The sequence below is a fragment of the Phytoactinopolyspora alkaliphila genome, from assembly GCF_010550695.1.
Lineage (GTDB): Bacteria > Actinomycetota > Actinomycetes > Jiangellales > Jiangellaceae > Phytoactinopolyspora > Phytoactinopolyspora alkaliphila.
Genome location: NZ_JAAGOB010000011.1, coordinates 1 through 57,671 on the forward strand (window position 1 = coordinate 1; position 57,671 = coordinate 57,671).

Below are 57,671 nucleotides of genomic sequence, written 5' to 3' on the forward strand. Positions count from 1 at the left end.
CCCTCATCGCCCTGGCCATGCTCTCCCTCGGCGGCTACCGCCCAGCCCTCCCGGGCCGCTAACCCACGGAAACGTCAGGAGAGCCCTAAATGATCATGTAAACCATGTTTTCTCGTGCTTCACCATGTCTGCAGGCCTGGTGAAGCACGAGAAAACATGGTTTACATGATCATTTAGGATGGGCGGCGGAGGTGGGCGAATCGCCGCTGAGGCCCTTGCGGGCGCTCGCCGACAGCTCGGCCTCGGCCAGGTCGTCGACCGTGACCAGCCGGGTCTCCGCCGCACGACGGCCGACGGCGAAGCGCACGTTCTGCACGCGTCCCGACCCGGTGCTGAACGGATCGTCGGCCGGGCCGAAGGCCATCCGCGCCACCACCCGGATGGCGTCATCCACACGCTGCGGGCGGTCCAGGTTCCACGCGTACCCGTGCCAGCCACGGACGCGCTCGTAGATCTCGCGGTTGGAAGGCGGCCTCGGATAGTCGTCGGCTCCGGACAGCCACGGCTCGGCGAGCGCCAGAGCGACGAACCATTCGCGGGTCCGCGGCTCCAGGCGGGGTGCCGGTGCGGTGGGCGCCGCGTCGACGTCGGCGTCGGGCTGGGCCGGCTGGGCGTCGGCGGCGGCCTCCGGAACACCCACGTCGAGGACCAGAACCAGGTCCCCGTACACGCCATTGGCGGTCTGCCGTCCGCGCAAGAGAAGCACGTGATTCTCGCCTTCGTCGAGCAGCGCCGCCATCCCGTCGGTGAGCGTGACCCGGCGCGCACCGCCCGGTGCGTCGAACAGGCTGGACAGCTGAGCTTCGGTGGATCCTCGCCAGCGCAGCCGGACTACTTCGTCACCGACGACGATCTCCCCGACCACCCGGGACACGTGCGGTGCCGCGCGCGGCAGCGCCAACGTCGTGTATCGCAGCTGGGCGTCCGGGTCACCATCCGGCAACGCAGTCGCGGGCGCCCGGCCCACCAGCAGTCTCTCCCCCGAACCCAGCACGACGGTCGGCACACCCGACCCTCGCAGCGTCACCCTCAGCACATCGACCCTTCCGCCGGTAAGGTAGACCTTACCCGCTTTCGACCTGGGCCGAGGGTATCAAGGGCGCTGTACATCTCCCGGAATCCCGGACGAACCCAAACAGCCCAACCGCGAGCACCTCGCTCACTGAGGTCGGGAGGACGGGTGCGGCGGCTCCGAGGCTGCGGGCCCGCACCCGTTGCCGGGGCTGGCGTCCTCAGGACCGGGACACGAGCGCGTCGATCATGCCGCGGAGCTCGCCGGGCGCCACGTCCCGGCGTGCGCCGTCGTCGTCGCCGGCCCACCACCGGCCGCCGCTCTCCGCTCCGACGGTCATGGCTCCACGCCCACGAGCGGTCACCACCTCCACGCGTACGACGCGTCCACCCGGGTGATCGAGGAATCGCGATACGGATCCGGGTACGACGTCGGCACTGGTCATCGCGGTCGGTAGCGGTACCGCGTCGAACAGCTCGGGAACTCGCGGTGTCAGGATCAGGGCGACCTTCTCGCTCTCCATGACGAGGACCACCCGGCTCACGTCCGGCTCACCGAACGTGAGCGACGTGCACCGCTGCGCTGCGGTCAGCGCATAGCCCACGACGGATGCCGCCCCGGCAGGCCCAGGCTCGTCACCGTCCGTCCGGAACATGTCCCGCACCATGAGCGTGGCGTTGCCCGCGACCGCCAGCTGGTCGACGCCGGTGGCCGGCAGCCGCAGCACGTCACGGCTCAGCTCCGCTTCCGGGCCCGGTCGCCACTCGAGCAACGCCAGCAGCTCGTGCGCGGTGAATGTCACCTCGCCCGCGCCTGCGGCGCCGGCGGCACCCGTGTCGGCGGTCGCCTGAACCGCGTCGTTCATCGTCCTCCCCCGCCCTGCGAGCCGTTGCCCCGCCACCAGTTCCCGATCGACGAGGTGTACCGATCCCACCGCTCACTCACTCTGCCGCGCGCGTCGTCGTCCCAGATGCCCGTGATCACGTCGCCGGTCGGGCCGATGATGTTGTTCCCTACCCAGATCATCGGCCTGGTGTGGCCGGTGTGGTCGTAGATCGCCGATCCCACCATCCAGCCGCCCTGAGCGGCGGCGCCGACCCCTCCGGTCGCCCGCAGCGCCGCGATACTCGACAGCGACGCGAACGTGAGACCGAAGCCGGCCGCCTCGCCCACCGCCCCGGTGGTGTCTCCTCTGGAGATCGCGTCGACGTACCGCGAGGCGTTCACGCCCGCGCCCACCAGGCTCAAGCCGGTCAAGGCGTTGCCGGTCCAGCCTCCGATGTTCGCCCGCTCCCACTGATCGGCGTGGCGTACCCAGTCGAGCCAGGTGTCCTTCGCCGCGTCCGTCCACGTCGTGGCAGCACCCACCCAGGGAGCGACGGCGATCAGGGCATCGACTGGACCCCATGTCTCCTCCCACCGCCGGTAGAGATCGCCGATCAAACTCCCAGGCGGGTCGGCGGGCCCGCCGGTGGCGCTGCCGCCCCTGTCCGCACCGGCGCCCGGGGCCTGCTGCCCCGACCCGCCCGGCGCATCACCGCTGGCTGCCTCCTGCTGGTCGGCCTGCCGGCTGACGAGATACGCCACGCCGTCCAGAAGCTCGGTGGCGAACATCAGCACGCGGGCATGCTCACCGAACCACTCCGCGCGGGCCGCATCCGCATCCCGGCCTCGCCACGCGAGCTGGTTCAATGCCGTCGACACACGCGCCCGTACCGCGTTGACCTCGAGGCCCGCGTGATCACACGCGGCGGCGAAGGCCCGAAGCTGGTCGACGTCGGCACCGAGAAAGCCATTGTGAGCTGGCACGGTCACTCTCCCAGGCCGACGTTCTGGGTACCGGCCAGGTACGCCATCCCAGCGCGGCGGTCTACCTTGAACGCCTCTCGCCTCACATATCCCCCTTGTGGTGTCCAGCGCTCGTGTGCGCAGGACAAAGCTAAGGGGCTCGGCGCATCGCGGCCATGCCGCACAGGGTGGAACATTCCGCTTAGTTCGCCGGCCGCTGTCGCAACCCTGCCAGGGCTCACCGCTCGTCGCGAGCGACCATGTGCTTCCGCGTGACTACAGCGCGGCGACGCCGCACGACGACGAATCCCGTCTAGCATCGTTGCGCGTGCCACGATTCATCCGATTCCAGAGTGCGGTGCCGAACCGGCGCGGGATGTTTCCCGGTGTCTTCGCCCTGGCGAACGGGCTGGCCCACGCCGGCGCCCTGAGCCCAGACGACTACGCCTGGTGGAGGGCGGCCAACGACCATGGCGACGCCGCCTACACGGACCCGAGCACCGTGGACCCGGCATGCTTCGATCGCGAGCTCAATCCAGGCGCTGTGTCATGGTTCAAGTCCACCGCCACATCGCTGATCTCCACATGCGACGGTTACCTCGCACTTCTGGATCGCTACGGAGTCCCATGGACAGAACTGCGCACCGATCACCCAGGAATGATCGTCTACGAGGACGACGTACAGGTGGTAGCCACACCGTACTCATACCCGGAACACTGGCGGATGAGTGACGGACGGAGTCGTGTCTCCCCGGGCTAGCGCATCGGTGTAGGTCGAGCACAGTCACGCCGACGACGAACCGCCACGCGCTTTCCACACGCACGGTCATCCAGCCGCCACAAGCGTCCACGTTCCCGGCGCCACGACCACACGCTTCCACATGGCACTCTGGCGACCACGGGCTTCCGGATGCAGGCCGGCAATGACCACAAGCTTCCATTGGAGCTTCCACACGGCACCCCAGCGACCACGAGCTTCCACACGGCACCCCAGGAACCACGATTTTCCACATGGCTAAAGGCGACGAGCTAACGCTCCGGCGGAGCCGGGGAGTCGACCGGGTCGTAGTCGAACGCCGGCAGGCCGTCCAGGCTGACCCTGTTCCTCGTCGCCCGATACGCGACCTGCCCGTCCACGCCCTTACGGTCCATATACGCGGGCAGGAGATCGCGCTCCCCCACGTACTCCATCAGCGGCACGCCGAACCCACACGAGTCCGACACCCGGCGCACGTCCACGACAATGACCGCGCGCGCCCCACGATGCTCCGAGAAGAGCTCGATGAGCTCGGAGAACTCCGGGTCGTACAGTGCGACGACGCGGCCGGTCCCGTGCAGGCGCACGACATTGGGCGGTCCCTCGAACGCACAGAACATCAGCGTGATCCGCCCGTTCTCGCGCAGGTGAGCGATCGTCTCGGCGCCGCTCGCCGTGTAGTCGAGGTAGGCGACGCTGTGCTCATCGAGGACCGCGAACGAACCGCCGATGCCCTTCGGCGACACGTTGACATGCCCCTCCGATCCGCTGGGCGCCGTCGCGACGAAAAACATCTTCTGCGCGGCAATGAACTCCCTCAACTTGCCGCCGATGCCGTCGTGCACCTTGCCCACCGTGTACCTCCACACTGCGTCCTGCAGATCGTGGGCCCGGACGCCCACCTCGTAGGACGCTACGTTGCGTCCTGCATCACATCAGTCGCAGACGGCGCCGTTGGCGGCCGAGCCGACCAGCTTGGCGTACTTCGCCAGCACACCGCGCTCACGCTTGGGTGCCGGCTTTTTCCACGCATCTCGGCGGCGGGCCAGTTCGTCGTCGTCAACGAGCAGTTCCAGGCTGCGCGCGGCCATGTCGAGCCGGATGGGGTCGCCGTCCTGCACCAAGGCGATGGGGCCGCCGTCGACCGCTTCGGGCGCCACGTGACCGATGCACGGACCCGTGGTCCCGCCGGAGAACCGGCCGTCGGTGACGAGCAGCACGTCCTTACCCAGGCCCGCGCCCTTGATGGCACCGGTGACGGCCAGCATCTCGCGCATGCCCGGCCCGCCTTTGGGGCCCTCGTAGCGAATGATGATGACGTCGTTCTTCTTGAGCGTGTTCCGTTCGACGGCCTCCATCGCGGCGGCCTCACCATCGAAGACCCGAGCGGTACCCTCGAAGACATCCGTGTCGAAGCCCGCGGACTTCACCACCGCTCCCTCTGGCGCGAGCGACCCGCGCAGGACGGTGATTCCGCCGGTGGCATGGATCGGGTTGGACATCGCGTGGATGATCTTGCCGTCGGGGTCGGGCGGGGCGATGTGCGCCAGGTTCTCAGCCATCGTCTTGCCGGTGACGGTGAGGCAGTCGCCGTGCAGCAGACCCGCGTCGAGCAGGGCGCGCATCACGACGGGCACACCGCCGATCCGGTCGACGTCGGTCATCACGTACTGGCCGAAGGGCTTCACATCGGCCAGGTGCGGGACCGTGTCGCCGATCCGGTTGAAGTCGTCGAGCTCGAGCTTGACCTGGGCCTCGTGCGCGATCGCCATCAGGTGCAGCACGGCGTTGGTGGAGCCGCCCAGCGCCATCACCACGGCGATGGCGTTCTCGAACGCCTCCTTGGTGAGGATGTCGCGGGTGGTGATACCGCGGCGCAGCAGTTCGACGACGGCCTCGCCAGAGCGTCGCGCGAACCCGTCGCGACGACGGTCCACCGCGGGCGGCGCGGCGCTTCCCGGTAGCGACATGCCCATCGCCTCGGCCGCGCTGGCCATGGTGTTCGCCGTGTACATGCCGCCGCAGGCGCCTTCTCCCGGGCAGATGGCGCGCTCGATCTCGTCGACCTCTTCGCGGGTGATCAGCCCGCGCGCACAAGCGCCGACGGCCTCGAACGCGTCGATGATGGTGACTTCGCGGTCTCCCACCCGGCCGGGCAGGATGGAACCGGCGTAGAGGAAGACGGCGGCGACGTCCAGGCGGGCCGCTGCCATCAGCATGGCGGGCTCGGACTTGTCGCATCCGGCCAGCAGGATGGCACCGTCGAGGCGTTCCGCACCGAAGACAGTCTCCACCGAGTCGGCGATGACCTCCCGGGACACCAGTGAGTAGTGCATGCCCTCGTGGCCCATCGAGATGCCGTCGGACACCGAGATGGTGCCGAACTCGAGCGGGAAGCCACCCGCCGCGTGCACACCCTCCTTGGACGCCTGCGCGAGCCTGGCCAGGGACAGGTTGCACGGGGTGATCTCGTTCCACGACGAGCCGACCCCGATCTGCGGCTTCTCCCAGTCGTCATCGGTCATCCCGACGGCACGCAGCATCCCGCGGGCGGCGGCACGCTCGAGCCCATCGGTGACAGTCCGCGAATGCGGCTTGATGTCCGGCTTGGCCGTAGGTGCGGGGTTTTCGGGCGACGACGACGTCGACGGTGTCATGGTCATGGCATCCAACGCTAGACCCGCCGTCCGCTCCAGAAGCAGGGAGGTCCGTGATCCGGACGATCGCCGGTCAGCAGGCGCGCATGCCGGCTCACCGGAACCCACGAGATCCGGCGTGCCAGCGGGAGCGCCCGCGCACCGCACCGCCGCCAGTGCTCTAGCCGAGGCCGACGGTCAGGATGACCAGTGAGTCGTCGTTGGCGACGAGGTCGTGGCGCTGCGGCGGGACGTCGACCAGGGATCCCGCCGGGATGGTGACGCTGCGCTCACCCGCGTGCAGCGTGACGCTGCCCCGCAGGCACAGAATGGTGGCGTCGCCGGGGCTCTGGTGCTCGTTGAGCCGAGTGCCGGCGGTGAGCGCGATCAGGGTCTGCCGTAGCCGGGCGCCGCTGTGCAGAGTTCGGGCTGCCCTGCCGTTGGGGGAATTCCTGGCCGCGTCCAGTTGGTGGTCACCCACGGACTCCAGCGTCATCTCAACCATGCCCCCATCCTCCACGCTGTGGCTTCACGGCGCCACCATTACCGGCGGGCAGGCGGGCCGTCGGCGTCGCCGTGGCCGTCGGCGTCGCCGGCGGCGCCCGTGCCGCTCCTGGCGCCGCTACGACAAGGTGGCGGCACGCACGCAGAGCACGTCGGGCAGGTGCGTCAGGACCTCCGACCAGGTCTGGCCTTCGTCGGCACTCGCGTAGACGGAGCCGTCGCGCGTCCCGAGGTACACCCCGGCGGGGTCAGCGACGTCGTCGGCGGTGAACGCGTCACGCAACACGGACGCGTAGAACATGCCGGGCATGCCGATGATCGACTTCGTCCAGGTCGCGCCGGCGTCGCCGGTCCGCCACACCTGCAATGTGCGCTCGGGCGGCATGCGCTCGATGTCGGCGGTCAGGGGCACCACCCACGCGGTCCCGGCGCGATGCGGGTGCGCGACGACGGGGAAACCGAAGTCCGACGGCAGCCCATCGGCGATGGGCGTCCAGCTCTTGCCGCCGTCGTCGGAGCGATACACACCACCGTGGTTCTGCGCGAAGAGACGGTCCGGGTCAGTCGCGTCCCGGGCGACCTTGTGCACGCATTGCCCGTACTCGGGCTCCTCGCCGGGGAGGAAGCCGGCACCGATGCCCGAGTTGGACGGGTTCCAGCTCTGAGCGGCGTCGTCGCTGACATACACGCCGCCAGTAGACATGGCCACCATCACCCGGTTCTCGTCGCTCGGGTGCGGCAGGACCGTGTGCAGCGCCTGCCCACCGCCGCCGGGCTGCCAGGTGGGGCGGTGCGGGTGATTCCACAGACCCTCACACAGCGCGAACGTCTCTCCACCGTCGCCGGAACGCCACAGCGCCGACGGCTCGGTGCCCGCCCAGACCACCCCGGGGCGGTCCGCCGTATCGGGGCGGATCTGCCAGACCTGCTCCACCGATGCCCCCAGGTTGGCCGGGAAGCGGATCCCGCTCCCGTCGGGTGCCTCGCTCCACGTGGCGCCGAGGTCATCGGACCAGGAGACGGCCGGCCCCCAGTGGTCATAGCTGGCACCGGCCAGGATTCGCGGCCGCTCGCCGCGCGTGTCGATGGCGCACGCCGCGACGGACTTCATGAGCAGGTGCGGACCGTCCACGGACCACGACCGGCGATCCGAGCTCCGCAGCAGCCACAGTCCCTTGCGCGTCCCGACCGCCACCAGTACGTCGTTCATGACCCTCACGCCCCCACACCTCTGGTGTTCCGAACTGGAATATGCGCCGGGAGTTTACTCCTGTGCAGCGCGCGGCAACAGACCCCTCAACCGCCGAGGCCGTCGCGGAGGGACATGGTGCGGATCAGCTGGTGTTCCGACTAGGAACATAAGGGAGAATCGGAGCCTGCGGTGGCGGTTCGCATCCGCAGGCTCCGGCGGTTTCGAGAAGAAGGAGACACATGACCGACACAGGCGGGGTGGCAGATCCGGCGGGACCGCCGGAGGACTCGCTCAGCGGATCGGATCTGCGCCAGGCGCCGGAGCACGATTTGCCGCCCACCAGTTACGCGCTGCTCGGCCTGCTGTCCTTCGGCCCGGAGCTCACTGGATACGAGCTGAAGCAGTGGGCCGACTCCACGCTGCGCTTCTACTGGGTGGCACCGGCGATGAGCCAGGTCTACTCCGAGCTCACCCGTCTCGACCGGCTCGGTCTCCTGGAGTCCCGCGACGACCGGACTGGTCAGCGACCGGCCCGGCGCTACAAGATCAGCGAACGCGGCATGGCCGAGCTGCGCCGCTGGCTCAGTGACACGCCGATCGACTTCCCGGTTCTCAAGCACCCGGCGGCTTTGCGCCTGCTGCTCGGGCACCTGGTCGATATCGACGTCACCCGCAAGATGCTCGGAGGGTACATAGCGCAGCTGGACGAACGCCGCGCCGAACTGCAGGAGGTCCGCGACGGCCTGGGCTCGGACGCCACCTTCCGCTTCCCGGCGGAGGTCGCCCAGTGGGGGCTGTCCTATTACGACGACGAGTCCCGCACGGTGCGCGAGATCGTGGACCGGCTGAGCAACCCGGAACCTCCAGACCCGGCCTGAATGATCATGTAAACCATGCGTACCCCAGCGATACCAGGTCTGCAAGCATGGTGAAGCACGTCAACGCATGGTGATGTGCCCGGTGGCAATCCGAGCACCGCTGATCAGCCGCCGAGCTACGGACCGACGACGACGTTGGCCAGCGGATCCCCGGCCGCATACCGCTCCACCTGCGCCTTCACGAGCCTGCGCGCACGCGGGAGGAACGCCGACGACGAGCCGCCCACATGCGGCGACAGCAGGAGGTTCGGCACCGTCCACAGCGGGTGACCCTCTGGGGGCGGCTCGGGGTCGGTGACGTCGAGCGCGGCGCGAAGCCGCCCGGCGGACAGTTCGGCCACCAGTGCGTCGGTGTCCACCACACCCCCGCGCGCGACGTTGACCAGCAGGGCGTCGTCCTTCATCGACGCCAGGAACGTGGCGTCCACCATTCCCCGGGTCTCGTCGGTGAGCGGGCAGATCATGATGGCGACGTCGGCGTGTCCGACCAGCTCGGGCAAGGACTCGAATCCGGCCACGCCGTCGCGCGCGGTCCTGGCCACCCGCAGCACGTCGCATTCGAACGGCACCAGCCGGTCCTCGATGGCCCGGCCGATGGCGCCGTAGCCCACGATGAGCACCGTCTTGTCCGCGAGCGCCTCGTACACTCCGAAGGCCCACTCGCCGCGCTGGCGAGCCTCGACGAACGTCGGGATGCCGCGCAACGACGCCAGCGTCAAGGTCACGGCCAGTTCGGCGGTGCTCGCGTCGTGCACGCCGCGGGCGTTGCACAGGGTGATGCCTGGTCGCAGGTAAGGGCGGACATGCTCGTAACCCGCGGTCAGTGTCTGGACCACGGAGAGCTGCGGCATCCGCGCAATGATGTCCCCGGTGTCGGCGGAGAAGGTGTACGGCATCACGTACATGCCCACCTGCCCGAGGACGTCGTCGTCGGGAAGCTCGTCGCCGCTGTCCCAGACATGAGTGTCGAGACTGTCGGCGATCGGCAAGTCGTCGGCCAGGGAGGGCAGGAGAAGAGCGGTCACCGGTCCAAACTATCGTCCGCGCGTGACGGTGACAGCCTGTGGCACGATGGGAGAGGTGAAAGCCTCGCGACTCATCGGGTTTCTGGCCGCTGCGGCCCTCGTCGTCGCTGGATGCGGGAACGACGACGAGCCGGACGCCGCGCCGCCCACCGCCACCGACTTCCCCGGCGCGGAGCCACCGGGCACCGGGCCGCCACACACGGAATCACCGGAACCGGATTCGACCACGCCGCACGTCACCGCCAGTCCGCCGAGCACGCCAGTGCCCGGCCCCGTGGAACCCACCGACGTCGAAGAGTTGGCCACAGGCCTGGACGCGCCGTGGAGTATCGCGTTCCTCCCGGACGGCGACGCCCTGGTGTCTCAGCGCGATGCCGGCACCGTGGTCCACGTCTCGCAGGACGGCGAGCAGACGGAGGTCGGCGAGGTACCCGGTGTCGACGGAGACGTGGAGGGTGGCCTGCTGGGTATCGCCTTCGACCCCGAATCGCCGGAGACGCTGTACGCGTACGCGACCATGGGCAGTGAGAACCAGGTTGTGCGCACTACATATACCGACGGCGAGTTCGGCGAGTTCGAGACTGTCCTCGACGGCATCCCCGCGTCCTCGCGGCACAACGGCGGGCGGATCGTCTTCGGCCCCGACGGCATGCTCTACGTCGCCACGGGCGACGCCGGCGACGGCTCCAACTCCCCGGACCTCGACACGCTGGCGGGCAAGATCCTCCGCGTCACCCCGGACGGCGACATCCCCGGTGACAACCCGCTCGGCGATTCGCCGATCTACTCGTACGGTCATCGAAACGTGCAGGGGCTGGCCTTCGACGACGACGCCCAGCTGTGGGCCAGCGAGTTCGGCGACAGCACCGCTGACGAGCTGAACCTCATCGAACCGGGCGGCGACTACGGCTGGCCGGACGTCGAAGGGATCGCCGAGAACGACGAGTACATCGACCCGGAGCTCGAATGGCCGGTCGCCGACGCGTCCCCAAGCGGGCTGGCCTACGTGGCACAGACGCTGTTCATGGCGTCCCTGCGAGGCTCGGTGCTCTGGCAGATCCCCCTGTCCGACGGCGAAGTCGGAGATCCCGAAGAGTTCATCGGCGACTACGGACGGCTACGAGACGCCGCAGTCGCGCCGGACGGTTCTCTGTGGGTGCTGACCAACAACACCGACGGCCGCAGGGACCCGAACCAGGGAGACGACCGGATCCTGCGCATCACCGTCGAATGACCGCCCCCAAATGATTATGAGCGCGCGAGTTAGGGTGGCTTGCATGGCCCAGAGGGATCGACCCGCACGCCGCGCGCGGCGCATCACCAGACTTCAGGTGATCCGCACCGAGTGGCTGACCCCTCACATGGTCCGCGTGGTCGCAGGAGGGTCCGGCTTCGTCGACTTCGTGAACAACCCCTACACCGACCGGTACGTCAAACTCCTGTTCCTCACGCCAGGCGTGGAGTATCCGAATCCGATGGACGTCGCCGAGGTCCGCTCGAGCATGCCACGGGAACACTGGCCGGTCACCCGCACCTACACGGTCCGCTACGTCGACACATCGGCCGGTGAGATCGCCATCGACTTCGTCGTCCACGGCGACGAGGGGCTGGCCGCGCCCTGGGCGGCGACCGCCCAGCCGGGCGATGACATCTGCTTCTTCGGTCCTAGCGGTGCCTACGCTCCCAGCCAGGACGCGGACTGGCATCTCCTTGCCGGCGACGAGGCCGCGCTGCCGGCCATCGCCTCCGCCCTTGAGGCGATGCCGAGCGGCCATCGTGTACGCGTGCTCATCGAGGTCGCCGACGCGACCGAGGAGCAGCCGCTGATCACCGCTGGTGACGCTGCCATCACCTGGCTGCACCGCGACGGCGCGCCGCCGGGAGACGTGAGCCGGCTCATCGACGCCGTCAAAGCGGAACCATGGCTGCCCGGCCGCGCCAACGTGTTCGTCCACGGTGAGTCTCGCCTGGTCAAGGGTCTGCGCAGCTACTTCCTCGATGAGCGCGGCGTCGACCCGGAATTCTTGTCTTTGTCCGGATACTGGCGTACCGGACTGATCGAGGACGAGTTCCAGGCCTGGAAGAAGACCGACTCCGCCCGCGAGACCGCGAGCGGCCGGCGCTGATGACGCCGTCTCTGGTCACGCCGGAAAGCACCGAGCCGGACGCCCTCTACGACGCCTTCACCACGTGGGCGTCCGAGCGCGGCTTCGAGCTGTACCCCGCCCAGCAGGAGGCGCTGATCGAGCTGGTCTCCGGCTCGCACGTCATCTTGAACACCCCCACCGGATCAGGCAAGAGCCTAGTGGCCGTCGGCGCCCATTTCGCGGCGCTCAGCACGGGCCGCCGCACGTTCTACTCGGCGCCGTTGAAGGCTCTGGTGTCGGAGAAGTTCTTCGACCTGATCGCCACATTCGGCGCCGCCAACGTCGGCATGATGACCGGTGACTCCAGCGTCAACCCTGGCGCGCCGATCATCTGCTGCACAGCCGAGATCCTGGCCAACATCGCCCTGCGCGACGGTGCCGACGCGGACGTCGGCCAGGTGGTGATGGACGAGTTCCACTTCTACGCCGACCCGCAGCGCGGCTGGGCGTGGCAGGTTCCCCTGCTCGAGCTGCCGCACACGCAGTTCCTCCTGATGTCGGCCACGCTTGGCGACGTCAGCTTCTTCTATAAGGACCTGTCCCAGCGCACCGGACGCGACGTCGCGGTCGTGGCTTCGGACACCCGCCCTGTGCCGCTGACCTTCTCCTACTCCACCGAGTCGATCCACGAGCTCCTCGACGAGCTGTTGTCCACGCACCGTGCCCCGGTCTACGTCGTGCACTTCACCCAGGCGTCGGCGATCGAACGAGCGCAGGCTTTGACCAGCGTCAACGTCGCCAGCAGAGCAGACCGGGACCGGATCGCGGCGGAAATTGGCGGGTTCCGCTTCCACGCGGGGTTCGGCAAAGTGCTCAACCGCCTGGTCCGGCACGGGATCGGGGTCCACCACGCCGGGATGCTGCCGAAGTACCGCCGGCTGGTGGAACGGCTCACCCAGGCCGGCCTGCTGAAGGTCATCTGCGGCACCGACACGCTCGGCGTCGGCATCAACGTGCCGATCCGCACGGTCCTGTTGTCCGGCCTCGCCAAGTACGACGGCACCAGGACCCGGCATCTGAGCGCCCGGGAGTTCCACCAGATCGCCGGGCGGGCCGGGCGCGCCGGCTACGACACCGTCGGCGAGGTGATCGTGCAGGCTCCGGAGCACGTCGTCGAGAATGAGAAAGCCCTGACCAAGGCCGGTGACGACCCGAAGAAGCGACGCAAGGTGGTTCGCAAGAAGCCGCCGGAGGGTTTCGTCTCCTGGGGCGAGAAGACGTTCGAACGGCTCGTCGAGTCTCCGCCCGAACCGCTGACCTCGAGCTTCGCGGTCAGCCACACGATGGTGCTGTCCGTCGCCGGCCGCCCGGGCGATGCCTTCGAGGCGATGCGCAAGCTGCTGACCGAGAACCACGAACCCCGCCCCGCTCAGCGCCGCCACATCCGCCGTGCCGTCGCAATCTATCGCGCACTGTTGCAGAGCGGCGTCATCGAGCGGCTCGACGTGCCTGACGAGCAGGGGCGCACCGTGCGGCTCACCGTCGATCCGCAGTCCGACTTCGCCCTCAACCAGCCGTTGTCGCCGTTCGCGCTGGCGGCGTTCGAGCTCCTCGACCGCGAGTCCCCCACCTACGCGCTTGACGTGCTCTCTGTGGTCGAGTCCACGCTGGACGATCCTCGCCAGGTGCTCTCCGCACAACAGAACAAGGCGCGCGGTGAAGCGGTGGCCGCGATGAAGGCCGAGGGCATCGAGTACGACGAGCGGATGGAACTGCTCGAGGACGTGACCTATCCGAAGCCGCTGGAAGAGCTCCTCGAAGCGGCGTTCGACATGTACCGGCGGACCAATCCTTGGGTGGCCGACCACGAGCTGTCCCCGAAGTCCGTCGCCCGTGACCTGTTCGAGCGGGCCATGAGTTTTGGCGACTTCGTCCGCTTCTACCAGCTGGCGCGCTCCGAGGGCGCACTGCTGCGATATCTCGCCGACGCCTACCGTGCCCTGCGGCAGACGGTGCAAGAGGACGTCCGCACCGAGGAGCTCAGCGACATCATCGAGTGGCTCGGCGAGCTGGTCCGCCAGGTCGACTCCAGCCTGCTCGACGAGTGGGAGAAGCTGCAGCACCCGGAAGCGCTCGAGGACGGGGACGGCTACGACGAGGGTCCCCCCGGCGAGACGACGCGCCCCCTCACCGCGAACCGGCGCGCGTTCACGGTGGCCGTGCGCAACGCCATGTTCCGCCGGGTGGAACTGATGGCCCGGGAGAAGTGGGAAGAGCTGGGCGAGCTCGACGCGGAGTCCGGCTGGAACGCCGACGCGTGGGCCGACGCCCTGGATGCCTACTTCGACGAGCACGACGAGGTCCTCCTCGGCCCGGACGCTCGCAGCGCCAAGATGCTGATCATCACCGAGCACCCCGACCAATGGGAGGTCCGGCAGATCATCGACGATCCTGCCGGCGATCACGACTGGGGATTCACGGCGGTGATCGACTTCGCCGCGTCGAACGAGGCAGGACACCCGGTGGTCACCATCACCGCCGCGGGCCAGTTGTAACCCGCGCGCCGGACAGAGAACGATCAGATGGCACATGCAGCACCGCAGGGCGCACAGCGTCATCTGATCCGAGTGAGCACCCCCGGATAGGCTGCCCTGGTGGTGGACATCGACTCCGTGCTTCGCCTGCACCTGCCGCACTATGACGTGGTCTCTCTCACCGAGCTCGGGCAGGGTCTCGACAACGTCGTCTACCTTGTGAACGACGAGCTGGTCGTCCGGATCAGCAAGGAATCCGACGCGGTCCAGCGCGCGGAGACCACCCGGCGCGAAGCCGGCCTCCTGGCGGCGCTGACCGGATGGTCCACGTTGCCGATCCCACAGCCGATCTTCGCGGACATCGAACAGGGCGCCCTCGCGTACACCGCGCTGCCGGGCCGTCCGCTCAACCAGCGGCCCGTCGCCGAACCGATCCGGTTGGCGCCGGTCCTGGGTGGATTCCTCAGCCGGCTGCACCAGGCACCGCTCGACGCCGTGAACACGCTGGTGTCGCCCGATCCGTACCCCATGACCGCATGGCGGGACGACGCCGAATTCGCGTACAGGGAGGTTTCACAGCACATAACGCCGCCAGTTCGTCGCCCGATTGAGCGTTTCCTGGCGAGCACTCCGCCGCCCGAGCCTCGAACCGTCACGCTCTGCCACAACGATCTGGGTACCGAGCACATCCTGGCCGGCACAGACACGGACGAGATCACCGGGATCATCGACTGGACGGATGCGGCACTCGCCGATCCGATGCGTGATCTCGCCCTGATCTTTCGCGATCTCGGACCGGACGTCTTCGACGCGACGATCGCCAACTACGCCGAGCCTCCGGATGCCGGCGACCGCGCACGAGCTGTCTTCTACGCCCGATGCTCAGTCCTCGAGGACATCGCCTACGGTGTGACGTCCGGTGCGCAGCACTACGCCGACGCCGGGATCGCGCACCTCGCATGGATCTTCTCGGCTCACTCGTGACCTATCAGCGTCGTGCAGGCACTGGCCCACTCCCCTGCCCATGATCATTGACGATCGGGGACCTCATTGGGTGCGGGAAAGCCGATGATCATGGGCAGAACCCTCCGGCTTGGTTCCGACGCCGACGTTGAGCTCGGTGTGGATCACGGCGCCGGGTTCACCACCGGAACGTTCGCGGAGCATCCCGTCCAGCACTCGCTGCGTTTCGACCTGATGCTCGCGGGTCAGGCTCGCGATCATCTGCGCCCCGATCGGGTGGCCGGACGCGATGAAGTTCCACAAGTGCATGGCCGATTCGACCGGCATGTCCCACGTGGTCGTCTCCACCGTCACGTCCGTCAGGCCCGCTTCGGCGAGCCTGGCGCGAAACACCGCCGGGTCCGACACCTGGAACGGCAGTGGCGGTTGGTCCACCGGCATCGGCGTGAAATCGGGGACGGCCGCTTTCGCGGCGCCCACGAAGAAGCCGAGGAACTCGGCCCTCTCAAGCGCGCCGAACGCGACGACGAGTACCGTACCGCCGGGCTTGGTGACGCGCACCATCTCCGCCAGCCCACGTTTCATGTCCGGGAACACCGATACGCCGTTCTGTGACACGGACACGTCGAACGTATCGTCGTCGAACTCCAGGGCGCTGCCGTCCATGACCCGGCCAGCGACGTTCGTCAAGCCATCCGTCCGAGCGCGGGCCTGAAGCCGTTCGATCATCGCGGGCGCGATGTCGACTGCGACCACCTCCGCGCCGAGCCGCGCAGCGGGTAGGCTCAGCGCACCGCTGCCGGCGGCCACGTCGAGGAGCCGGGTACCCGTATCCAGACCGAGCCGGCCGAGGATCCGCTCGCCGAACCCGATCGTCTCCGGGGTCGCGAACTCGTCGAATCTGGGAGCTATCGCCTCCCAGGCGTCTCTGATCTGCTCTGTACTCGGTGCTTGTGCGGTCATGGTTCCTCCCTCTCTCGTCATGCCTGTGAGAACAGGGTCGCCGCCCGCGGGTGGCCGCCGCATCGGGCAGACACCCCACGTCGGTCCGGACGCCGTCCATGGGCAGTTCTCCGCATGCTGACAACGCGTCGCCGGCTCCCGCCCACGAACGCGTCTACAGCAGCTGATGTTCGTAGGCGTAGGCGGTAGCCGCGGCCCGGGTTGAGACGCCGAGCTTGGTGAACATGTTGCTCAGATGCCGCGAGACGGTCTTCTCGCTGATCACCAGGGTGTCCGCGATCTCCCTGCTGGTCGCACCCGTCGCGACGAGACGGAGCACCTCCACCTCACGCGGGCTCAAGCCGCACGGGCCACGGGATGCCGCCCGCCGGGACAGGGCGGACGCCTTGGCGAGAGCCGGTTCCGCACCGAGTTCCGCGAAGACCCGGCGTGCGGCATCGAGTTCCATCTCAGCGGTGTCATGGTCGCCCAATCGAGCGCACGCTCGGGCCATCAGCATCCTGACCACCGCTCCCTCGTACGGCGCGTCGAGTTCATGCCAAGCCGTCCACGCTTCCCGCAGGGCTACGCACGCTCCCACCGAATCGCCCTCCGCCAGGAGCACGGAGCCGGTCGCTGACCCGGCGACCGCACGCATGTAGGGCGAGCGGAACCCAGCCGCGATCGTCGCGAGCTCGTCCGCCGCCCCACGCGCGGCGCCGACGTCGCTGGTAGCGAGGGAGATCTCGACGTGTGCCGCCAGGATCCGCGCCCGGTCCACGGGCCGTCCGGCCTCCGCCGCCACCCGGCGTATCGCGGCTGCCGCGGCGTCCTTCTTGCCCTGCTCGAACCAGAGAAGCGCCAGTCCGGGGTGCACCGGATGCCCCCAGACGCTGGCTTCCCGATAGTTCTTCTCCGCCCGCGCGAATTCGCCGCGTAACCGGTGTAGCTCGGCACGCTGGTACAGCGCCATGCCCACCACCGGGTCGCCTGGCGGGTCGGACAGATGCTCGCATGCCCGCTGCGCCTCCGCCATGGCGTCGGACCATTCTCCGCGCAGCTGCATGATCTCCGAGCGATGCACCAGGCACTGCCCGCGATAGGGCTTGAGGTCCTGCTGTGATGCGCACCAGCGGCTCAGCGTCGCCGTCCATTCCTGAGCTCGTCGAAGGTCGAAGATGTTGCGGCAGGCGATGATAACCGCGCAGTACACGATTCCGGCCGCGATCGGAGACACGTCGCCGGATGTGACGGCGACCATCGCCTCATCGAGCATCGCGGTTCCCGCGACGGCGTCGCCCATTGCCACCGACGCCTGTCCGCGTCCCAGCCGTCCGAGGGCGATGAGGTCGGCGTCGCCGAACCGGTCGGCGATCTCCGCGATCTGCTCCAACGTGGCGTGCGCCCGGTTGGGGTCACCGCTTCCGAGAGCGTGCAGCGCGACAGGAACCAATAGATAGCCCTGTTCCACGCAGTCCAGAGAGCTCTCCTCGAGCACTCGCTGTCCACGGGCAAGCCAGCCGCCACCCTGGGCATGCTGGCCGCGCTGCATGAGCACCATGCCGAGCCAGAATGCGCATCGCACGGCCCGGCCGAGCTCACTACACGCGAGGAAGGCGCGGTGGGCACGTTCCAGACCCGCCACGGCCGCGTCGTCCCGTCCGGTCAAGTAAGCGCTCATGGCGAGCCGTTCAAGATCGTTCGGTTCCAGGCCGGTTTGCTCCTCAGCGGCGCTGAGCAGCTTGTACGCGTCGCTCCACGCGTACCGCTCGTACGCCTCCCGGCCGCGCGCAATCTGGTCAGCCGTCATCACGGTCCCCCATTTCGGTGCCTTGCAAAGTACCCCCACCGCCATGTCCGGCGTAGCGAGATGTCAGAACCTCTCGGTCGCAGGGGGGAGCTCAGGTGGAGGACCTGCAGCCACCCTGAGCTGGCTGGCACGTAGCCTTGGAGTGCACTGACGGTGAGCCGCGGCGACGAGGGAAGCGCATTCCATGAGGAACGGCACGATCAGGTTCGGTGTGGTCGGCGTCGACCATGGGCACATCCTCGGCATGACCGAGGGGCTAGAAGCGGCCGGTGCGCAGTGCGCCGGTGTCTTTCCAGGCGCCGACCCCGCGCAGCGGGCGCAATTCGCCGAGAGGTTCCCCGGCATCCCCGAGGTCGACGATCCCCGCAGGCTCTACGAGAATCCGGCCGTCGGCGTGATCGCCACCGCCGGAATCGCCGCAGAGCGCGCCGGAATCGCCGTCGAGGCGATGCGCGCCGGCAAGGACGTGCTGGCCGACAAGCCCGCGGCCACCACGCCGGAGCAGATGGCCTCGATCCGCTCCACCTCCGCGGACACCGGCCGGATCTGGGCCGCGTTCTTCGGCGAGCGGTTCACCAGCCCCGCCACCATCAAGGCCGCCGGCCTCATCGCCTCGGGCGCCATCGGCGACGTCGTCCAGACCATCGGGCTCGGGCCGCACCGCCTGCGCCGCGACTCCCGGCCGTCCTGGTTCTTCCAGCGGGACCACTACGGCGGGATCCTCACCGACATCGCTTCCCACCAGGTGGACCAGTTCCTCTACCTCACCGGATCCACGACGGCCGAGGTCGTGTCGGCCACGGTGGGCAATTACGCGAACCCGGAAGACCCCGGGCTCCAGGACTTCGGCGAAGCGGTACTGCGCAGCCCGCGCGCGCACGGTTACGTCCGGGTCGACTGGTACACCCCGGACGGGCTGTCGAGCTGGGGCGACGGCAGGATCACCATCCTGGGCACCGCCGGCTACATCGAACTGCGCAAGAACGTCGACATCGCCGGACGGCCCGGCGGGAACCATCTATTTCTCGTGGATAAGAACGGCGAGCATCACATCGGCTGCGCGGACCAGCCCGTCACGTTCTTCTCCGACTTCCTCTACGACGTCCAGCACCGTACCGAGACGGCCAACCCGCAGGAAATGTACTTCACCGCGATGGAACTCGCCATCGCCGCCCAGCTCAAGGCCGAGGCGGTCACCGGCCGGTGATCGACCGTGCCTCCGAGTCGAGCAGATCCATCACGGCGGCACGTGCCGCCCCGGCGTCGGCGGCGGCTCGCGCAGCCGCCGCCATCTGTGCGCAGCGGTCGCGATCGTGCAGGGCGAGCATCGCGCGCACGGCGGGAATCCTGGAGGGCGCCATGGACAGGCTGCTCACCCCCAAGCCGGCCAGTACCGGAGCCAGCAGCGGATCGCCGCCGGCCTCGCCGCACACGCCCACGGGCTTGGAGCCGCCTGCTCCCGCACACGTCATAGCGATCAGGTCCAGCAGCGCGGGCTGCCACGGGTCGAGCAATGGCGCGAGTTCGCCCAGCATCCGGTCCGCGGCCATCGTGTATTGGGCGAGGTCGTTGGTTCCCAGACTGACGAAGTCGACGTCCGCGAGAACCTGCTGTGCCCGCAACGCGGCTGCGGGCACCTCCACCATCACCCCGACCGTGGACAACCCCGCGGCGCGCGCCCGGTCAGCGAACCAGGTCGCCTCCTCGGCCGTGGCTATCATCGGCGCCATCACCCAGACATCGGCTGCACACTGCCCGGCCGCTGCGGCCAGGGCATCGAGCTGGTCGGAGAGAAGCGAGCCGCCCCGCCGCCCGAGACGCAAGCCACGGACACCGAGCGCGGGGTTCTCCTCGTCCCCCGTCGGCGCGAAGGGCAGCGGCTTGTCCGCGCCGGCGTCCAGCGTTCGCACTACCACTCGTCGTTCGCCGAACGGGCGCAGGACCGCTAGGTAACTCTGCGTCTGTTCCTCGACGCTCGGCGCCGACGCGCGGTCCAGGTACAGGAACTCGGTGCGGAACAGGCCGACGCCCTCGAGATCCTGGCCCGCAGCCGCGGTCGCGTCCTCAGCGGTTCCGATGTTGGCCAGCAGCGACACCGGGACTCCGTCTCGGGTACGGCCCGGCCCGCTGAACCTGGACAGCTGCTCGTTCCGTGCACCCGCTCGGCGCATCCACTCCACCTGGACGGCCTCGTCCGGGCCGACGACGATCTCACCAGTCTCCCCGTCGACCGCGACGACTACCCCGTCGTCGAGCGTGAGCGGGCCGGTACCCACCACGGCCGGAATCCCGAGCTGTGCGGCGAGAATCGCCGTGTGGCTGGTGGGCCCGCCCGCCTCGGTGACGATCCCCAGGACAGTCGCCGGCGAAAGACCCGCGGTGTCGGCCGGGGCAAGGTCGTGGGCGATCAGCACCGACGGCTGGTCGTATTCGGGAAGCCCGGGCTGGGGCGCGCCGATGAGGTGAGCGACGACGCGGTCGCGGACGTCGCGCAGATCAGTGACCCGCTCGGCGAGGTAGCCGCCGGCCGCCGCGAGCGATGCACAGACCTCCTCCACGGCGCCGTCCACCGCCGTGGCCGGGCCCTCGCCGTCGTCGAGACGCCGCTGCGCACCGGCCAGAAGGGAAGGGTCCCGAGCCATCATCGCGGTGGCGGTCAGGATATCCGCGGCCGTCGCCTGCGCCAGTGCGGCCCGGCGTTCAAGCTCCGCCGCCACCAGCTCGAAGGCCGCGGCCACCTCACGGCTCGCTGCCTGGGCATCGAGCGCGGCGGGCTCGTTCTCCGGCGGGCGAACGGGCTCGGTCACGCGCACCACCGGCCCGACCGCCATCCCCGCGCTGACTCCGATGCCGCGCAACCGCGGCACGGCACTCCTCGCGGCGCGGTTTCCGGTCCCGCCGGTCACGGTGCTCCTCGCACATCACACACCCTACTCACGGTAGCGGGCACGCGTCCTTCTCCGCTGCCGGCCGCACTCCGGATGCGCGACTCCGCCCAGCGACCCGGATCAGCAGCCCTGAGACAGCGACCCGGAGCGCCTCCGGGTCACCCCCACGGACATATCCGGGTCGTTCTCCTCACCAAGATGGAACCGCTGCCCCGGACAAAGCACTACTGTCATCGTCATGACGTTCGAATCCGTACCTAGTCACCAGCGGACACGTGATCATGTCTCGCTCGGGGGAAACGGCGGCGCACGCGGGGCACGGATGATCGGCGTCGTTGTGGTGGCCATCGCCGCGGTGTCGGTCTTCTGGTGGATCAGCAGGTCCAGCCACACATCGGAGATCACCGTCGACACGGACGTCTCCCGGGTGGAAGTCGACGTCTTCGCCGGGAACGTCGAGATCATCGGCGGCACCAGCGGCCGTGTGCACGTGGCGGCCGCGATCGACGACGGGTGGGTCCGCTCGGCACGAGTGACGCACAGCGTCGACGGGGACACGCTGCGTATTGACGGTGATTGCCGCGGACACGACCTCATCCCGGCATTCGGCTGCCGGACAGATGTCACACTCACCGTCCCCGCAGGTGTCGACGTCGTGGCCATGTCGGCGGGAGGCACGGTCGAGGCCCGTGGTCTCCACGGCGCCGCGCAGCTGACGTCGGACGCGGGTGACGTCGTCGTCGCCGGTCACACGGGCCGGTTACAGGCACACTCGGACGCCGGAGACGTCCTCGTCACCGGGTTGCGGGCGGAGGACGCACGGATCACCTCCAGCGCGGGGGCCGTGCGGGTCGAGACACTCACGCCGCCACGGTCGCTGGACGCCGAGTCCAGCGCGGGCTCGGTCTCCGTGGACCTTCCTGCCGGAACGGCGTATGACGTCGAGGCGAAGAGCCGCACGCAGGCCCCCGATGTCAGCGCCCGGACCAGTCATGCCTCGCCGCACAAGGTGCGTGCGTTCTCGAGTGCCGGCCCCGTGGACGTCACCGGCTGAGCGCTCCACCCAGCACGTCGTCGTTCAGCTCGGGGCGTCGTCGTCAAGACTCCTGTTCGGCCGCCCTTCGGCGGCCGCGGCCTCGGCTTTGGCGTCGCTGACCGCCGCTCTGGCTATCTTGGCGACCTCGTCGGCAGCTTGCGCGGCATCCAGCTCCAGTGGGTCGCCGGAGGTCAGCTGCCGGTCACCGGGCTCGTCGCCGGCCTGGTCGGAAGCTTCCGCCGCCTGGCCGTCGCGAGTCTCGCCCTGCCCGCTCGGCGCCCCCATCCGGGAGTAGTCGCCGAACGCGTCGGTGACCGTCTTCACCGCCTGGGTGAGCTCACCCGGAATGACCCAGAAGGTGTTGTTGTCTCCTTCGGCCAGATGAGGCAGCGTCTCCAGGTACTTGTAGGCCAGCACCTTGGGGTCGGCGTTGTTCTGGTGCACCGCCTGGAAGACACGCTCCACTGCTTTCGCCTCACCGTCGGCGCGGAGGATCGCCGCCTGCTGATCACCCTGGGCTTCGAGAATCTTCTGCTGCTGGGTCCCTTCGGCGGTGAGGATCTTCGCCTGGCGATCACCCTCGGCGTGCAGGATGGCGGCACGTTTGTCGCGCTCCGCCCGCATCTGCTTCTCCATCGCCTCCTTGATGGTGGCCGGAGGGTCGATCGCTTTGATCTCCACCCGGTTGACCCGGATGCCCCATTTGCCCGTGGCGTCGTCCAGCACGTTGCGCAGTTGGGTGTTGATCTCTTCCCGGGAGGTGAGGGTGCGCTCCAGGTCCATGCTCCCGATGACGTTACGCAGGGTGGTGATGGTGAGCTGATCGATCGCCTGGAGGTAGTCGGCGACCTCGTAAGCGGCCGCCCGTGGATCGGTGATCTGGTAATACAGCACCGTGTCGATGTTCACCACCAGGTTGTCCTCCGTGATCACCGGCTGGGGCCTGGAGGAGAACACCTGCTCCCGCACATCGAGCCTGGTGTTGACTCGATCCGCCATCGGCACGATGAAGTTCAGGCCGGGCTGCAGAGTGGTGCGGTAGCGACCGAACCGTTCGATGTTGTATCGGCGTGCTTGCGGCACTACCCGGACCGTGGAAATCACCAGGAATACCATCAAGACCGCCGCGATGATGATCGGCACCAACAGTTCCATTTGTCTCCTCAGCGTTCGTGTCTGCGTTGGATGTTCATGGCAGGAGCTCCCGGGGATAGACGATGGCTGTGGCGCCCTCGATCTCCATCACGTCCACGAATGTCCCCACCGGGATCGACTGGGTCTCGTCGAGCGCGCGGGCGGACCATTCCTCGCCAGAGAGCCGCACCAGGCCTTTCACAGCGGTGACCTCTTGAACGACGACGGCGCTGCGGCCGATGAGCGCGTCCGTACCCTCCCGCACCACGGGTGGCTGAGCCATCTGCCGCCTGGCAATGGGACGCACGATCAGGAGGCCGACGGCACTCGCACCCGCGAAGGCGAGCACCTGCAGCAGCAAACCCGCTCCCAGGCCGGCGACGACCGCCGCCACGAGCGCGGCGGCGGCGAGGAGTCCGAAGGCCAGAGTGAGAGTGAAGAACTCCGCGACACCCAGAGCCGCGGCAATGATCAACCAGGCGATCCATGGCATCGAACCGGCTCCCCTCAGGGCGGGTTGTTTCCCAATCTACCTCGCGCGATGCTGCCAGGCACACCGATCTCGCCGGCCGCCCACGCCGTGCGGACCCGCCCGCGGAGCCGCCTTGGGCCGCTGGGCGGTCCGGGTTCGGATGATCGTCGGCACCGACCCATGTACGCTGTCGTTTCGGTCTTGGTACGCACAAGGAACAACAGCTCCGGAGACTCACGACATGGGTGACGAAGCCGACGACATGCGCCCCAACCCGGCGCACGGGGCCTTGCAGGAACTTCTTGAGTTCGCCGAAGGCCTACGCGATGACATCGCCGAGGCGCTGAACGATGCCCACAGTCTCATGAACGACGACGAGGTCTGGACCGGTCCCACGGTGGCCACGCAGTTCCTCGAGGACCTCGAGTATCGCAAGGACGACCTGCCCGGCCTTGCCGATCAGTTGGTGGAAGACATCCGTGAGGAGCTGGAAAGCACTCCGGAGGAGATCCCCAACACGCACAACTACGGAAACAACGTGCCGGTATGAATGACTACTCGAGCATCAGCGCCGAGGGCATGGGTGAGCTTGTCACCGCCATGCGCCGGGGGCACGGGAAGCTCAGCACAGATCTCGACGACCTGCGCACCAAGATGCGGATCCGCGGAGTCACGTTCCAAACGCTCAGCAGTATCGACACCATCGCCGAGTGGGTGGACGCTCAGCTGCCGGGGCTGGAGCGACGCCGCAACATGGCCGAGGCGCTCACCGGTGATCGGCCCGAAGGCACCATGGTCCAGTTCGACGAGCCGATACCGTTCGACTCCCCGGAGGAAGCCGAGCAGTACGGCCGCGAGCTCGCCCAACAGCTCCTCGAAGACGGCACCATCGACGCCGGCACCTTCGATGAGATGTTCGAGGAGATGGAAGCCTACGTCAACGATCCGGACGTCATGGCCGGCTTCTACCTCGAGCTCGGCCCGGACTACGCTGGGCGGCTTCCCAGTCTTCTGCAGGCTACGGGCTCGGACAACGCGGAGCGATACCTCGAGCTGTTCAGCATCGGCCTCGGCACGGCGCTCAACACCACCGACCACACCAGCTCTTCCTCGGACTACTACAGCGAGTTCTCCGACTTCCGTGAACAGTGGCGGGACGCCCACGATGATCCGGCCCTGTCTTGGGACCGGCTCGCGATGCTGCAGCATGGTGACTTCCCGCCACGCTGGCTCTCCGACGTGGTCCGCAACGCCGTGCTCGAGGACTTCGAGGGCGAGGACTGGGGCGAGATCGACTTCCGCTCCGGCTTCACCCCACGGCTCGGGCTCTCCGAGGACACCCTCGCGCTCGCCTTTAGTGCGCTGGGCAACAACCCCTCGGCCGCCCGTATCGCCCTCGACGAGCAAGGCGGCATCTCCATCGAGGAGTATGTCGAGCGCGTCTACGGCATCCAGCGCAGCAGAGGCACCGGCGACGCCATCACCGAAGCGTTCGGTCAGGCGATCGCGTCCGGCTCCGGAGCCCTCGACGACCCCCCGGACAAAGGATCCCACGCCTCAAGCTTCGCCTTCCAAGCGATCGTCGCGCTGGGGCAGCACGAGGACACCCCCTGGGGAATGCGCGAACCCATGGGACAGATCGCCGCAGCCTACGCCGAGGAACTCCTCGTCGGCTCGTACGCGCACGATGCCACGTTCCGGGGCTCCTCGATGGACATGCCGGAGAACTTCGACCTGCCGCCGGGCATGGACCCCAACTTCTTCCTCAGCCCCGAGGACGTCTACCGGTTCCTGCACGGATTCGCCCACGACGACAGGTACTCCGCCGATTTCGACGCCGCGGTCCAGGACCTGTACGAGACGCTGCCCGCGCAAGCGCTCGAGGCCGACCTGGCCGCCACTGGCGCCGGGGACCTGGACCCGGAGAACTTCGAGGCAGCTCTGCGGATGTTCGGGACGCTCTCCGGGCTCCAATACCAGGCCCAGCGCGAAGTCCGGGGCGACGAGTTCGACGAGGAGGAGGCGTTCAAGGCGAACATGGCGTTCGGCGGTTCCGCCGTCCTGACGTTGCTTCCGGTGAGCCCCAAGGGGATCCTGGACCTCGGATGGAAGGTCACCCAGGTGGTCACCGCGGGCTCGCTGAACGAGTGGGCGGCCAGCGGGACCGATCCGCGCGACGAGCTCGACGCTCTGAACATCCAGGCCGGGGTCCTGCATCGGTACCTCATCGCCGAAATGATGATCGATGCAGGCTATCCCACCACCCAGGACATCCCGCCGGACCTGCTGGACGAGAACGGCAACCTGCGTGACCCGGTGGAGATCTCCGAGGATCTCAGCGACGGTGGTCTGGCCGAGCAGTTCGTCAATTGGACGGACAGCGCCAACGAGATCGACCCGGACCACCCGAACACGAGGCCGTTCGACAACAAGTTCGACTCCGGATGGGACGCCATCGGCAACGGCCGCGGCGACGTCGCGGAGCAGATCGTCAACAACGTCGATTGGTAGGGATGAACCAGTGAGAGACCGCCGGCTCCGCTCCGGCATGCTTGCGATGGGAACAGGCGTCGTCATGCTTGTCGCCGCTGGATGTGGCGGTTCCGAGGCGGACGACGTCGACCTGGATCAAGCCGGAACGGCTCTGAACGACGACGGCGCGGCGATCATCGAGGAGTTCCGGACCGACGAGCCGCGGATGGGCGAGGTCACGGCCGAGACGGTCGTCGACGACGCCACCACGGACCACGAGTGCGCCGACGGCGTGCAGCGCGTCTGGCACACCGACTTCACGCTGGTGTGGCCCGGGGATCCGGCCGACGCCGACACGGTCGACACGTACTTCGACGGCACCACCGACTTCGTGGCCGGACGGTTCCGCGATCTCGGCTACGAGACCGAGTCGCAAGAGCTCGGCGACGGGGACCAACCCCGTTCCGCGATCTTCCGTCGAGCCGACGACGACGTCACCGTGAAGTTCACCGTCGATTTCCGGCTCGCTGCGGAGCAAGGCGACGCCGAAACGGTCAGCGCGGACTTCAGTGTCGTCGGTTCCACGTCCTGTGTCGAGTCGTAGCTTCCAGCCCGCCGAGTGAACGATGTGATATCGGACGCCCCGGCCTTGTGGAAGCTCGTGGCCGTTCACCGGGTCGCGCCTTCATCGCCTCTGTCGTCACCGCGAGACGACCCATGAGATGTTCAGAGTCACAGTCCGAACACCGCATGAGGTGGAGGGATAAGGACCGACGCTAAGCAGGGCGTCGGATAATTGCCTTTCCTCAGCTCTACCGAAATCCGATGAGAACCGGTATGTTGCACCGGACACGGGTGGAGTTCCGGGCAATGAGGTTTCCGGAGGGGGAACAGGCATGGCAGACAGACCCACATTTCTCGAATCAGGCGAGCAAGCCCGGCTCATTCCGGTCGCCGCGGATTCATCAAGGGAGACACGAGCTGTCTCCATCCTGTTGGCCGCGATGATGAGTGTGCCTCCTTTCGCGCTGACCATGCTCCAGCAACTCGGGCAGCGTGTAGGTACCCGTTCGAGTCTTCTTGGCTTCACGGAGGTCGTGTTCACTCGTAACGGAGACCAAGCAAAGACACGCCCGGACGGACTCTTAGTGTTCGACGGGGGGCGTGGTCGACAATGGAACTGCCTGGTAGAGGCGAAGATCGGCCGGGCGGAGATTGAACCGGAGCAGATCACCAAGTATGCGAATCTCGCGCGCACCAATGGCATTACTGCACTACTCACGATCTCCAACCAATTCGTCGCCACGCCAACGCACAGTCCTGTCCGCCTACCCAAGAGCGTTCTCAAGGGTGTGGAGCTGTTTCATTGGTCATGGATGTCCATCGTCACCAATGCCATGCTCTTACTCAACGAGCACAAGTTCGAGCGGCCCGAACAGCGGTTCATCCTCAACGAGATGGTCCGCTACTTCTCGCACCCCACCGTGACTGTTTCATCGTTCGATCGCATGAATCCGGAGTGGAAGGAACTTAATGCCAAGGTCCAGTCAGGTGCACGACTCTCGAGATCGTCACCTGAAGTCGAGCGGAGCGTGGCAGCTTGGCATCAGGAAAGTCGCGACCTCTGCTTGTTGATGAGCCGAAGGCTGAACCGGACAGTGCGGCAGCGGCTGAGCAAGTCACACGTGAATGACCAGGTGACGCGACTGAAAGACGACAGCGACAGCTTGATCGCGCGGCACGCTCTCTCATGTGCGTTCGACGTCCCAGATGCCGCGTCACCACTTCAGGTCGTGGCAGACCTCCAACGCAGATGCGTCTCCGTATCGATGGTTCTCAGTGCTCCGCGTGACAAACAACGTGCTTCGAGCAGGATCAACTGGGTCCTTCGGCAACTGGCCAAAACCGACCCGGCTGGTATTCATGTCCGTGCGTCTTGGCCCGGCCGCGCACCAGACACTCAAGCTACTCTTGCCGACCTGCGAGAAGATGCGAGCTTGCTAGAGGGAGAGAACAAATCGCTCGCGCCGACACAGTTCGAGGTGCTACTCATCCGCGACCTGGCAGGTAAGTTCAGCGGCTCACGTACATTCGTGGAACTGCTTGAGGAAGCCGTGCCGCACTTCTACGAGCAGGTAGGCGAGCGCGTCCGTGGCTACGTGGCGCCACCGCCGAAGCTGCGGCGCGCGGAACCTGAGGTGGAGACTCAGATCGAACCCGAAGCCCCCATCGCGGCACTGCCGGAGCCCGCGGACCCCTGAGCGACAGGGCGAAGCACGCCTGACGACCGCCCCGGCCCCCTGGCCTCGTGGAAGCTCGTGGCCGTTCACCGGGAGCATGTGGAAGCTTCTTGCCGCCAGGGTGCCATGTGGAAGCTTGTGGCGGTCCGCCTCAACCATGTGCAAGCTCGTGGCCGCCGCGCCTATGCCCCAAGGACCCGTGCAGGGCGCTGACGGGAAGGTGAGCGTCACCGTCGCACTTCACCCGGGCGCCCGGCGATCTCCATCGTTCCGCCGTGGGAATGAACGACCTCCTCGACCAGGACCAGGCCCAGCCCAAGCCGGTGACCCGCATCGGTCGCGGCGGGTCCCCCGCCGGAATCGCTGTGTGAGCTCCGCGGCGACTGCGGCGTCCAGTCACTCGCCCGTATCGGCCACGATCAACCGGACCGTGTCGGCACCGCCGTTAAGACTGACAGTCACCGTCCCGCCCGATTGACGTGCCCGAACGAGTTGTGGACCAGCGCGGAAATGGCACGGCGTAGCGCACTCGGCGCTCCGGTGATGACGTGGCGCGTGGCTCGATCCGTATCCGCGACGAGGCCGAACCCGGCCTGTCCGCTGTTCCGGCCAAGGACCGTTTGATGTCGGCGGTCGTCTGATCCAGGCCGACGGGCTGTCCCGCGTCGGGGCGATGCCGCATCTCGGCCGAGAGCAAAGGTCGTTGACGATATCCATCGGTACTCTCGCGGCGCACATGGTGCCTTAGCGGTCACCTCGGCCGTCCGGGGCTAGCCGGTCGTGGATGTTGCGGCCGATGTCGCGGACTTGCGCGATCTGTTCCGGAGTCAGCACGTCGAAGACGAGCGACCGAACGGCTTCGACATGGCCGGGAGCAGCGGCGACCACCTTCGCCATGCCCTCGGCGGTGAGGGTGGCGTTGGTGTAGCGGGCGTCGTCAGAGCGCGGTTCACGGCGGACCCAGCCACGCCGCTCCAGCCGTTTGACCACATGCGACAACCTCGACGACGAGCCGTTGGCCAGCCCGGCGAGCTCACTCATGCACAACGCCTGCTCCGGTGCCTCAGACAGTGCTGAGAGAACGGCGTACTCGAAGTGGCTGAGATCGGCGTCACGCTGCAACTGACTCTCCAGCGCGGCCGGCAGCCGGATCAGCACCGCGGCGAACGCCCGCCAGGCCTCCTGCTCATCGGGAGTGAGCCAGCGCGGCTCGGCAGCGGAACCGTCGGTGTCCGCGAGGTGGGTACTGGTCACCACCCCAGTTTACGGCAATGACTTGACGGTTCAAGCGATTCGGCCTATCGTTTAATTGAAGCTTCAATTATTCTCCCAGACGCGATTCTCCCGGTGGTGCCCGAACCGGGTCCCGTCAGGACGTCACCCGGAAAGGAACGCATGTGAATCCCCGGTCCGACACGGCGGTGCCAGGCGGCGCGTTCGACGAGTTCGTCGGGGGCGCGGTGTCGATCAGCAACGCTCAGCGCCGCTGGACGCCCGACGACGGACCTCTTCCCGCGCTGTACATCAGCCACGGAGCGCCACCACTGTTCGACGACGGGCCGTGGATCAGTGAGCTCTTCGGCTGGTCTCAGACGTTGCCGAAGCCGCGCGCGGTGCTCATCGTCAGCGCGCACTGGGAGTCGGCTCCGCTCGCGCTCTCGGCGTCGGCCGCTCACACGCCGCTCGTGTACGACTTCGGCGGGTTCCACCCTCGGTACCACCAGATGACCTACCCGACGCCCGACGCCGGTAACCTCGCCCGCCAGGTGGCCGCACTGATGCCGGACGGCGAGCGGGTGCACGAACACGGCAGCCGCGGGCTGGATCACGGGGCGTGGGTTCCGCTGAAGGTAATGTACCCGCTCGCCGACGTCCCGGTGCTACAGCTGAGCATGCCCACCCATGGTCCGGGCAAGCTCCTTGAGCTGGGACGACGACTGCACCCACTGCGGGAGGAAGGCGTCCTCGTGATCGGCTCCGGGTTCATGACCCACGGCCTGCCGTACCTCACCCGCGAGATGGCCGTGCACAATCACCCGCCGTCGTGGTCGTCGGACTTCGACGCATGGGCGGCCGACGCCCTGGCCCGCGGCGACGTCGACACGCTCGCCGCGTACACGTCCAAGGCGCCGGGAATGCCCTACGCACACCCCACCGTCGACCACTACATCCCGCTGTTCATCACGCTTGGAGCGGCGACGGACGCCGAGCAGCCGGTGAGCACCACCATCGAGGGCTACATGATGGGCCTGTCGAAGCGGTCCTTCCAGGTGAGCTGACCGGCCTACTGCGGGACGAACATCACGGCGTCCCCGACCACCCGCGTGCCATTGCCCTCGTCGGAGATCCCGGCTGATCCACGGAGTAATCAGTGCTCTGGCCGCCATGCCACACCGTCAGCTTGGCATTGGTGGCCCGTCGTGGGCCGGGAGCAGCAGGGAGACAAGCGATCGCGAGACGCCGGCAAGCCGGGCGACGTCCTTGATAGTGGACGCGCGCTACTCGTCACGCGCTCACGATCCGGCTCGGGCATCGGTGGGTGTCAGCCACCAATTCTGCCCGAGAATCCGCCGGCGACGCTCTCGCGTGGTTCAGCTGAACAATGAGACGCGGCCCTCGGTGATGAACAGGCGACGTGCTTTCTGCCTGGCGGAGGGGTCTCGACGCATTACGCAGACGAACGACTCGGGGGTCTCACCGGCCAGCTCCCGGAGTGCGGGCGATCCTGCGAGCAGGCTCTGGATCAGCACAGACTGTGGTTCCAGGCGCCGGACGGCCCCGGATCGGTCGGTCAGGCATCCGTGGTGGCTGACGTAGACCTCACACGAGCACGCGGACGGCGCCCCAGTTTCGTGCCGCACCGGAAATCGGTCAGCAGGGAGGGCAGTGCGGTCGTAGTTCGGCTCCGTGGCGTCCATCGCCCTCAGCTGCGAGGTATCCAGCCACACGACAACGAGCCTCGACGTCTCCCCTGGCGCGGCCACGGGCGTGGCCGGGACGTACCCGGGCCGGCTGACGTGTGCCGAGACGCCCGGCGCCAGATTGCCCACGTCCACCGCGGTGATCGGCAACACCAGCCGCCGTGGCGGCTGAGCGGGCAGCTTGCGCCGGAGCTGAGCCGGGGATGCGTTGGACCCCACCGCCAGCACCGGCGTCCGCTCGGACAGCGGCACGCCGCCCTCAACCCGGAGAAGTCCGTCCAGTTCCGCGGCATTTACCTGGTGGAACGCGTCGCCGAGGATGACACCCGTACCCGGCACCGGGCGGCCAGGGTAGGTCAGGGGTTCCGACTGGGGATCGCGCTCGCCTCCCGAACCGTCGAGATGCCGCGTGTCCCGCACCATGCTGCCTCAGAGCTCGCCTCTCACACCGGGAATCCTTGCGGTGATCATGCTCCCACAATGGCGATCGCGGCTGACACGGCCCGCAAGGCCGATCGGACCTCGAGCGCGGCCGCGCGGCCCGCCCGGTTGGCGCCCACCGTGCTCGCCGACGGCCCGTATCCCACCAGGTGCACGCGTGGCTCGGCCACGACGCGGGTCCCGTCCATCCGGATGCCGCCACCGGGTTCGCGCAACTTCAGCGGCGCAAGATGATCGAGAGCCGCACGGAAACCGGTGGCCCAGATGATCACGTCCGCGTCGGCTGATCGGCCGTCATCCCACCGCACGCCATGCGAGAGGATTCGCTCGAACATCGGGTGCCGCTCCAGCACGCCCTTGGCGAGCGCTGCCTCGACCACGGGCGTGTATCCGAGGCCCGTGACGTGGACCACGCTCTCCGGTGGCAGTCCGGCACGGACCCGCTCGTCGACCTGGGCGATCACCCGCCGGCCGAAGTCCTCGGTGAACTCTTCTCGGTAGAACGTCGGCGGGCGGCGTGTCACCCAGGTTGTGGACGCGGCCACGTCGGCGATCTCGGAGAGGATGTGCGTCGCTGAGTGACCACCGCCCACCACCACGACCCGTTGGCCGGCGAACTCCGCCGGGCCTCGATACTCCGCGGAATGCAGCTGGCGACCGGCGAACTCGGCCGAGCCCGGATAGTACGGCCAGTACGGTCGGGTCCATGTTCCGGTGGCGTTGATGACGGCCCGTGCCGTCCAGATTGCGGTGCCGGTTTCCACGACGAGCCGGCCGTCGTCGCCGGGGCGGACGGCTCGAACCTCCACCGGCCGCTGCACGGGCAGGTCGTATCGGCGCTCGTAGTCTCCGTAGTACGCGCCGACGACCTCGGCCGCGGGCCGTGTGGCGACGGACGTGTCCGGCGACCAGCGGGTGCCCGGAAGCTGGAAGACGCCGTGGACCTTCTCCATCGTCAGGCTCGGCGAGCGCTCCCGCCAGGCGCCGCCGGGCGCGCCGCCGGAGTCGAGGACCACGAATCCGGCTCCGGACGTCAAGCCCAGACGTTTGAGGTGATAAGCGCTCGACAGGCCGGCCTGACCGGCGCCGATCACCACCACATCAGTCTCGCCCACACCTCGAAGCGCTCTCATGTTCATGTCAACGGCGCTAGGCGCCACCCGCATCCCACCATCGACGCGAGGTACCTCACAATGGTTAGCCGGCCTCTCGCAGACGCTGTCATCGTGGTGGATGTTCAGCACCACGGTCAGGCCATGGGCGAGCACACGCTCGACAGCCGCCTCGACCGGTTCGCGTAGAAATGATCGATCTCGAATGGGTTTCGTGTCGTCGGCACAGTGGGACCACCTCGCCAATAGCCAAATTACCGGAGCCCCCGAGTGGAGTGGATTGTGGCGTTTCGATTGCCGCCGCATTGTTCGAATGCTTGTATGGCGTCCAGGTGAATTCACGCCACGTCTACCTACCTTATGCCGACGGGATATCCATGACCTTTTCCACCTTTCTTCCTCTATTCCGACGCCGGTTCGCGGCTGCGAGTACCGTCGTCGCCGGCTGCGCGGCACTGCTCGCCGGCGGGCTGCCCGCGGCGACGGCCGCCTCACCTGACGCGGCAACGCCACCGGGGAGGACCGTCGCACACCAGGACCCGTGCCCGGAACCGTTCCCACTCGACGAGGTGACCGAAGGCATGTCGGCCACCGGGCGCACCGTCGAGAAGGGTACGGAGCCGGAGCCCTTCACCGCCACCGTCGTGGGCGTCGTCGACGGCGGGATCTCCCCGGACCTCGACCTGATCATTGTCGAGACCAGCTCACCGGCGATCGACCGGGCGGGCGGCATCTGGGCCGGTATGTCCGGATCCCCGGTGTACACCGATGACGGCCGTCTGCTCGGCGCGGTCGCGTACGGCCTGTCGGCCGCGCCGTCGAATATCGCCGGGTTGACGCCTGCCGCCGCGATACATGACCTGTCCACGCGATCCGCGGTGACGGCCACCGGCTCCGCGCACGACGCCGCGGCCGCGGTGGAGCTTCCGGAGCACATCCAGGGTGAACTGGTGGCCAGCAGCGTCGCGACCGCATCCGAGGTACGGTCTGGCATGCGTGTGCTCCCCGTGCCCATGGCCGTGTCCGGCCTGTCCGCGAGCCGCCTGGACTCGTTCTCTGAGCGGCTGGGCGAGCGTCTGCCCGAGGCCCGCGCCTTCCCTGCCGGAGCGGCCCGAACCGATGCGGAGGGCTCTGCCGATGAGATCGTTCCCGGCGGCAATTTCGCCGCCGCGCTTTCCTACGGTGACGTGACCGCGGCGGGCATCGGCACGACGACGACCGTGTGCGAGGACAGCGTCGCCGTGGCGTTCGGCCATCCGTACCTGTGGTCCGGCTCGTCGTCGATGAGCGTGCACCCGGCGAGCGCCGTGTTCGTCCAGCGCGACGACGCGATGGGCTCGTACAAGGTCGCCAACCCGGGCGGCGTAGTGGGCACACTCGACCAGGACCGGCTCGCCGGCATCCGCGGCAAGCTCGGCGAGGGACCGGCCGTGGTCCCAGTGACGTCGTCGATCTCCCCCGGCGGCGCGGACGGTGTCCGCGAGGGCAGGACCGAGGTCACCATGGCCGACGCCCTGCCGGACCTGGCGTCGTCGCACGCACTGGCGAATCTCGATGCCGTCTTCGACGCCGTGGGTCCGGGTACCGCTCATATGGGGTGGCTGATCGACGGCGTGCGAGCCTCGGGTGAACCATTCACGGTCGAGGTGGAGAACATGTACGCCAGTCGCTACGACATCGCCTTCGATGCCGTCTTCGACTCGTTCGACCAGATTCTGGCGATCCAGGAGAACGAGTTCGAAGAGGTCGAAATCCTTGCCGTCGAGTACACGGGCTCGGTGTCGGATACGTTCCAGCGCTACACCGTGTCGTCGGTCCAGGTCCGGCAGGACGACGGCGAGTTCGCACCGCCGCCCGCATCCGGGCCGCTGCAGGTGAAAGCGGGAGGAACCGTCGATGTCCACGTCACGCTCCTTCCGTACCAGGGCAAGGGCGACACGCGCGAGGTCGAGCTATCGGTGGAGGTGCCGGATGACGCGGCCGGTGCGTTCGGCTGGTTCAGCGTTTCCGGCGGCCCCAGCAAGGACGTCTCGGAGGAGCCCGGAGAAGAAGCGGCCGACGGCGCCACGGACGAGAACGCCGGTTTCGACGAGCTGCTCACAGACCTGGAAGACCTGCTGCCCAACAACACGGTCACGGCTACGCTGCACGTGGAAGAGGAGTCCGAGGACGGTTTCGAGCTGCGGCAGCGCTCGGACCGGGTGACCGTCGACCACGTGGCGACCGGGCACCACGAGTTCTCCGTGGCGGTCTCCCCGTAACCGTGGCCTCCTCCCCTTGATCATTGGCCGTCGCTGCCCCTGGAGTGTGCAGGATCGCCGATGATCATGGGGAGAGTTCGGCGGCGGTGAGCACCGTCGTCACTCCGTACCAGGAACACACGGCGATCACGACCAGGAAAGTGAACAGCCAGAACACCCCTGGGAGCACCCGGCTTCGCCGTCCCAGCATGTAGGCGTCGGAGCGGTGCACGCCTCGCCGGGTCAGGTGGCTGCGGGTCACCGCCCACCATCCCCGCACCGAGCCCACGATCAGCAGCCAGGCGAACGCGAACACCACGGCGTTCTGCACCCAGGCCTCGCCGTACCACGCCACCAACCCGAGGAACGCGCCGGTGGCGACGACGACGCCCACCGTATGCCAGCTGCGCGAAAGCAGAAACGTCAGAGTCAGACCGACGACGAGGACCCACAAGGCGACCTGCGCCCAGCCCTCAGACACGGCCCACATCAGCCCGGCGCCGGCGACGGCGGGAGCCGGGTATCCCCACCACAGCGTCCACAGCACCCGGAACGTGCCTTTGCCTGCGAAATTCGTGGCACCCGACATGTCATTGTTCACGGTGATGCCGTGCAGCCGGTAGCCGGCGACGAGAGCCGCCAGGGCGTGCCCGATCTCATGCACGATGGTGACCGGATAGCCGATCACGTTCCATGTCGAGCGGTGCACGGCCAGCCCGATCGCCACTAGTCCGACCGCGACGATCTGTTCCTGCGGCATCGAGGCCAGGGTCTCGTCGAGCCGGAAGTCGTTCAGGGTCCGCACCGGGCGACCCTACCCCGAGGTGTGCCCGCCTCACACGACCGCCCACGAGAAGCCGATCATGGGCGAACAGGCCGTCCGCGAGAGCGATGACGGCAGTCCGCCCATGATCGACACGATGGTGCCCTGTTACAAGCGGGCGAAGCCCTTCCGGCGCATGGTGATCGCCGCCGCGCCGCCCGCGAGGAGAAGCAGCGTCGCCACGGTCAGGAACTGCACCGAACCGGTACCGGTGTCGGGAAGCATCTCGCCACCATCGGCGTCGGCATCCACATCCGCATCCACGCCGATGCCCGCATCGACATCCGCATCCACGTCGGCGCCCGCGTCTGCATCGACGCCCGCGTCCACATCGACGTCAGCGTCCACGTCGGCATCGACATCAGCGTCCACGTCCGCATCCACGTCAGCATCGACATCAGCGTCGACATCCGCATCCACGTCGACATCCGCATCGACCTCGGCGTCCACATCAGCATCGACATCGACATCGGTGTCCACGTCCGCATCCACGTCGGCATCGACATCCGCGTCAGCGTCCACATCCGCGTCGACATCGACGTCAGCATCCACGTCAGCGTCGACATCCGCATCCGCGTCGACATCGACGTCAGCATCCACGTCAGCGTCCACATCCGCGTCCACGTCGACATCGTCCTGGGCGGCGTTGCAGGCCGAGTAGTACGCCTCCTGCCCCGTCGTCAGGAGGTTGACCGGGCCCTGCCACAACCACGGCAGCACACACGCGTTGTTCAGGATGTTGATGCCCTCCGAGCTGCCCGAGCCACCACCGTTGCATGCCGAGTAGTACGCCTCCTGGCCCTCCGTCAGCACGTTGAACGGGCCCTGCCACAACCACGGCGCCACACATGCGTTGTTCAGGATGTTGATGCCCTCGGCACTCATGGTGCCGTCACTGTTACAGGCCTCGTAGTGGCCGGTCTGGCCTTCGGTCAGGAAGTTCAGCGGACCCTGCCAGAACCACGGCGCGGCACACAGATTGTTGCCGATGTTGATGGCCGGGAGCGCGCTCTCGTCCACGGCTTCGGCATCGGTGACCTCGACTACCGTCCCGTCGCTGTTGCAGGCGACATAGTGGGCCTCCTGGCCCTCGGTGAAGACGTTCGCCGGCCCCTGCCACAGCCAGGGCAGCAAGCAGGCGTTGTTCAGGATATCGATACCGGCTTCGTCCGACACCGCATCCGTGTTGCAGACGACGTAGTACGCCTCGTTGCCACCGGTGGCGAGGTTGATCGGCCCCTGCCACAGCCACGGCGCTGCGCACGAGTCGTTCAGGATGCTAATGCCCTCGGCGTTGGCGCCGGCCCCGGCGGAGCCATTGCAGGCTTCGTACGAGCCAGTCTGGCCTTCGGTCAGGACATTGAACGGCCCCGGCCAGAACCATGGCAGCAGACACAGGTCGTTCCCGATGTTCACATCGGGAAGATCCAGTCCGTCCAGCAGGTCCAGCGCACCGATCACGTCGGCGGAATCAATGGTTTCAAAGCCGGCGGGCGGGGCTTCGTCCGACTGCTCGAACGTGGGGACGTCGGCGGTGAAGTTCTCCGGCTCCACCGTTCCTTGCGTCGCCATTCCCGCCGCACCGGTCAGGCCCATGCCGACGGATACGGCGACAACGCCCATTCCGGACACGACCCCGCGGAACAACCTGTTCACACGAATCTCCTCTGGTGTATGGGAATACCGCGGCAAAATATCGCCGCCAGGGAGAACAATTGACCAGGCCGTTGAGACTGTCAAGCAATTTCACTACTAGTCATACGTTTGTCGTCATAGTGGGTCCGCCCGGGGCCGGACGAATATGCGTGGCTCATCCGAGGTCACCTCTGAGGTGATCTGCACTGCCCGGTCGTAGAGATACGGCGAAACCACCATCAGACCCGGTACATCCAAATGATCATGTAAACCATGTTTTCTCGTGCTTCACCATGCCTGCAGGCATGGTGAAGCACGAGAAAACATGGTTTACATGATCATTTAGGACGGTCACGCCGTAAGGCGCTGCACGATCAATTCCCGCACCCGCTTGGCGTCAGCCTGCCCGCGCGTCGCCTTCATCACCGAGCCGATCAGCGCGCCGACCGCCCCCATGTTGCCGCCGCGGATCTTCTCCGCGACATCGGGCATCGCCGCGATGGCGTCATCGACGGCCGACGCCAGGGCGGACTCGTCGGAGACCACGGCCAGACCTCGAGCCGCCACGACCTCGTCGGGCGAGCCCTCCCCGGCCAGGACGCCCTCAACCACCTGCCGAGCCAGCTTGTCGTTGAGGGCTCCGTCGTTGATGAGCTCTTCGACCCGAGCCACCTGAGCCGGAGTGATGCCGGACTCCTCCACGCCGACGCCTCGTTCGTTGGCGGTACGCGCGATCTCGCCGAGCCACCACTTCTTCGCGCCCGCGGCGTCGGCACCGGCCGCAATGGTCTCGGCGACCAGTCCGAGCGCACCCGCGTTGACGACGTCGCGCATCTCCAGGTCCGTGAAGCCCCACTCGGACTGCAGCCGGGCCCGCCGCGCGGCAGGCGGCTCCGGCAGCGTGCCGCGCAACCGCTCGACCCAGTCCCGCGACGGGGCGACCGGGACCAAGTCCGGTTCGGGGAAGTAGCGGTAGTCCTCCGCTTCCTCCTTGACCCGCCCGGGTGTGGTCTCGCCAGTGTCCTCGTGCCAGTGACGTGTCTCCTGGACGATCTTCTCACCGGCGTCGAGGACCGTGGCCTGCCGCCGGATCTCGTAGGTGACCGCGCGCTCGACGGAACGCAACGAGTTCACGTTCTTCGTCTCGGTCCGTGTACCGAGCACCGTGGCGCCACGTGGCTTGAGCGACACGTTGGCGTCGCAGCGCATCTGGCCCAGCTCCATCCGGGCCTCCGACACCCCGAGGGCCCGGATCAGCTCACGCAACTCCGTGACGTAGGCACGAGCCACGGCGGGCGCCAGCGCCGGATCCACCTCGATCGGCTTCGTGACGATCTCGATCAGTGGGATACCAGCACGGTTGTAGTCCAGCAGCGAGTGGCTCGCCCCGTGAATCCGCCCGGTGGCGCCGCCGACGTGCAGGGACTTCCCGGTGTCTTCCTCCATGTGTGCGCGCTCGATACCGATACGGAACACCTGTGCGCCGTCGGCCGTGTCGACGGTGACCTCGGTCCAGCCGTCGAAGGCGATCGGCTCGTCGTACTGGGAGATCTGGTAGTTCTTCGGCATGTCCGGATAGAAGTAGTTCTTCCGGGCGAAGCGGCAATGCTCCGCGATGGTGCAATTCAGCGCCAGTCCGATCCGGATCGCCGACTCTACGGCCATCTGGTTCACCACGGGCAGCGAGCCGGGAAATCCCAGGCAGGTGGGGCAGACCTGCGTGTTCGGCTCGGCGCCGAACGCCGTCGAACAGCCGCAGAACATCTTGGTGACAGTGCCGAGCTCGACATGCACCTCCATGCCCATGACCGGGTCGAACCGCGCGATGACGTCCTCGAAGGTGGGTAGAGCGATCGCCGTGGACATCAGGAGTCGTCCCCCAGCTCCACCATGCGCGAACGGTCATCTCCACCGCGGACGTCACGCACGACGATCGCGACGGTGACGGCGATCGAGGCGGCGGCCAGCCCGGCGTCGAGCATCTTCAGCTTGTCGCCCTCGTGCTTCGCCTTGGTGAAAGCCTTCATGGCAGCGGTGGCCGAGAAGACACTGCCGACGATCCGAATGATCTGTTTGGCGTTCATCGCCGTTCCTCCAACTCGGGGGCTTTGTTCAGCAGATACCCGCCCCACTCCGAGACAAGCGCCTGCTCCAGCGCCGCACCCACCCGGTACAGCCGGTGGTCGCCCAGCACCGGAGCCATGACGTGCAGTCCGACCGGCAGGCCGTCCTCGTCGGCGAGGCCGCACGGGAAAGATGCGGAGGCATTGCCCGCGAGGTTGCTCGGGATGGTGCACAGGTCGTTCGTGTACATGGCCAGCGGATCGTCGACCTTCTCCCCGATGGGGAATGCCGTGGTGGGCGTGGTCGGCGAGACGAGGACGTCGACCTTCGCGAAGGCGGCCTCGAAGTCGCGGCTCACCAAGGTCCTGACCTTCTGGGCCTGGCCATAGTAGGCGTCGTAGTAGCCCGAGGAAAGTGCGTAGGTGCCGAGAATGATCCGTCGTTTGGCCTCCGCGCCGAACCCCACCCCGCGGGTGATGTTCATGACCTCCTCGGCGCCACGGCTGCCGTCGTCGCCGACCCGCAGCCCGAACCGCATCGCGTCGAAGCGGGCCAGGTTGGACGATACCTCGCTCGGCATGATCAGGTAATACGCAGGCAACGCGTATGTGAAATTCGGGCAGGAGACCTCGACGACCTCCGCGCCGAGCTTGCCGAGCAACTCGACGGCCTCGGCGAAGCGCGCCTCGACACCGGCCTGGTAGCCGTCCCCCCCGAGCTCCTTCACCACACCCACCCGCAGGCCGGCGAGGTCACCGTGGGCACCCTGCCGGGCGGCGGCGACGACGTCCGGGACGGCCTCATCGATGCTGGTGGAGTCCAGGGGGTCGTGTCCGGCGATGACGCTGTGCAGCAGCGCGGCGTCCATGACGGTACGCGCACACGGTCCAGCCTGGTCGAGGCTGGACGCGCAGGCGATCAGCCCGTACCGGCTGACGCCGCCATAGGTGGGCTTGACGCCGACGGTTCCGGTGACGGCGGCGGGCTGCCGGATAGATCCGCCGGTGTCGGTGCCGATGGCCAGCGGCGCCTCGAACGCCGCGAGAGAAGCCGCCGATCCGCCGCCGGAACCACCCGGGATCCGGTTCAGGTCCCACGGATTGCGAGTCGGTCCGAACGCGGAGTTCTCCGTCGACGAGCCCATGGCGAACTCGTCCAGGTTGGTCTTGCCGAGGATGACGATGCCGGCGTCTCGCAACTTGGCGGTGACGGTGGCGTCGTAGGGAGGCTGCCAGCCTTCCAGAATCCGCGAACCCGCGGTGGTCGGCATGTCGGCCGTGGTGATGACGTCTTTCAGGGCCAGCGGGACGCCGGCGAGCGGGCCGAGCGGCTCGCCCGCCGCCCGCTTCGCATCGACCGCCGCCGCGGCCGACAACGCACCATCCTGATCGACGTGCAGAAAGGCGTGCACCCCCGGTTCTGCGTCCACGGCGGCGATGCGCTCGAGGTGCGCCTGGGTGACTTCCACAGCGCTGACCTCGCCCGAGGCTATCGACGCCGCGAGCTCTTCAGCGCTGCGGCGCACCAGTCCCTGATCGGTCACTGCTCTTCTCCCAGGATCTGCGGCACCCGGAACCGGCCGTCCTCGGCCTCGGGCGCCCCGGCCAGCGCGGCGTCGGCGGTCAGTCCAGGACGAAGGACGTCCTCACGGAAGACGTTGGTGACGGGCAATGCGTGCGACGTGGGCGGTATGTGGTCAGCCGCGACCTCGGACACCTGCGCGACCGCGCCGATGATCTGGTCGAGCTGACCGGCGAGGTGCTCGAGCTCGTCGGGCTCGAGATCGAGGCGAGCGAGGCGCGCCAGGTGGGCTACCTCGTCGCGGCTGATCGAGGACATATGAGTGCTGCTCCTACGTCGACGTTGATGACTCTGACGCTCTGGGAAGACGGCAAACGCCCGGCCACGAGCTCCTTGCCGATCCTACGCTAGCGCTTCCTCGCGACACGCTCAGTAGGGCCAGCCCCACCCGGCGCGTGGTGAGTACCCGCAGGTACAAGACGCCAGCTGCCTCCGCTGCTATCGACGTCCCAGTTCACGAGGCTAGAGGCATGCTCACAGCATCTCGACGACCTCTCGACTACGCTTCTCCTGTCCCGGTGGCACCCGCCGTCCCGGCCCGCACGGCGCCGATTACCCCTCGAGACAGCTTCATCGACGTGCTCCGGGTCTTCGCGATCGTGACCGTCGTGGCCCTGCACTGGCTCATGCCGGCGCTCTCCTACGACGACGGCCTGCTGTCGACGGGCAACACGCTCGCCGCCCCAGGCGCGTGGGCCGTGACCTGGGTCGCGCAAGTCATGCCCCTCGTATTCTTCGCTGGCGGCGCCGCGGCGATGTTCAGCATCCGCGACCGGAGGGGCACGTCGTGGCACCATCGATGGCGTGCCACACGGCTGCGGCGGCTGGTATGGCCGGTGTTGCCGCTGATCATGGTCTGGTTGCCGCTTCCGCACCTGCTGCTCGCCATGGGCGTGCCGGCCGATCCGGTGGACACGGCATCCCGGCTGGCCGGCCGTCTGCTCTGGTTCCTTGCGCTCTACATTCTCCTGACCGCTCTCACCCCCGTCCTCGTGCGCGCTCATCGCCGATGGCGCGGGCGGGAGATTCTGGCCATGGCGGCCGGCGCGGTGGCTGTCGACGTCGTCCGCTTCGGCGTGCTCGACGGCGCGGACTACGTCGGGTTCCTGAACGTCGTCGCCGTCTGGGGAACCGTCTATCAGCTCGGAATCGCGTACGCGGCCGGCTCGCTGCCGTGGTTGCGTGGACGGCGCGCGGCTGCTCTCGCCGGACTCGGACTCGTCACGGTCGCCCTGGCGGTCGTCGCCGGCCCCTATCCCGCAAGCATGATCGGCATGCCCGGCGAGCCGGTCTCCAATATGAACCCTCCCACCGCCGTGCTCCTGGCCGTCAGTGCCCTGCAACTCGGCCTCGCCTTCGCGCTGCGCCCCGCGGTGGAGCGGTGGGCCGCTCAGCCGCCGGTGGCCACTGGGCTCGCCTGGCTCTCGGCACGGCTGATGACCATCTACCTGTGGCACATGCCGGCGCTCGCCGTGGTCGGAGGGGTGGCTGTGGTCGTCCTCGGCTGGCAGACGCCAGACCTGCTCAGTGCCGGCTGGCGGACCCAGATACCGATCTGGCTCGCCGCCCTGACAACCGTGCTGGCCGGCCTCGTGCGGCTGTTCGGCCCGCTAGAGCATCCGAAGCGATCGGCGTCTTCCCCGGGGCGGCGGCGCTCGCTGCTCGCCACGGTTCTGATCGGGCTCGGCCTGCTGTCGTTGACCGTCAGCGGTTTCAGCCCCGAGCTCACGTTCCATCCCGCCGGGCCGGTGGCCGCAGGGCTCGTGCTGGCCCTGGGGCTCGCCCTGGTGGGGGTAGCCCCACCCACGAACGTCCAGTTGACCGGCTCGCCTCAGCGGCAGCCACGAGAGAAGGTAGAAGCGTGAACACAGCGTACGAGCCCATGACGGGCATGCCATCCGGTGACAGGACAGGCGACGGAACCCGGCCGCCGGCGCCCCGAGCCGGGTGGCGCCAGGTCGGCCGCGACCTGACGTACCTGCTCCCCGGCCTGCCGATCGCGGTCGCGTCCTTCGTGCTGATGATGACCGGTTTCTGGCTCGGTGTCGGGCTCGTCGTCCTGGCTCTTCTGGGCTTCGTCATCCTCCTCGTCACCCTGCTCACGGCGCGCGGGTTCGCCGCCGCGGAACGAGCCCGGGTGGGACTTATGGAAGGCCGCAGGGTCGGCCCCGCGTACTACCGCGACCCGGGCGGCGCGGGCCTGTCTCGCATTACCGGCTACCTGCGCGACCCGCAGCTGTGGCGGGACTTCGGGCACGGCCTGATCATCTTGCCGGTCCGGGTGTTCACCTGGTCGCTGACCGTCGCGTGGACCGCCGCCGCACTCATGATCACCTACGGACTCTGGGCCTGGGCACTGCCCCAGAGCGACGAGGATCGGGGCCTTGCGGACCTGGTGTTCGGCTGGGATTCGCTGGCCGCCGAGGTCGCCGTGAACACCGCGATCTCGTTCGTCTTCCTGTTGACCCTTCCCTATGTGCTGCGGGGGCTGGCCACCGTCGAGGCCTCCGTCGCGTGGGCGTTGCTGACCAACGAGGGCGCCGCATGGCGAGCCCGCGCCGAGGAACTCGGCCGCAGCAGGCAAGCCGTCGTGCAGGCCGAAGCCGACACCCTGCGCCGGGTAGAACGCGACATCCACGACGGGCCCCAGCAGCGCCTGGTCCGCCTCACCATGGACCTGCAATCCGCACAACGCCGGCTGAACGACGACCCCCAAGCGGCCGGACCGCTCGTCGACGGCGCCCTCAAACAGACCCAAGAGGCACTCGCCGAACTGCGCGCACTCTCCCGCGGCATCGCACCACCCATCCTCACCGACCGAGGACTACGCGCCGCCCTCGCCGCCGCAGCCGCCCGCAACCCCATTCCCACCACCGTCGACGTCCACCTCGGCGGCGACGAGCGTCTCCCCGCATCCGTGGAGAACGCCGCCTACTTCGTCGTCACCGAATCCCTCGCCAACGCCGCCAAGCACAGCGACGCCACCCGCTGCGACGTCAGCGTCATCGCCGGCACCACCGGCGATGCGGAAGGCCGTGCGGTATCCGTCCTGCACGTCCAGGTCAGCGACGACGGCCGCGGCGGCGCACACATCGGCAAAGGCCACGGCCTGGCAGGCCTCACCGACCGCCTCGCCGGCGTCGACGGCATCCTCGACGTCCACAGCCCACCAGCCGGCGGCACCACCGTCACCGCCACCATCCCGGTGCCGTCTGCCCCGGTCTCGTGACCCCATCTACAGTTCACTCGTGCGGACGAGGCTAATGGCGGCGGAGACTATGAGCCCGCGGGAGACCGACCGGCCGGTCGCCGGCTGGCGGCAGCTCATCCGAGACCTCTGCTATCTCCTTCCCGGGATGCCCCTGGCCATCGTCTCGTTCGTGGTGATGATCGCCGGGCTCGCGCTGGGCATCGGCCTGTTTCTCCTGGCTTTCCTCGGCCTCGTGATCCTCGCCCTCACACTGCTGGCGGCTCGGCGATTCGCCATGGCTGAGCGGGCGCGGGTCGGCGTCCTGGAGGGCCGGGCCGTCGGGCCTGTCTACTATCGGCCGACGACCGGGCGGGCGCTGGCGCGTCTCCTCGGGCACCTGCGGGACCCGCAGAGCTGGCGGGATTGGCTCCACGGCGTCGTGATCCTTCCCGTGCGGGTTCTCACCTGGTCCCTGACGATGGCCTGCGTGGGGATCTGCGTGGGATTAACCCCGCTCATCCTGATCTCCTGGCTGGTCAGCGGTGGCGGAGGCTTCCGGGGGCTACCACGTGGGCTGGCCTTAATGTTGCGGGGGCTGGCCACCGTCGAGGCCTCCGTCGCGTGGGCGTTGCTGACCAACGAGGGCGCCGCATGGCGAGCCCGCGCCGAGGAACTCGGCCGCAGCAGGCAAGCCGTCGTGCAGGCCGAAGCCGACACCCTGCGCCGGGTAGAACGCGACATCCACGACGGGCCCCAGCAGCGCCTGGTCCGCCTCACCATGGACCTGCAATCCGCACAACGCCGGCTGAACGACGACCCCCAAGCGGCCGGACCGCTCGTCGACGGCGCCCTCAAACAGACCCAAGAGGCACTCGCCGAACTGCGCGCACTCTCCCGCGGCATCGCACCACCCATCCTCACCGACCGAGGACTACGCGCCGCCCTCGCCGCCGCAGCCGCCCGCAACCCCATTCCCACCACCGTCGACGTCCACCTCGGCGGCGACGAGCGTCTCCCCGCATCCGTGGAGAACGCCGCCTACTTCGTCGTCACCGAATCCCTCGCCAACGCCGCCAAGCACAGCGACGCCACCCGCTGCGACGTCAGCGTCATCGCCGGCACCACCGGCGATGCGGAAGGCCGTGCGGTATCCGTCCTGCACGTCCAGGTCAGCGACGACGGCCGCGGCGGCGCACACATCGGCAAAGGCCACGGCCTGGCAGGCCTCACCGACCGCCTCGCCGGCGTCGACGGCATCCTCGACGTCCACAGCCCACCAGCCGGCGGCACCACCGTCACCGCCACCATCCCGCTCAGCCGTTGAGCATTCCGTGGATGAGCATGACAAGCTATGGGCGTGCGTGTCGTTCTCGCTGAAGATTCTCTCCTCCTGCGCGAGGGGCTGGTCCGCCTGCTGACTGAAGCCGGGGCCGAGGTCGTCGAGGCCGTCGGCGACGGCGACGAGCTGGTGCGCTCGGTCGTCGACCACACGCCCGACGTGGCCATCGTGGACGTCAGGATGCCGCCGAGCTTCACCGACGAGGGGCTCCGGGCCGCGCTGGAAGCTCGCAAGCGGGTGCCTACGACGGCCGTCCTGGTGCTGTCGCAGTACGTAGAGGAGTCCTATGCCTCTGACCTTCTCGCCGACGGCAACGGCGGGGTCGGTTACCTGCTCAAGGACCGTGTATCCGATCTCGCGCAGCTGTCCGATGCACTCGAGCGAGTGGTCAGCGGCGGGACGGTCCTGGATCCTGAGGTGGTCGCGCAGCTTTTCGCCCAGCGCAGGCAGGACCCACTGGATCGGCTGAGCCCCCGCGAGCGCGACGTGCTCGGCCTGATGGCCGAGGGCCGGACGAACGCGGGCGTGGCCCGCGAGCTGGTGGTGACCGAGGGCGCGGTGGAGAAGCACATCTCCTCGATCCTCACCAAGCTTGACATCCACCCGTCCGACGACGGCCACCGCCGTGTGCTGGCCGTGCTGGCCTGGCTACGGGGGAATCCCGAGCGCTGACCCACGGACGCTCCCTTGGGTCCTGCACTCCGAGCGTCCCGGGCCACGGTCTGCAGGACCCAACGGACCGAGGACCGCAACACCGTCTTCACAGTCGAATGACAGGATCTCCCACGTGTCGTATCTGTTACGCGTCGTTCTGCCCGACCGGCCCGGCTCGCTGGGCGGCGTCGCCGCGGCCATCGGCGCCGCCGGCGGAGACATCGTTGGCGTAGACGTCGTCGAACACCGCGCGGACGGGCGGGCCGTGGACGACTTCCTCGTCGACCTACCCTCCGGCAAGCTGCCCGATGCGCTGGTCAGCGCCTGCCGTTCAGTCGAGGGAGTGGCAGTGGAGTTCGTCGGTCACTACAGCCCGGGCGCGCACCTGCATCGCGACCTGGAGGCCGTCGAGGCGATGACCGGCGACCCGGACCGGACCGCGGAGATCCTCGTGGATCTGGTGCCGGGCGTCTTCCGGTCCGGATGGGCACTGCTGGTGTCCCTGGACGACGGCAAGGTGAAGGTGGAGCGGGCGGCGGCCGGTGCACCTGAGGCCGACGGTTACGCGGCGCCGTGGCTGCCGATGCCCGGCCCGGTCCGGATCGGCACCGGCGACGGTTGGGCGCCGGATTCGTGGCAGGACGTGGTGGCCGTGGGCACACCCCTGGAATCGGGGCACCGGGCCATCGTGTTCGGGCGCGACGGAGGTCCGCGGATTCTCGACTCCGAACTCGCCAGACTCACCCATCTGGCCGCGCTCGCCACCGTGATCCGCCGGGACGGCGTGACCGGGCGCGACTCCGGTTAGGCGGCCGCCGCCAGAGCGAAGGGCAGCACTTGGGCGGCTCCGGCGTGTCTGAGCGTGCGACCGGCGACGGCCATGGTCCAGCGGGAGTCGATGAGGTCGTCGACGAGCAGGACGGCGGGGTCGGCACCCAGCGCGGCCAGCGACTCCCGGGTCTGGTAGCCGACGCGCCACCGGTCCCAGACTGAGGCGAGCCGGAATGCGCTGTTCCCGCCGGACTCGGCCGCCGAGCCCGACCCGGAAGCGGACTCCAGCGCGCCCAGGTCTGTCAGCCGGCCAACGGAGGCCAGATGCTGCGCCACGGAACCGATCAGCTGCGGGTGCCGCTCCGAGGGCACCCAGGCGACCGCCTGTGGACGCCGCTCCCACGGCCATTCCTTCAAGACTTCGACGCACGCCGCTTTCAAGGCGTCGTCAGCAGGGGCATCCTCGGCGTTGAGCAGCTCCCGCAGCCGCTGCCCCCAGCCCAGGTCGGTCAACCGGGCGATGACGCGGCCCTGTTCCACCCGGTCCGCTTCACCGATCTTGCCTTTCACGTCGACGCCGAGGCGGGACATGCCCGTGGGCCACTGCGCCCTCGGCTCCACCGGCACCCCTGCGCGGCTGATAGTGGCCCGGGCACGATCCCGTGCCCCGGCCGGAACTTCCGTGGGATACCAGGCGCCGGCGCAGACGTCGCAACGACCGCACTCGGCCGCCCCCGGATCATCGAGGACCTCCTGGAGAAACGCCATCCGGCAGCGCTCCCCGCGCTGATAGGTCCGCATCAGGTCCGCCTCGGCCTGCCGGGTCTGCGCCACCCGTGCGTATCGTTCGGCGTCGTAGGCCCATGACTGGCCGGTGGCTTCCCAGCCGCCCCTGACCCGGCGCACGGCTCCCTCGACGTCGAGCACCTTCAGCAAAAGCTCCAGCCTGGTGCGGCGGACGTCGGCGACAGTCTCCAGCGCGGCCGTGGACATGGGTGCCCCGGCGCTGGACAGCGCGGCGATGACCGCTTCGGCCTGATCCGGCTTGGGCATCGACACGGTGGCGAAGTAGTGCCAGATGTCGGCGTCCTGGACCGCCGGAAGCAGCAGGACGTCGGCCCGCTCGGTGGCGCGGCCGGCACGGCCGACCTGCTGGTAGTAGGCGACGGGAGACGACGGCGCGCCCACGTGCACCACAAACCCGAGGTCCGGCTTGTCGAAGCCCATGCCGAGGGCGCTGGTGGCGACCAATGCCTTGACCTTGTTGTGTAAGAGGGCCTGCTCGGCGTCGATCCGGTCAGCGGGATCGGTGCGACCGGTGTAGGCGAGCACGTCGTAACCGGCGTCACGGAGCAACTGCGCGGTGTCTTCGGCGGCCGAGACGGTGAGCGTGTAGATGATCCCGCTGCCGGGCAGCTCGCCGAGATGGGCGCTGAGCCAGCCGAGCCGGTCTTCCGCCGAGCCGAGCTTGAGGACGCCGAGCCGGAGGCTGTCTCTCGCCAGCGACCCGCGGAGGGTGTTGACTTCCGCTCCCCCGCTGCCCAGCTGCTCGGCGACGTCGGCCACCACCCTGGCGTTGGCGGTGGCCGTGGTGGCCAGCACAGGGGTGCCGGGCGGCAGCGAGTCGAGGAGGTCACGGATCCGGCGGTAGTCCGGACGGAAATCGTGACCCCAGTCCGACACGCAGTGTGCCTCGTCCACAACGATCAGCCCGGCGTTGGCCGCCAGCGTGGGCAACTGCTCTTCCCGGAACCGCGGGTTGTTCAGCCGCTCTGGGCTGACCAGCAGAACGTCGACCGCGTTCTCCGCCAGCGCGGCTGTGATCTCTCCCCACTCGTCGGCGTTGGCCGAGTTGATGGTGACCGCGCGGACTCCGGCTCGGGCAGCAGCGGCCACCTGGTCTCGCATCAGAGCCAGCAGCGGCGAGACGATGACCGTGGGACCGAGCCCGCGAGCGCGCAGCAGCCCGGTGGCCACGAAATAGACCGCGGACTTCCCCCAGCCGGTGCGCTGGACCACAAGCACTCGGCGACGGTGTTCTACCAGGTCACGTACCGCGTCCCACTGCCCGTCCCGGAAGGCGGCGTGCTCGCTGCCGACCAGGCGGCGCAGCAGGCCTTCGGCCTCGTCCCTGAGGTTCGCATCATCGGTCACGTTGCGACCGTAGCTCAACGGACCGACAAGCGGCGCACAATGCGTCAGGCGAAATCCGCCGCCAGCGCGGCTACAGCGCCGCCCGGCATATCCAGTGCAGCCCGGCGGACGCGGACTCCATGATCAGCGCTCACCTCGTCGAGCGTCGACGCCAGCCACATGGCGTCGGCGTCGGAGGCGTACTCCAGCCGCATCCGGCGTGCCCGCATCGGCACCATCCGCAGAGCCATCAGCGCGCCGGTAGGCACGTGCAGCGTCGCCAGGTACAGCAGCCGCAGGTCGTCCCGGTAATCGTCGTGGCCGGCGATGCCCTCGTAGTCGTTGATGAAGTCGCCGCAGCCGTACAGGACGAGCTTGCCGCGATACACCTCGACCGGCCGGGGATGGTGCGACGAGTGCCCGTGGACCAGGTCCACCCCCGCGTCGATCAGCCGGTGCGCGAACTCGACATGCTCCGCAGGAATGTCGTAGCCCCAGTTGCCGCCCCAGTGAATCGATACGACCACCAGGTCACCCGAGTGTTTCGCCGCACCGATCCGTGCGGCCAGGGACGCGGCGCCGGTTTCGCTCAGATCCACCAGACCGATTCCGGGCCGGTCCGGCCCCGCACGCCAGTCGTGGTCGATGCCACTGGACGGGCTGCCGATGGCGTAGACGACCACCTGCGTCGCTGTTGCGGCGTCACTCGCCGACGACGTGCGCACTCGCACGGCGACCGGACGTTCGGCCGCGGTGGCGTCGAGGCCGGCGCCGGCCCCGTCCAACCCGGCCCCGGCCAGGGTGTCCAGTGTCTCGGCCAGTCCGGACCGGCCGAAGTCCAAGATGTGGTTGTTCGCCAGCGCGCAGACATCCGGCTTTCCTGCCACCAGCGCCGCGATGTTGCCCGGACTCATCCGATAGTGCACGGACTTACCGGGCGCGAACTCGTCGCTCCTGGTGACGCTGGTCTCCAGGTTGATGATCCGGACGTCGGGCGCCACGGCTCCGAGGACGGACAAGGCTTCACCCCACGGCCAGGGAAACCCGACCGGGCGGGGAATCGGGCCGTTCACTCGCTCGGCCAGGTCCAGGTATGCGCGGGCGTCCCGCACGAACGGCTCACTCAGGCGCGGGTGGCCGGCGTTGGGGAGAATCTGGTCGACGCCGCGGCCGAGCATGACGTCCCCGCAGAGGGACAGGGTGATCGTCTCGCCTCCCACGCCTCCGCCCCTCCGGCGTCACTCCGCCGCTTGAACATGCGCCGCGGCTGCGTCGGGGCCTCCTTCGAGCAACGCGCGGAAGCCTTCCTCACCGAGCACCGGCACCCCGAGTTGCATGGCCTTGTCGAGCTTGGACCCGGCGCTCTCCCCGGCCACTACGTAGGACGTCTTCTTCGACACCGACCCCGACGCCTTGCCGCCGCGGACGAGGATCGCCTCCTTGGCCTCGTCGCGGGAGAACCCCTCGAGCGAACCGGTCACCACGACGGTGAGCCCCTCGAGCGTACGCGGGACCGATTCGTCCCGCTCGTCTTCCATGCGCACGCCCGCCTCACTCCATTTGCGCACGACGTCGCGGTGCCACGGCACCTCGAACCACTCGATGACGGACGCCGCGATGGTGGGCCCGACGCCGTCCACGGCGGCGAGCTCCTCCTCGGTGGCGTTCTGGATCCGCTCCATCGAGCCGAACGCGTTGGCCAGCGCGCGAGCGGCAGTGGGGCCGACATGCCGGATGGACAGCGACACCAGGACCCGCCACAACGGCTGCCGCTTCGCCTTCTCCAGCTGGCCGAAGAGCCGCTCGGTGTTCTTGGTGGGCACCGACGGCTTGCTCGGCGTCTCCTTGGTGTAGAAGTACGGCACCAGCTCGAACTCGCCGGTGGGCTGGCCCTTGCGGCGGATCTCACGGCGGATCCGCACGTCGCGCAGCTCTTCTATGCGCAGCCCGAACAGATCTCCTTCGTCACGCACCGGAGGCTCCGCGGGCTCGTCCGGCGCCGTCAGCGCCTGCGCCGCCTCCCAGCCCATCGCCTCGATGTCGAAGCCGCCCCGGCCGGAGAGGTAGAACAGCCGCTCGATGAGTTGAGCCGGGCACGACCGGGTGTTGGGGCAGCGGATGTCGACGTCGCCCTCTTTAGCCGGCTTGAGCGTGGTGGCGCAGGACGGACACTCGGTGGGCATGACGAAGGCGCGCTCGGATCCGTCGCGCAGCTCAGCCACCGGCCCGAGGATCTCGGGGATGACGTCACCGGCCTTGCGCAGCACCACGGTGTCGCCGATCAGCACGCCCTTGCGCTCCACCTCCGAGGCGTTGTGCAACGTGGCGTTCTCGACGGTGGAGCCGGCCACCTTGACCGGTTCCATCACGCCGTACGGCGTGACCCGGCCGGTGCGGCCCACGCTGACCCGGATGTCGAGGAGCTTGGTGGTGACCTCCTCCGGCGGGTACTTGAAGGCGATGGCCCAGCGCGGAGCGCGGGACGTGGAGCCCAGACGCCGTTGCAGGCTCACCTGATCGACCTTGACGACGACACCGTCGATCTCATACTCGACGTCGTGCCGGTGCTCGCCGTAGTGGCCGATGTACTCCTGCACCGCCGGCAGGTTTGGCACCACGCGCACCCGCTCGCTCACCGGCAGGCCCCACGCCTTCAGCGCCGCGTACGCCTCGGACTGGTACTCCACCTCGAAACCGCTGCGCTGCCCCAGACCGTGACAGATCAGGATGAGCGACGAGATCATCCGGCGAGCGCGGTCGAACTCGTCCTCCAGACGCTGCAGGGCCAGCTGCGCCCTGCCCTCACCGCCGGCCGCCTCCGCGCGCTTGCGAGCGGCGTCGATCTTCTCCTTGCGCCGGTCAAGCCGCTGCCGGAGCACGCCGGCGCCGGAATTGCGGGCGTTGGCGAACAGCGGCAACCCGAGCTCGCCTCGCTCGGCGTTGATCGCCTCGAACGCCTCCGCAGGGAACACCACCTCGCCGCGGATCTCCACCACCTCCGGCACCGGAAACTGGTCGGTGCCGGTCAGCTCCTTGGGGATGGCGTCGGCATAGCGCGTGTTGTAGGTGATGTTCTCTCCCGTGCGGCCGTCACCACGGGTAGCGAGGGTGGCCAGCCGGCCGTCTCGGTAGACGATGTCCACAGCCAGCCCGTCCACCTTCGGCTCGCACAGATACCGTGCGCCTTCTCCGACCTCTCGCTCCACCCGGGACGCCCATTCGGTGAGCTCGTCGAAGGTGAACGCGTTGTCCAGGCTGAGCATCCGCTCCAGATGATCGATGGGCGGCCACGAACCCTCGACCACGCCCGGCTCGGTCACCGGCGCGCCGACCTTCTGGGTGGGCGAGTCCGGCGTGCGCAGAGACGTGTACTGCTCCTCGATGGACTCGAGCTCGCGCATCAGCTGGTCGAACTCGGCGTCGCTGATGGTGGGCGTCGCGAAGTAATACCGCTGACGGTGCTCCTCGACCTCTTGCGCGAGGATGGCGTGGCGATCGCGGACCTCTGCGGGGACGTCGGCGATGTCGACAGGTTCGGTGCTCACAACAACAGAAACTACTGCTCCAGGGCGACAATGTCCGCGAAGGCACGGGCAGTGGAGCGCGCCAATGCGTAGGCGCGACGGGTCCAGGGTTCGTCCGCGCCGGCCAGACCGCACACCGGTGTCACCACCGTACGCGGCGCCATCCGGCCGGGATCCTGGTCGAGCCGCCGCCAGAGGCCCGACACACGCTGCGCCAGCTCACGATCGGTGGGTGGCGTGGCCGGCGTGGAGGCCGGCACCACGCCGGGCCAGAGCGCCAGGCCGGCGTCCACTGCCGCGGCGAGCTCACCCAGTGATGCGTCGTCGAGCAGCCCGGCGTCCAGCGCGACCGCCACCGCTCCGGCCTTCCGGATCAGGTCCGACGGCACGTCTGCGGCGCAGCAATGCACCACGACGGGTGCGCCGGCGGCGGCGATCACCGCTCCGATCAGCGTCTCGGCCTCGCTCGCATGCACAGCGCGCAATCGTCCGAACCCACTGATGGTGGGGATGCGCGCCGCAAGCACTGCAGGAAGGCTCGGCTCGTCCAGCTGGACGACCACGGACGCCCCCGGGACCCGGCTGCCGATCTCCGCCACATGAGCCGCGACTCCCTCCGCCAGGGACTCGGCGATGTCCTTGCGCGCACCGTGATCGGCGAGCGCCTTGTCCCCGCGCGTGCGCTCCAGGCTGGCGGCCAGCGTCATCGGACCGGCCACCTGGATCTTCAGCGGGCCTTCGAAGCCGTACGCGGCGATCTCCAGCGCATCGAGGTCAGCCCGGAGCGCCGATCTGGCGGCTCGCTCGTCGGCGCCGGACCGGTCGACCAGCCGCCACCCCGACGGCTGAAGATCGACATGGAGGTCGACGAGCAAGGCAGCCGAGCGCCCGACAATGCCGGACCCGGCTCCCCGCCTGGGCAGCTCCGGTATATGTGGGAAGTCGGTGAGCTCATCGAGAACGATCCGCGCGGCCTCGTCGCGGTCCTGATACGGCAACGACCCCATACCGGTGGCGGCGGCCGGCTTCCACGAATACTCCACAGCCGCGACTCTATGTCGCTTCGGCATCATGCCCGCATGCGGTCACCGCGGACTCCAGCAGGCGGGTGATCTGAGCCGTCACCTGCTCCGGGGCGGTGCCGAGCTTGCCTTCCTCACCAAGCTGGCCGTCTAGCCACAGTGAGGCGATGCCGTGCGCCAGCCCCCACACCGCCATGAGGACGGCTTGAGCGTTGGCCCGCGCCACCACGCCGCTCTCGACGCAGTCTGAAACCACGTCCGTGAGCACGTCAAACGCCGCGTCTCCCGCCGTGCGGGCGGCCAAGTGTTTGTGCGGCTCGGAGAGCTCCGGACGGAACATCAACCGGAAGTAGCCAGGCTCGCTCCGGGCGAAATCCACATACGCCTGCACGAGCGCCGAGAGCGCCCCGACACCGCCGGATCCCGCTCTCCGGGCCGCGATCAGACGCGTGGCAAGCAGCTCGAACCCGTCCGCGGACAGCGCCGCCAGCAGAGCGGACCGATCGGCGAAATGATGGTACGGAGCTCCTGGGCTGACGCCCGCTTCGCGCGCGACCCGCCGCAGGCTCACGGCCGCGATGCCCTCGCTCTCGATGAGCCGCAAGCACGCGCTCATGAGTTCTTCACGCAGCGCGCCATGGTGGTACGTCGTCCGGGTCGGTGGCACGCCTCCGAGGTTAGGCAGTTCCGGCTTGACAGTCGACACCAGCACAATCTATACAATGCTTAGATATGTAAGCAATGTTTAGATAGACGCGCCAGGCAGCCACGGAACGCGAGCCAGCGCGAAAAAGAAGGGCACTCGATATGGGAGCACGTGTACTCGTCACCGGCGCTTCCGGCTTCGTCGCCGGCCATTGCGTCCGTGAACTCCTGGAACACGGGTACGCCGTTCGCGGCACGGTGCGAGACACCGGCGCGGCACACAAAGTGGCACACCTGCGCGACCTGGCAGGGCGCACCGGCAGCGACCTCGAATTGGTAGCGGCTCACCTCGACTCGGACACCGGCTGGAAGGACGCGGCGGCTGGGTGTGACTACGTCATGCACATCGCCTCCCCGTTTCCCGCGCGCCGGCCCGGAGACGCGCAGGAACTCGTCCGGCCAGCGGTGGAGGGCACGTTGCGTGTGCTGCGGGCGAGCGTGGCTAGCGGCACGGTCGGACGAGTGGTTCTCACCTCTTCGCTCGCGGCCATCACCTCTGGGCACGAGCGACGAGGCGACGCCCGTTTCACCGAGGACGATTGGTCCGTGGTGGAACGCAGTACCGCTTACCAACGCAGCAAGACACTCGCCGAACAGGCCGCCTGGGACTTCGTGCGAGATTTACCCACAAACAGTGGGCTCGAGCTGACCGTCCTCAATCCCGGCCTGGCACTCGGACCCGTTCACTCGCCCGCCGTCGGGACCTCCGTCGACGTTGTCAGGATGCTCCTCGCCCGCCAGCAGCCGGGGTCACCGTCACTCGGATTCGCCGTCGTCGACGTCCGCGATCTCGCCGTGGCACACCGACTGGCCATGGAATCGCCCGCAGCCGCCGGCAAACGCTACATCTGCGCAGGCGACAACATCTGGATGCAGGAGATCGCCGCCATTCTCGCCGCGGAGTTCAACACGCGCGGCTACCGGGTACCCACACGCGCTATCCCGAACTGGCTGATGCACGTGATGGCACGCTTCGACGAATCCGCCCGGCTGGCGCTCGAGATGCTGGGTCGCCCGGAAACGGTCAGCGCCCACAGAGCGCGCCAGGAACTGGGATGGACGATGCGGCCGGTCGAGCAGTCTGTCATCGACACGGCCGCGAGCCTGATCGAACACGGGGTCGTCGGCCCCCGCAGCAAGTGAGCGAACGGTCGTGCTAATCTTCTTTTCGTGAGCAAAGGGGCCGAGACACGCCAGGAGATCCTCCGGCAGGGCGTCAGGACGGCGTACCAGGTGGGGCTCCGCGGCTTGACCATCGGCCAGCTCGCATCGGCCTCCAGCATGTCCAAGAGCGGCCTGTTCGCGCACTTCCAGTCCAAGGAGGCGCTCCAGCTGGCCGTTCTCGCCGAGGCGCGCGCCCAGTTCATCGACACGGTGGTCCGTCCGGCGCTCGCTGCGCCGCGCGGGGAAACCCGGGTCCGCGAGCTCTTCGACCGCTGGATCCACTGCGGGCTGTCCCGGCAGCCCGGCGGATGCCTCTTCGTGAAGGCCGCCACGGAGCTCGACGAAGACGACGGCGCCGTCCGTGATCAACTGGTCCAGGACCATCGTGACCTGCTCGACACCATCGCCCAGGTGTTCCGTACGGGCATCGCCGAGGGCCAGTTCCGCGCAGACGCGGACCCTGATCAGTTCGCCACCGACCTCGACGGAATCATGCTCGCGTTTTACCACGCCCACCGGCTACTGCGAGACAACGCGGCGGAGACACGCGCCCGGCGCGCGTTCTCCAGGCTGCTCGACGACGCGCGTCCCATTCCGGCGCCGGCCACCGCCCCGCCCCAGCTCTAACCCCGTCCAGCCCCTGCCGTCAACCCCATGTGAGGTCAGATGAAAACCGCCGATCGACCCAAAAATAGCACGATCGTTCGTCCTGGAAATGGCGGCGCGCCCTCGCTCCGGGCGGCTTTCAAGCTTCTCGACCGGCTCGCGCCCGCCGCGGCCGGCCGGTGGGCGCTGCGCCTGTGGTGCACGCTCCCGCCGGGAGCGCAACGTCGCCACGACAACCGGCCGTCACCCGGGCGCCGCTCTGACCTCGAGCACGACGGCCGCCGCATCGCCATCGAGATCTGGGAGCCAGCAACTCCGGCGAGCGACCCCGGCAGGGTCAAGACGGTGTATCTGGCCCATGGCTGGGGCGGCTGGCGCGGCCAGCTCGGTGCGTTCGTCGAGCCGCTCCAGCGAGCAGGCCGCCGGGTCGTCGCCTTCGACGTCGCCAGTCACGGCGATTCCGGACCAGGCGAGTCCGGACCCGGGCGTGCCACCGCCGTGGACTTCATCGCGGCGCTGACCATGGTGAGCCGGGCGCACGGCGAGGCGGATGGCATCATCGCCCATTCGCTCGGCTGCACGTCCACGGCGATGGCGGTCCGCGACGGGCTCGACGCGCGCCGGCTGGTGTTCGTTTCTCCGGGCGTCGACCCGGTCTCGAGCCTCCGTCTGATGGAGAAGATGCTCGGCTTCGGACGCCGCACCCGCAAGCACTTGTTCATCAAGCTCGAGAAGCTGGCGAACCGGCCCTTGGACGACTTCAACATGCTGCTGACGAGCTCGGCCGCGCAGGTGCCGCCTGCGCTGGTCATCCACGACCGCGACGACAAGCAGTCACCGTACGACGACGGCGTCAAGGTGGCCTCCACGTGGCCCGAGGCCGAGCTCGTGAGTACCGATGGCCTCGGCCACCAGCGCATACTCCTGGACGAGCGAGTGATCAAGCTCGCCGTCGACTACGTGTCGACGTGATGTGCGGGCTTGATGATCACGGTCGCACCTCGAAAACCCGGGCAAACTCCGTCTCGGTGGTCCGGCGAAACCGGGTGAATCCTGCCTCGCCGAGCAAGCGGGCCCACACCGAGTCCGGAACCTGATTTCCCAGCTCGTACGGCCCGCTTTGGGACCGCGCGTGCGGCAGGCTGACGAGGGCCGACACTGCTGTGAAATACCGGCTTGCCACCGACATGTCGGCTCCGCACCGCTCGATCGCCATCGGCTCGATCAGCATGAGCGTCCCGTCTCCGGTGAGGGACCTGCGGATGTGCCGCGCGACGCCCACTGGGTCGGCCATGTCGTGCAGCACGTCGAAGGCGCAGACGAGCTCGTAGCTGCCGGGGTATCCGGTAGCCGCCATCGTCTCGAACCGCACGCGG

51 protein-coding genes (1 of these 51 running past the window's edge) are annotated in these 57,671 nt (G+C 68.2%); 22 read left to right on the forward strand and 29 right to left on the reverse strand.

Features of this window, described 5'->3' with window-relative positions; genetic code table 11:
- Positions 1 to 169: 169 nt before the first annotated feature.
- The 3 genes from G1H11_RS18670 to G1H11_RS18680 all read right to left on the reverse strand — a co-directional run bounded on the left by G1H11_RS18670 (position 170) and on the right by G1H11_RS18680 (position 2,821).
- A complete protein-coding gene (locus tag G1H11_RS18670; protein WP_216843912.1) occupies positions 170 to 1,027 on the reverse strand; it encodes a hypothetical protein in 858 nt (285 codons plus the stop codon).
- Positions 1,028 to 1,232: 205 nt separating this feature from the next.
- Positions 1,233 to 1,877, reverse strand: a complete 645-nt coding sequence (locus tag G1H11_RS18675) for a hypothetical protein (protein ID WP_163820119.1) — start codon at positions 1,875 to 1,877, stop codon at positions 1,233 to 1,235.
- Complete coding sequence (locus tag G1H11_RS18680) at positions 1,874 to 2,821, reverse strand: hypothetical protein (RefSeq protein ID WP_163820120.1); 948 nt, start codon at positions 2,819 to 2,821, stop codon at positions 1,874 to 1,876. The genes G1H11_RS18675 and G1H11_RS18680 overlap by 4 nt, the downstream gene beginning before the upstream one ends.
- Before the next feature lie 307 nt (positions 2,822 to 3,128).
- On the opposite strand from G1H11_RS18680, the gene G1H11_RS18685 reads away from it, so the two are divergent.
- Positions 3,129 to 3,560 carry a hypothetical protein gene (locus tag G1H11_RS18685; RefSeq protein WP_216843913.1) on the forward strand — a complete coding sequence of 144 codons (432 nt, stop codon included), beginning with the start codon at positions 3,129 to 3,131 and terminating at the stop codon, positions 3,558 to 3,560.
- 269 nt (positions 3,561 to 3,829) lie between these two features.
- Here G1H11_RS18685 and G1H11_RS18690 read toward each other — a convergent pair whose 3' ends face one another.
- The 4 genes from G1H11_RS18690 to G1H11_RS18705 form a co-directional block, all read right to left on the reverse strand.
- Positions 3,830 to 4,411 carry a pyridoxamine 5'-phosphate oxidase family protein gene (locus G1H11_RS18690; RefSeq protein WP_163820254.1) on the reverse strand — a complete coding sequence of 194 codons (582 nt, stop codon included), beginning with the start codon at positions 4,409 to 4,411 and terminating at the stop codon, positions 3,830 to 3,832.
- A gap of 81 nt (positions 4,412 to 4,492) precedes the next feature.
- Positions 4,493 to 6,220: a dihydroxy-acid dehydratase gene (ilvD, locus tag G1H11_RS18695; protein ID WP_163820121.1), complete on the reverse strand. Its 1,728-nt coding sequence runs from the start codon at positions 6,218 to 6,220 to the stop codon at positions 4,493 to 4,495.
- Between the two features lie 154 nt (positions 6,221 to 6,374).
- Positions 6,375 to 6,698, reverse strand: coding sequence for a cupin domain-containing protein (locus G1H11_RS18700; protein WP_163820122.1), 324 nt, complete (start codon positions 6,696 to 6,698; stop codon positions 6,375 to 6,377).
- Between the two features lie 117 nt (positions 6,699 to 6,815).
- Positions 6,816 to 7,916, reverse strand: coding sequence for a WD40/YVTN/BNR-like repeat-containing protein (locus G1H11_RS18705; RefSeq protein ID WP_163820123.1), 1,101 nt, complete (start codon positions 7,914 to 7,916; stop codon positions 6,816 to 6,818).
- Between the two features lie 212 nt (positions 7,917 to 8,128).
- Between G1H11_RS18705 and G1H11_RS18710 the strand changes: the two genes are divergently transcribed.
- Positions 8,129 to 8,767, forward strand: coding sequence for a PadR family transcriptional regulator (locus tag G1H11_RS18710; protein ID WP_163820124.1), 639 nt, complete (start codon positions 8,129 to 8,131; stop codon positions 8,765 to 8,767).
- 116 nt (positions 8,768 to 8,883) lie between these two features.
- On the opposite strand, the gene G1H11_RS18715 is transcribed toward G1H11_RS18710, so the two are convergent.
- A complete protein-coding gene (locus G1H11_RS18715) occupies positions 8,884 to 9,792 on the reverse strand; it encodes an NAD(P)-dependent oxidoreductase (RefSeq protein WP_163820125.1) in 909 nt (302 codons plus the stop codon).
- Positions 9,793 to 9,814: 22 nt separating this feature from the next.
- Here G1H11_RS18715 and G1H11_RS18720 point away from each other — a divergent pair, with 22 nt between their 5' ends.
- The 4 genes from G1H11_RS18720 to G1H11_RS18735 all read left to right on the forward strand — a co-directional run bounded on the left by G1H11_RS18720 (position 9,815) and on the right by G1H11_RS18735 (position 15,397).
- On the forward strand, positions 9,815 to 11,026 hold the full coding sequence (locus tag G1H11_RS18720; protein WP_216843915.1) for a PQQ-dependent sugar dehydrogenase: 1,212 nt from the start codon (positions 9,815 to 9,817) through the stop codon (positions 11,024 to 11,026).
- 43 nt (positions 11,027 to 11,069) lie between these two features.
- Positions 11,070 to 11,918: a siderophore-interacting protein gene (locus G1H11_RS18725; protein ID WP_174257781.1), complete on the forward strand. Its 849-nt coding sequence runs from the start codon at positions 11,070 to 11,072 to the stop codon at positions 11,916 to 11,918.
- Positions 11,918 to 14,434 carry a DEAD/DEAH box helicase gene (locus G1H11_RS18730; protein WP_163820126.1) on the forward strand — a complete coding sequence of 839 codons (2,517 nt, stop codon included), beginning with the start codon at positions 11,918 to 11,920 and terminating at the stop codon, positions 14,432 to 14,434. Before G1H11_RS18725 ends, G1H11_RS18730 begins: the two co-directional genes overlap by 1 nt.
- A 99-nt stretch (positions 14,435 to 14,533) precedes the next feature.
- Positions 14,534 to 15,397, forward strand: coding sequence for a phosphotransferase (locus G1H11_RS18735; protein WP_163820127.1), 864 nt, complete (start codon positions 14,534 to 14,536; stop codon positions 15,395 to 15,397).
- A gap of 63 nt (positions 15,398 to 15,460) precedes the next feature.
- Here the strand turns inward: G1H11_RS18735 and G1H11_RS18740 are convergent, their stop codons facing one another.
- A complete protein-coding gene (locus G1H11_RS18740; protein WP_163820128.1) occupies positions 15,461 to 16,339 on the reverse strand; it encodes a class I SAM-dependent methyltransferase in 879 nt (292 codons plus the stop codon).
- A 154-nt stretch (positions 16,340 to 16,493) separates the two neighbouring features.
- A complete protein-coding gene (locus G1H11_RS26615; protein ID WP_163820129.1) occupies positions 16,494 to 18,128 on the reverse strand; it encodes a LuxR C-terminal-related transcriptional regulator in 1,635 nt (544 codons plus the stop codon).
- 184 nt (positions 18,129 to 18,312) lie between these two features.
- On the opposite strand from G1H11_RS26615, the gene G1H11_RS18750 reads away from it, so the two are divergent.
- Positions 18,313 to 19,335 carry a Gfo/Idh/MocA family protein gene (locus tag G1H11_RS18750; protein ID WP_163820130.1) on the forward strand — a complete coding sequence of 341 codons (1,023 nt, stop codon included), beginning with the start codon at positions 18,313 to 18,315 and terminating at the stop codon, positions 19,333 to 19,335.
- On the opposite strand, the gene ptsP is transcribed toward G1H11_RS18750, so the two are convergent.
- Positions 19,322 to 21,034 carry a phosphoenolpyruvate--protein phosphotransferase gene (gene ptsP / locus G1H11_RS18755; RefSeq protein ID WP_216843916.1) on the reverse strand — a complete coding sequence of 571 codons (1,713 nt, stop codon included), beginning with the start codon at positions 21,032 to 21,034 and terminating at the stop codon, positions 19,322 to 19,324. The two genes, G1H11_RS18750 and ptsP, sit on opposite strands and share 14 nt — an antisense overlap.
- A gap of 220 nt (positions 21,035 to 21,254) precedes the next feature.
- Here ptsP and G1H11_RS18760 point away from each other — a divergent pair, with 220 nt between their 5' ends.
- The gene (locus tag G1H11_RS18760) at positions 21,255 to 22,070 is read left to right on the forward strand and encodes a DUF4097 family beta strand repeat-containing protein (protein WP_163820131.1); all 816 of its coding nucleotides are present in this window, start codon (positions 21,255 to 21,257) and stop codon (positions 22,068 to 22,070) included.
- Between the two features lie 24 nt (positions 22,071 to 22,094).
- Here G1H11_RS18760 and G1H11_RS18765 read toward each other — a convergent pair whose 3' ends face one another.
- Together G1H11_RS18765 and G1H11_RS18770 are read right to left on the reverse strand one after the other, a co-directional pair.
- Entirely contained in the window at positions 22,095 to 23,207 is a 1,113-nt protein-coding gene (locus tag G1H11_RS18765) for an SPFH domain-containing protein (RefSeq protein ID WP_163820132.1), read from the reverse strand.
- Between the two features lie 34 nt (positions 23,208 to 23,241).
- Entirely contained in the window at positions 23,242 to 23,679 is a 438-nt protein-coding gene (locus G1H11_RS18770) for an NfeD family protein (RefSeq protein ID WP_163820133.1), read from the reverse strand.
- A 220-nt stretch (positions 23,680 to 23,899) separates the two neighbouring features.
- Here G1H11_RS18770 and G1H11_RS18775 point away from each other — a divergent pair, with 220 nt between their 5' ends.
- The 4 genes from G1H11_RS18775 (at position 23,900) to G1H11_RS18790 (ending at position 28,391) form a co-directional block, all read left to right on the forward strand.
- Positions 23,900 to 24,208: a hypothetical protein gene (locus G1H11_RS18775; RefSeq protein WP_163820134.1), complete on the forward strand. Its 309-nt coding sequence runs from the start codon at positions 23,900 to 23,902 to the stop codon at positions 24,206 to 24,208.
- Complete coding sequence (locus G1H11_RS18780; RefSeq protein ID WP_163820135.1) at positions 24,205 to 26,169, forward strand: hypothetical protein; 1,965 nt, start codon at positions 24,205 to 24,207, stop codon at positions 26,167 to 26,169. Before G1H11_RS18775 ends, G1H11_RS18780 begins: the two co-directional genes overlap by 4 nt.
- A 10-nt stretch (positions 26,170 to 26,179) precedes the next feature.
- A complete protein-coding gene (locus G1H11_RS18785; protein ID WP_163820136.1) occupies positions 26,180 to 26,734 on the forward strand; it encodes a hypothetical protein in 555 nt (184 codons plus the stop codon).
- A 292-nt stretch (positions 26,735 to 27,026) separates the two neighbouring features.
- Positions 27,027 to 28,391, forward strand: coding sequence for a hypothetical protein (locus G1H11_RS18790; protein WP_163820137.1), 1,365 nt, complete (start codon positions 27,027 to 27,029; stop codon positions 28,389 to 28,391).
- A gap of 723 nt (positions 28,392 to 29,114) precedes the next feature.
- Here the strand turns inward: G1H11_RS18790 and G1H11_RS25950 are convergent.
- Positions 29,115 to 29,624: a MarR family transcriptional regulator gene (locus G1H11_RS25950; RefSeq protein WP_163820138.1), complete on the reverse strand. Its 510-nt coding sequence runs from the start codon at positions 29,622 to 29,624 to the stop codon at positions 29,115 to 29,117.
- A 143-nt stretch (positions 29,625 to 29,767) separates the two neighbouring features.
- Between G1H11_RS25950 and G1H11_RS18800 the strand changes: the two genes are divergently transcribed.
- Complete coding sequence (locus tag G1H11_RS18800) at positions 29,768 to 30,649, forward strand: dioxygenase family protein (RefSeq protein WP_163820139.1); 882 nt, start codon at positions 29,768 to 29,770, stop codon at positions 30,647 to 30,649.
- 117 nt (positions 30,650 to 30,766) lie between these two features.
- On the opposite strand, the gene G1H11_RS27485 is transcribed toward G1H11_RS18800, so the two are convergent.
- From G1H11_RS27485 to G1H11_RS18815, 3 genes are all read right to left on the reverse strand, one after another.
- Positions 30,767 to 30,856 carry a helix-turn-helix domain-containing protein gene (locus G1H11_RS27485; protein WP_163820258.1) on the reverse strand — a complete coding sequence of 30 codons (90 nt, stop codon included), beginning with the start codon at positions 30,854 to 30,856 and terminating at the stop codon, positions 30,767 to 30,769.
- Between the two features lie 105 nt (positions 30,857 to 30,961).
- A complete protein-coding gene (locus G1H11_RS18810) occupies positions 30,962 to 31,714 on the reverse strand; it encodes a hypothetical protein (protein WP_163820140.1) in 753 nt (250 codons plus the stop codon).
- 44 nt (positions 31,715 to 31,758) lie between these two features.
- Entirely contained in the window at positions 31,759 to 32,871 is a 1,113-nt protein-coding gene (locus G1H11_RS18815; protein ID WP_163820141.1) for an NAD(P)-binding domain-containing protein, read from the reverse strand.
- Positions 32,872 to 33,221: 350 nt separating this feature from the next.
- On the opposite strand from G1H11_RS18815, the gene G1H11_RS18820 reads away from it, so the two are divergent.
- Positions 33,222 to 35,105, forward strand: a complete 1,884-nt coding sequence (locus G1H11_RS18820; protein ID WP_163820142.1) for a SpoIVB peptidase S55 domain-containing protein — start codon at positions 33,222 to 33,224, stop codon at positions 35,103 to 35,105.
- A gap of 64 nt (positions 35,106 to 35,169) precedes the next feature.
- Here the strand turns inward: G1H11_RS18820 and G1H11_RS18825 are convergent, their stop codons facing one another.
- From G1H11_RS18825 to gatC, 6 genes are all read right to left on the reverse strand, one after another.
- On the reverse strand, positions 35,170 to 35,889 hold the full coding sequence (locus G1H11_RS18825; RefSeq protein ID WP_163820143.1) for a M50 family metallopeptidase: 720 nt from the start codon (positions 35,887 to 35,889) through the stop codon (positions 35,170 to 35,172).
- A gap of 126 nt (positions 35,890 to 36,015) precedes the next feature.
- Positions 36,016 to 37,563 carry an LPXTG cell wall anchor domain-containing protein gene (locus G1H11_RS25320; RefSeq protein ID WP_216843917.1) on the reverse strand — a complete coding sequence of 516 codons (1,548 nt, stop codon included), beginning with the start codon at positions 37,561 to 37,563 and terminating at the stop codon, positions 36,016 to 36,018.
- A gap of 330 nt (positions 37,564 to 37,893) precedes the next feature.
- Positions 37,894 to 39,408: an Asp-tRNA(Asn)/Glu-tRNA(Gln) amidotransferase subunit GatB gene (gatB, locus tag G1H11_RS18835; protein ID WP_163820144.1), complete on the reverse strand. Its 1,515-nt coding sequence runs from the start codon at positions 39,406 to 39,408 to the stop codon at positions 37,894 to 37,896.
- Positions 39,408 to 39,626 carry a hypothetical protein gene (locus G1H11_RS18840; protein WP_163820145.1) on the reverse strand — a complete coding sequence of 73 codons (219 nt, stop codon included), beginning with the start codon at positions 39,624 to 39,626 and terminating at the stop codon, positions 39,408 to 39,410. The genes gatB and G1H11_RS18840 overlap by 1 nt, the downstream gene beginning before the upstream one ends.
- Positions 39,623 to 41,149, reverse strand: a complete 1,527-nt coding sequence (gatA, locus tag G1H11_RS18845; protein WP_163820146.1) for an Asp-tRNA(Asn)/Glu-tRNA(Gln) amidotransferase subunit GatA — start codon at positions 41,147 to 41,149, stop codon at positions 39,623 to 39,625. Before gatA ends, G1H11_RS18840 begins: the two co-directional genes overlap by 4 nt.
- Entirely contained in the window at positions 41,146 to 41,445 is a 300-nt protein-coding gene (gene gatC, locus G1H11_RS18850) for an Asp-tRNA(Asn)/Glu-tRNA(Gln) amidotransferase subunit GatC (RefSeq protein WP_163820147.1), read from the reverse strand. Before gatC ends, gatA begins: the two co-directional genes overlap by 4 nt.
- A gap of 260 nt (positions 41,446 to 41,705) precedes the next feature.
- Here gatC and G1H11_RS18855 point away from each other — a divergent pair, with 260 nt between their 5' ends.
- From G1H11_RS18855 to G1H11_RS18875, 5 genes are all read left to right on the forward strand, one after another.
- Complete coding sequence (locus tag G1H11_RS18855) at positions 41,706 to 43,052, forward strand: acyltransferase family protein (protein WP_216843918.1); 1,347 nt, start codon at positions 41,706 to 41,708, stop codon at positions 43,050 to 43,052.
- Positions 43,049 to 44,416 (forward strand): sensor domain-containing protein, encoded by a 1,368-nt coding sequence (locus G1H11_RS18860; RefSeq protein WP_163820149.1) that lies wholly within the window; start codon positions 43,049 to 43,051, stop codon positions 44,414 to 44,416. The genes G1H11_RS18855 and G1H11_RS18860 overlap by 4 nt, the downstream gene beginning before the upstream one ends.
- A gap of 19 nt (positions 44,417 to 44,435) precedes the next feature.
- Positions 44,436 to 45,701: a sensor histidine kinase gene (locus G1H11_RS18865; protein ID WP_216843919.1), complete on the forward strand. Its 1,266-nt coding sequence runs from the start codon at positions 44,436 to 44,438 to the stop codon at positions 45,699 to 45,701.
- Between the two features lie 33 nt (positions 45,702 to 45,734).
- On the forward strand, positions 45,735 to 46,388 hold the full coding sequence (locus G1H11_RS18870) for a response regulator (RefSeq protein ID WP_163820150.1): 654 nt from the start codon (positions 45,735 to 45,737) through the stop codon (positions 46,386 to 46,388).
- A gap of 115 nt (positions 46,389 to 46,503) precedes the next feature.
- Positions 46,504 to 47,178, forward strand: a complete 675-nt coding sequence (locus G1H11_RS18875; RefSeq protein WP_163820151.1) for an ACT domain-containing protein — start codon at positions 46,504 to 46,506, stop codon at positions 47,176 to 47,178.
- On the opposite strand, the gene G1H11_RS18880 is transcribed toward G1H11_RS18875, so the two are convergent.
- The 5 genes from G1H11_RS18880 to G1H11_RS18900 are packed head-to-tail and all read right to left on the reverse strand — an operon-like array spanning position 47,175 to position 54,526.
- Positions 47,175 to 49,295, reverse strand: a complete 2,121-nt coding sequence (locus tag G1H11_RS18880; RefSeq protein ID WP_163820152.1) for a RecQ family ATP-dependent DNA helicase — start codon at positions 49,293 to 49,295, stop codon at positions 47,175 to 47,177. The two genes, G1H11_RS18875 and G1H11_RS18880, sit on opposite strands and share 4 nt — an antisense overlap.
- Positions 49,296 to 49,339: 44 nt before the next feature.
- On the reverse strand, positions 49,340 to 50,494 hold the full coding sequence (locus G1H11_RS18885) for a CapA family protein (protein WP_163820153.1): 1,155 nt from the start codon (positions 50,492 to 50,494) through the stop codon (positions 49,340 to 49,342).
- Between the two features lie 18 nt (positions 50,495 to 50,512).
- Positions 50,513 to 52,819 (reverse strand): NAD-dependent DNA ligase LigA, encoded by a 2,307-nt coding sequence (gene ligA / locus G1H11_RS18890; RefSeq protein ID WP_163820154.1) that lies wholly within the window; start codon positions 52,817 to 52,819, stop codon positions 50,513 to 50,515.
- An 11-nt stretch (positions 52,820 to 52,830) separates the two neighbouring features.
- A complete protein-coding gene (locus G1H11_RS18895; RefSeq protein ID WP_216843920.1) occupies positions 52,831 to 53,841 on the reverse strand; it encodes a uroporphyrinogen decarboxylase/cobalamine-independent methonine synthase family protein in 1,011 nt (336 codons plus the stop codon).
- Between the two features lie 10 nt (positions 53,842 to 53,851).
- Positions 53,852 to 54,526 (reverse strand): TetR/AcrR family transcriptional regulator, encoded by a 675-nt coding sequence (locus tag G1H11_RS18900; protein ID WP_216843921.1) that lies wholly within the window; start codon positions 54,524 to 54,526, stop codon positions 53,852 to 53,854.
- 101 nt (positions 54,527 to 54,627) lie between these two features.
- Here G1H11_RS18900 and G1H11_RS18905 point away from each other — a divergent pair, with 101 nt between their 5' ends.
- Genes G1H11_RS18905 through G1H11_RS18915 form a run of 3 tightly spaced genes read left to right on the forward strand, consistent with a single transcriptional unit; the run spans position 54,628 to position 57,267 of the window.
- A complete protein-coding gene (locus G1H11_RS18905) occupies positions 54,628 to 55,668 on the forward strand; it encodes an SDR family oxidoreductase (protein ID WP_163820156.1) in 1,041 nt (346 codons plus the stop codon).
- 27 nt (positions 55,669 to 55,695) lie between these two features.
- Positions 55,696 to 56,316, forward strand: a complete 621-nt coding sequence (locus G1H11_RS18910; protein ID WP_163820157.1) for a TetR family transcriptional regulator C-terminal domain-containing protein — start codon at positions 55,696 to 55,698, stop codon at positions 56,314 to 56,316.
- 39 nt (positions 56,317 to 56,355) lie between these two features.
- On the forward strand, positions 56,356 to 57,267 hold the full coding sequence (locus G1H11_RS18915; protein WP_163820158.1) for an alpha/beta fold hydrolase: 912 nt from the start codon (positions 56,356 to 56,358) through the stop codon (positions 57,265 to 57,267).
- Positions 57,268 to 57,283: 16 nt separating this feature from the next.
- Here the strand turns inward: G1H11_RS18915 and G1H11_RS18920 are convergent, their stop codons facing one another.
- A protein-coding gene (locus G1H11_RS18920; RefSeq protein ID WP_163820159.1) for a class I SAM-dependent methyltransferase crosses the window boundary here: on the reverse strand, positions 57,284 to 57,671 show its final stretch. It continues 668 nt past the right edge of the window; only the last 388 of its 1,056 coding nucleotides appear in the window; its start codon lies beyond the right edge, outside the window; the stop codon is at positions 57,284 to 57,286.

What these genes read in the sequence shown, in the direction of transcription:
- G1H11_RS18675 (WP_163820119.1), bottom strand. Translation starts at nt 1,877, where the DNA reads ATGAACGACGCGGTTCAGGCGACCGCCGACACGGGTGCCGCCGGCGCC.
- ilvD (WP_163820121.1), bottom strand. Translation starts at nt 6,220, where the DNA reads ATGACCATGACACCGTCGACGTCGTCGTCGCCCGAAAACCCCGCACCT.
- G1H11_RS18700 (WP_163820122.1), bottom strand. Translation starts at nt 6,698, where the DNA reads ATGGTTGAGATGACGCTGGAGTCCGTGGGTGACCACCAACTGGACGCG.
- G1H11_RS18710 (WP_163820124.1), top strand. Translation starts at nt 8,129, where the DNA reads ATGACCGACACAGGCGGGGTGGCAGATCCGGCGGGACCGCCGGAGGAC.
- G1H11_RS18725 (WP_174257781.1), top strand. Translation starts at nt 11,070, where the DNA reads ATGGCCCAGAGGGATCGACCCGCACGCCGCGCGCGGCGCATCACCAGA.
- G1H11_RS18730 (WP_163820126.1), top strand. Translation starts at nt 11,918, where the DNA reads ATGACGCCGTCTCTGGTCACGCCGGAAAGCACCGAGCCGGACGCCCTC.
- G1H11_RS18740 (WP_163820128.1), bottom strand. Translation starts at nt 16,339, where the DNA reads ATGACCGCACAAGCACCGAGTACAGAGCAGATCAGAGACGCCTGGGAG.
- G1H11_RS26615 (WP_163820129.1), bottom strand. Translation starts at nt 18,128, where the DNA reads ATGACGGCTGACCAGATTGCGCGCGGCCGGGAGGCGTACGAGCGGTAC.
- G1H11_RS18750 (WP_163820130.1), top strand. Translation starts at nt 18,313, where the DNA reads ATGAGGAACGGCACGATCAGGTTCGGTGTGGTCGGCGTCGACCATGGG.
- G1H11_RS18760 (WP_163820131.1), top strand. Translation starts at nt 21,255, where the DNA reads ATGACGTTCGAATCCGTACCTAGTCACCAGCGGACACGTGATCATGTC.
- G1H11_RS18765 (WP_163820132.1), bottom strand. Translation starts at nt 23,207, where the DNA reads ATGGAACTGTTGGTGCCGATCATCATCGCGGCGGTCTTGATGGTATTC.
- G1H11_RS18770 (WP_163820133.1), bottom strand. Translation starts at nt 23,679, where the DNA reads ATGCCATGGATCGCCTGGTTGATCATTGCCGCGGCTCTGGGTGTCGCG.
- G1H11_RS18775 (WP_163820134.1), top strand. Translation starts at nt 23,900, where the DNA reads ATGGGTGACGAAGCCGACGACATGCGCCCCAACCCGGCGCACGGGGCC.
- G1H11_RS18780 (WP_163820135.1), top strand. Translation starts at nt 24,205, where the DNA reads ATGAATGACTACTCGAGCATCAGCGCCGAGGGCATGGGTGAGCTTGTC.
- G1H11_RS18790 (WP_163820137.1), top strand. Translation starts at nt 27,027, where the DNA reads ATGGCAGACAGACCCACATTTCTCGAATCAGGCGAGCAAGCCCGGCTC.
- G1H11_RS18810 (WP_163820140.1), bottom strand. Translation starts at nt 31,714, where the DNA reads ATGGTGCGGGACACGCGGCATCTCGACGGTTCGGGAGGCGAGCGCGAT.
- G1H11_RS18815 (WP_163820141.1), bottom strand. Translation starts at nt 32,871, where the DNA reads ATGAACATGAGAGCGCTTCGAGGTGTGGGCGAGACTGATGTGGTGGTG.
- G1H11_RS18820 (WP_163820142.1), top strand. Translation starts at nt 33,222, where the DNA reads ATGACCTTTTCCACCTTTCTTCCTCTATTCCGACGCCGGTTCGCGGCT.
- gatB (WP_163820144.1), bottom strand. Translation starts at nt 39,408, where the DNA reads ATGTCCACGGCGATCGCTCTACCCACCTTCGAGGACGTCATCGCGCGG.
- G1H11_RS18840 (WP_163820145.1), bottom strand. Translation starts at nt 39,626, where the DNA reads ATGAACGCCAAACAGATCATTCGGATCGTCGGCAGTGTCTTCTCGGCC.
- gatC (WP_163820147.1), bottom strand. Translation starts at nt 41,445, where the DNA reads ATGTCCTCGATCAGCCGCGACGAGGTAGCCCACCTGGCGCGCCTCGCT.
- G1H11_RS18905 (WP_163820156.1), top strand. Translation starts at nt 54,628, where the DNA reads ATGGGAGCACGTGTACTCGTCACCGGCGCTTCCGGCTTCGTCGCCGGC.
- G1H11_RS18915 (WP_163820158.1), top strand. Translation starts at nt 56,356, where the DNA reads ATGAAAACCGCCGATCGACCCAAAAATAGCACGATCGTTCGTCCTGGA.